This window comes from Streptomyces sp. CBMA152, from assembly GCF_014596475.1.
GTDB lineage: Bacteria > Actinomycetota > Actinomycetes > Streptomycetales > Streptomycetaceae > Streptomyces.
Genome location: NZ_MECJ01000030.1, coordinates 57672 through 114896, shown reverse-complemented (window position 1 = coordinate 114896; position 57225 = coordinate 57672). Strand labels below are relative to the sequence as shown.

The 57225-nt window shown below is 71.5% G+C and carries 49 protein-coding genes and 1 tRNA gene (1 of these 50 cut by a window edge); 19 read left to right on the top strand and 31 right to left on the bottom strand.

Features of this window, described 5'->3' with window-relative positions; all coding sequences use genetic code 11:
- Positions 1-120 precede the first annotated feature (120 nt).
- Positions 121-1515: an LCP family protein gene (locus BG418_RS31140; RefSeq protein WP_188277425.1), complete on the top strand. Its 1395-nt coding sequence runs from the start codon at positions 121-123 to the stop codon at positions 1513-1515.
- 135 nt (positions 1516-1650) lie between these two features.
- On the opposite strand, the gene BG418_RS31135 is transcribed toward BG418_RS31140, so the two are convergent.
- A complete protein-coding gene (locus BG418_RS31135; protein ID WP_188277385.1) occupies positions 1651-2175 on the bottom strand; it encodes an acyl-CoA thioesterase in 525 nt (174 codons plus the stop codon).
- A gap of 210 nt (positions 2176-2385) precedes the next feature.
- Between BG418_RS31135 and BG418_RS31130 the strand changes: the two genes are divergently transcribed.
- Together BG418_RS31130 and BG418_RS31125 are read left to right on the top strand one after the other, a co-directional pair.
- Positions 2386-3726, top strand: a complete 1341-nt coding sequence (locus BG418_RS31130) for an LCP family protein (RefSeq protein ID WP_188277384.1) — start codon at positions 2386-2388, stop codon at positions 3724-3726.
- A 251-nt stretch (positions 3727-3977) separates the two neighbouring features.
- Complete coding sequence (locus BG418_RS31125; protein WP_188277383.1) at positions 3978-5264, top strand: LPXTG cell wall anchor domain-containing protein; 1287 nt, start codon at positions 3978-3980, stop codon at positions 5262-5264.
- 72 nt (positions 5265-5336) lie between these two features.
- On the opposite strand, the gene BG418_RS31120 is transcribed toward BG418_RS31125, so the two are convergent.
- Entirely contained in the window at positions 5337-6494 is a 1158-nt protein-coding gene (locus BG418_RS31120; protein WP_262928624.1) for an acyl-CoA dehydrogenase family protein, read from the bottom strand.
- A gap of 188 nt (positions 6495-6682) precedes the next feature.
- Here BG418_RS31120 and BG418_RS31115 point away from each other — a divergent pair, with 188 nt between their 5' ends.
- Complete coding sequence (locus BG418_RS31115; RefSeq protein WP_188277382.1) at positions 6683-8008, top strand: UDP-glucose/GDP-mannose dehydrogenase family protein; 1326 nt, start codon at positions 6683-6685, stop codon at positions 8006-8008.
- 5 nt (positions 8009-8013) lie between these two features.
- On the opposite strand, the gene BG418_RS31110 is transcribed toward BG418_RS31115, so the two are convergent.
- Complete coding sequence (locus BG418_RS31110; RefSeq protein WP_188277381.1) at positions 8014-8373, bottom strand: VOC family protein; 360 nt, start codon at positions 8371-8373, stop codon at positions 8014-8016.
- A 132-nt stretch (positions 8374-8505) separates the two neighbouring features.
- Between BG418_RS31110 and BG418_RS31105 the strand changes: the two genes are divergently transcribed.
- The gene (locus tag BG418_RS31105; RefSeq protein WP_188277380.1) at positions 8506-9018 is read left to right on the top strand and encodes a CGNR zinc finger domain-containing protein; all 513 of its coding nucleotides are present in this window, start codon (positions 8506-8508) and stop codon (positions 9016-9018) included.
- Positions 9019-9138: 120 nt separating this feature from the next.
- Here BG418_RS31105 and BG418_RS31100 read toward each other — a convergent pair whose 3' ends face one another.
- The 4 genes from BG418_RS31100 to BG418_RS31085 all read right to left on the bottom strand — a co-directional run bounded on the left by BG418_RS31100 (position 9139) and on the right by BG418_RS31085 (position 13585).
- The gene (locus tag BG418_RS31100) at positions 9139-10386 is read right to left on the bottom strand and encodes a dipeptidase (protein WP_188277379.1); all 1248 of its coding nucleotides are present in this window, start codon (positions 10384-10386) and stop codon (positions 9139-9141) included.
- 345 nt (positions 10387-10731) lie between these two features.
- Positions 10732-11913: a dipeptidase gene (locus BG418_RS31095; protein WP_188277423.1), complete on the bottom strand. Its 1182-nt coding sequence runs from the start codon at positions 11911-11913 to the stop codon at positions 10732-10734.
- A 5-nt stretch (positions 11914-11918) separates the two neighbouring features.
- A complete protein-coding gene (gene purE, locus BG418_RS31090) occupies positions 11919-12449 on the bottom strand; it encodes a 5-(carboxyamino)imidazole ribonucleotide mutase (RefSeq protein WP_188277378.1) in 531 nt (176 codons plus the stop codon).
- On the bottom strand, positions 12446-13585 hold the full coding sequence (locus tag BG418_RS31085) for a 5-(carboxyamino)imidazole ribonucleotide synthase (protein ID WP_188277377.1): 1140 nt from the start codon (positions 13583-13585) through the stop codon (positions 12446-12448). Before BG418_RS31085 ends, purE begins: the two co-directional genes overlap by 4 nt.
- 224 nt (positions 13586-13809) lie before the next feature.
- Here BG418_RS31085 and BG418_RS31080 point away from each other — a divergent pair, with 224 nt between their 5' ends.
- Positions 13810-14325 carry a GtrA family protein gene (locus BG418_RS31080; protein WP_188277376.1) on the top strand — a complete coding sequence of 172 codons (516 nt, stop codon included), beginning with the start codon at positions 13810-13812 and terminating at the stop codon, positions 14323-14325.
- 5 nt (positions 14326-14330) lie between these two features.
- Here BG418_RS31080 and BG418_RS31075 read toward each other — a convergent pair whose 3' ends face one another.
- Both BG418_RS31075 and BG418_RS31070 read right to left on the bottom strand, forming a co-directional pair.
- Positions 14331-15596, bottom strand: coding sequence for a HAMP domain-containing histidine kinase (locus tag BG418_RS31075; protein WP_188277375.1), 1266 nt, complete (start codon positions 15594-15596; stop codon positions 14331-14333).
- Positions 15597-15655: 59 nt separating this feature from the next.
- Positions 15656-16333 (bottom strand): response regulator transcription factor, encoded by a 678-nt coding sequence (locus BG418_RS31070; RefSeq protein WP_053725082.1) that lies wholly within the window; start codon positions 16331-16333, stop codon positions 15656-15658.
- 606 nt (positions 16334-16939) lie between these two features.
- Here BG418_RS31070 and BG418_RS31065 point away from each other — a divergent pair.
- Positions 16940-18427 carry an oligopeptide:H+ symporter gene (locus BG418_RS31065; RefSeq protein ID WP_188277374.1) on the top strand — a complete coding sequence of 496 codons (1488 nt, stop codon included), beginning with the start codon at positions 16940-16942 and terminating at the stop codon, positions 18425-18427.
- Positions 18428-18518: 91 nt separating this feature from the next.
- On the opposite strand, the gene BG418_RS31060 is transcribed toward BG418_RS31065, so the two are convergent.
- The 6 genes from BG418_RS31060 to BG418_RS31035 all read right to left on the bottom strand — a co-directional run bounded on the left by BG418_RS31060 (position 18519) and on the right by BG418_RS31035 (position 23737).
- Entirely contained in the window at positions 18519-19937 is a 1419-nt protein-coding gene (locus tag BG418_RS31060; RefSeq protein WP_188277422.1) for a hypothetical protein, read from the bottom strand.
- A 14-nt stretch (positions 19938-19951) separates the two neighbouring features.
- Positions 19952-21025, bottom strand: coding sequence for a hypothetical protein (locus BG418_RS31055; RefSeq protein WP_188277421.1), 1074 nt, complete (start codon positions 21023-21025; stop codon positions 19952-19954).
- A gap of 26 nt (positions 21026-21051) precedes the next feature.
- A complete protein-coding gene (locus BG418_RS31050) occupies positions 21052-21924 on the bottom strand; it encodes a hypothetical protein (RefSeq protein ID WP_188277373.1) in 873 nt (290 codons plus the stop codon).
- Positions 21925-21964: 40 nt separating this feature from the next.
- A complete protein-coding gene (locus BG418_RS31045) occupies positions 21965-22618 on the bottom strand; it encodes a peptidase (protein ID WP_188277372.1) in 654 nt (217 codons plus the stop codon).
- Between the two features lie 205 nt (positions 22619-22823).
- Positions 22824-23297, bottom strand: a complete 474-nt coding sequence (locus BG418_RS31040; protein ID WP_188277371.1) for an ATP-binding protein — start codon at positions 23295-23297, stop codon at positions 22824-22826.
- A 71-nt stretch (positions 23298-23368) separates the two neighbouring features.
- Positions 23369-23737: an STAS domain-containing protein gene (locus BG418_RS31035; RefSeq protein WP_188277370.1), complete on the bottom strand. Its 369-nt coding sequence runs from the start codon at positions 23735-23737 to the stop codon at positions 23369-23371.
- A gap of 331 nt (positions 23738-24068) precedes the next feature.
- Between BG418_RS31035 and BG418_RS31030 the strand changes: the two genes are divergently transcribed.
- The 3 genes from BG418_RS31030 to BG418_RS31020 all read left to right on the top strand — a co-directional run bounded on the left by BG418_RS31030 (position 24069) and on the right by BG418_RS31020 (position 28476).
- Complete coding sequence (locus BG418_RS31030; protein WP_188277369.1) at positions 24069-24941, top strand: RNA polymerase sigma factor SigF; 873 nt, start codon at positions 24069-24071, stop codon at positions 24939-24941.
- A gap of 171 nt (positions 24942-25112) precedes the next feature.
- Positions 25113-26297 (top strand): DegT/DnrJ/EryC1/StrS family aminotransferase, encoded by a 1185-nt coding sequence (locus BG418_RS31025; protein ID WP_262928623.1) that lies wholly within the window; start codon positions 25113-25115, stop codon positions 26295-26297.
- Positions 26290-28476, top strand: coding sequence for a lipopolysaccharide biosynthesis protein (locus BG418_RS31020; protein ID WP_188277367.1), 2187 nt, complete (start codon positions 26290-26292; stop codon positions 28474-28476). The genes BG418_RS31025 and BG418_RS31020 overlap by 8 nt, the downstream gene beginning before the upstream one ends.
- Before the next feature lie 4 nt (positions 28477-28480).
- Here BG418_RS31020 and BG418_RS31015 read toward each other — a convergent pair whose 3' ends face one another.
- From BG418_RS31015 to BG418_RS30990, 6 genes are all read right to left on the bottom strand, one after another.
- A complete protein-coding gene (locus tag BG418_RS31015; RefSeq protein WP_188277366.1) occupies positions 28481-28879 on the bottom strand; it encodes a hypothetical protein in 399 nt (132 codons plus the stop codon).
- Positions 28880-28924: 45 nt separating this feature from the next.
- Positions 28925-30856, bottom strand: a complete 1932-nt coding sequence (locus BG418_RS31010; protein ID WP_188277365.1) for a hypothetical protein — start codon at positions 30854-30856, stop codon at positions 28925-28927.
- Positions 30857-30982: 126 nt separating this feature from the next.
- The gene (locus tag BG418_RS31005) at positions 30983-31777 is read right to left on the bottom strand and encodes a polysaccharide deacetylase family protein (protein WP_188277420.1); all 795 of its coding nucleotides are present in this window, start codon (positions 31775-31777) and stop codon (positions 30983-30985) included.
- Between the two features lie 41 nt (positions 31778-31818).
- Entirely contained in the window at positions 31819-33135 is a 1317-nt protein-coding gene (locus tag BG418_RS31000; protein WP_188277364.1) for a glycosyltransferase family 2 protein, read from the bottom strand.
- A gap of 88 nt (positions 33136-33223) precedes the next feature.
- The gene (locus BG418_RS30995) at positions 33224-34288 is read right to left on the bottom strand and encodes a GNAT family N-acetyltransferase (RefSeq protein WP_317453815.1); all 1065 of its coding nucleotides are present in this window, start codon (positions 34286-34288) and stop codon (positions 33224-33226) included.
- A gap of 154 nt (positions 34289-34442) precedes the next feature.
- Positions 34443-35135: an aspartate/glutamate racemase family protein gene (locus BG418_RS30990; protein WP_188277362.1), complete on the bottom strand. Its 693-nt coding sequence runs from the start codon at positions 35133-35135 to the stop codon at positions 34443-34445.
- A gap of 73 nt (positions 35136-35208) precedes the next feature.
- On the opposite strand from BG418_RS30990, the gene BG418_RS30985 reads away from it, so the two are divergent.
- Positions 35209-36081: an NAD(P)H-binding protein gene (locus tag BG418_RS30985; RefSeq protein WP_188277361.1), complete on the top strand. Its 873-nt coding sequence runs from the start codon at positions 35209-35211 to the stop codon at positions 36079-36081.
- Here BG418_RS30985 and hutI read toward each other — a convergent pair.
- The 4 genes from hutI to hutU form a co-directional block, all read right to left on the bottom strand.
- The gene (gene hutI, locus BG418_RS30980; protein ID WP_188277360.1) at positions 36060-37235 is read right to left on the bottom strand and encodes an imidazolonepropionase; all 1176 of its coding nucleotides are present in this window, start codon (positions 37233-37235) and stop codon (positions 36060-36062) included. The genes BG418_RS30985 and hutI overlap by 22 nt on opposite strands.
- Before the next feature lie 327 nt (positions 37236-37562).
- Positions 37563-38900 (bottom strand): formimidoylglutamate deiminase, encoded by a 1338-nt coding sequence (locus tag BG418_RS30975; RefSeq protein ID WP_188277359.1) that lies wholly within the window; start codon positions 38898-38900, stop codon positions 37563-37565.
- Positions 38891-40081, bottom strand: a complete 1191-nt coding sequence (locus tag BG418_RS30970; RefSeq protein ID WP_188277419.1) for an allantoate amidohydrolase — start codon at positions 40079-40081, stop codon at positions 38891-38893. The genes BG418_RS30975 and BG418_RS30970 overlap by 10 nt, the downstream gene beginning before the upstream one ends.
- A 65-nt stretch (positions 40082-40146) precedes the next feature.
- The gene (hutU, locus tag BG418_RS30965) at positions 40147-41808 is read right to left on the bottom strand and encodes a urocanate hydratase (protein ID WP_188277358.1); all 1662 of its coding nucleotides are present in this window, start codon (positions 41806-41808) and stop codon (positions 40147-40149) included.
- Between the two features lie 129 nt (positions 41809-41937).
- On the opposite strand from hutU, the gene BG418_RS30960 reads away from it, so the two are divergent.
- The gene (locus tag BG418_RS30960; protein WP_317453814.1) at positions 41938-43263 is read left to right on the top strand and encodes a diaminopimelate decarboxylase; all 1326 of its coding nucleotides are present in this window, start codon (positions 41938-41940) and stop codon (positions 43261-43263) included.
- 232 nt (positions 43264-43495) lie between these two features.
- Here BG418_RS30960 and BG418_RS30955 read toward each other — a convergent pair whose 3' ends face one another.
- Complete coding sequence (locus tag BG418_RS30955; RefSeq protein ID WP_188277356.1) at positions 43496-44335, bottom strand: MurR/RpiR family transcriptional regulator; 840 nt, start codon at positions 44333-44335, stop codon at positions 43496-43498.
- 138 nt (positions 44336-44473) lie between these two features.
- On the opposite strand from BG418_RS30955, the gene BG418_RS30950 reads away from it, so the two are divergent.
- Positions 44474-44920, top strand: a complete 447-nt coding sequence (locus BG418_RS30950) for a hypothetical protein (RefSeq protein WP_188277355.1) — start codon at positions 44474-44476, stop codon at positions 44918-44920.
- Between the two features lie 321 nt (positions 44921-45241).
- On the opposite strand, the gene BG418_RS30945 is transcribed toward BG418_RS30950, so the two are convergent.
- Positions 45242-46237, bottom strand: a complete 996-nt coding sequence (locus BG418_RS30945; protein ID WP_188277418.1) for an SGNH/GDSL hydrolase family protein — start codon at positions 46235-46237, stop codon at positions 45242-45244.
- 187 nt (positions 46238-46424) lie between these two features.
- Between BG418_RS30945 and BG418_RS30940 the strand changes: the two genes are divergently transcribed.
- The 3 genes from BG418_RS30940 (at position 46425) to BG418_RS30930 (ending at position 50480) form a co-directional block, all read left to right on the top strand.
- Entirely contained in the window at positions 46425-47813 is a 1389-nt protein-coding gene (locus tag BG418_RS30940; protein WP_188277354.1) for a cystathionine beta-synthase, read from the top strand.
- Between the two features lie 369 nt (positions 47814-48182).
- A complete protein-coding gene (locus tag BG418_RS30935) occupies positions 48183-49403 on the top strand; it encodes an acetyl-CoA C-acetyltransferase (protein ID WP_188277353.1) in 1221 nt (406 codons plus the stop codon).
- A 300-nt stretch (positions 49404-49703) separates the two neighbouring features.
- Positions 49704-50480, top strand: a complete 777-nt coding sequence (locus BG418_RS30930) for a hypothetical protein (protein ID WP_188277417.1) — start codon at positions 49704-49706, stop codon at positions 50478-50480.
- Between the two features lie 81 nt (positions 50481-50561).
- Here the strand turns inward: BG418_RS30930 and BG418_RS30925 are convergent, their stop codons facing one another.
- Complete coding sequence (locus tag BG418_RS30925) at positions 50562-50885, bottom strand: hypothetical protein (RefSeq protein ID WP_188277352.1); 324 nt, start codon at positions 50883-50885, stop codon at positions 50562-50564.
- Positions 50886-51020: 135 nt separating this feature from the next.
- Here BG418_RS30925 and BG418_RS30920 point away from each other — a divergent pair, with 135 nt between their 5' ends.
- Positions 51021-51251: a DUF4287 domain-containing protein gene (locus tag BG418_RS30920; protein WP_188277351.1), complete on the top strand. Its 231-nt coding sequence runs from the start codon at positions 51021-51023 to the stop codon at positions 51249-51251.
- A gap of 112 nt (positions 51252-51363) precedes the next feature.
- Here BG418_RS30920 and BG418_RS30915 read toward each other — a convergent pair whose 3' ends face one another.
- Together BG418_RS30915 and BG418_RS30910 are read right to left on the bottom strand one after the other, a co-directional pair.
- On the bottom strand, positions 51364-52236 hold the full coding sequence (locus BG418_RS30915; protein WP_188277350.1) for a Bax inhibitor-1/YccA family protein: 873 nt from the start codon (positions 52234-52236) through the stop codon (positions 51364-51366).
- Positions 52237-52589: 353 nt separating this feature from the next.
- A tRNA-Leu gene (locus tag BG418_RS30910) sits at positions 52590-52671 on the bottom strand.
- A 399-nt stretch (positions 52672-53070) separates the two neighbouring features.
- Here BG418_RS30910 and BG418_RS30905 point away from each other — a divergent pair.
- On the top strand, positions 53071-53841 hold the full coding sequence (locus tag BG418_RS30905; protein ID WP_188277349.1) for an ABC transporter ATP-binding protein: 771 nt from the start codon (positions 53071-53073) through the stop codon (positions 53839-53841).
- A 62-nt stretch (positions 53842-53903) separates the two neighbouring features.
- Positions 53904-56432, top strand: a complete 2529-nt coding sequence (locus BG418_RS30900; protein WP_188277348.1) for an ABC transporter permease — start codon at positions 53904-53906, stop codon at positions 56430-56432.
- A 71-nt stretch (positions 56433-56503) separates the two neighbouring features.
- On the opposite strand, the gene BG418_RS30895 is transcribed toward BG418_RS30900, so the two are convergent.
- Positions 56504-57225 carry the 3' portion of a cyclopropane-fatty-acyl-phospholipid synthase family protein gene (locus BG418_RS30895; protein ID WP_188277416.1) on the bottom strand. It continues 580 nt past the right edge of the window, so 722 of the gene's 1302 nt are visible here — the last part of the coding sequence; its start codon lies off the right edge, out of view; its stop codon occupies positions 56504-56506.

The window sequence follows — 57225 nt, the reverse complement described above, 5'->3', positions numbered from 1 at the left end:
ATCCCCCTTTCGCCCGCGGAGGTCCCCGTGCCCACGCCGCCCCCCTCCCGCTCCCCCCGCCCCGCGCCGCGCACCGATCGGCCCCGCAGCAGACAGCAGGACGAGCGGCCCCGCTGGGGCATGCGGATGGCGACGACCCTCTCGGTCCTGGTGCTGGGCGCGGGCGGGGTCGGCCATGCGGTGGTGACCGGCCTGGACGGCGGGATCGGCCGGGTGGACCCGTTCAAGGACATGAAGAACCGGCCGCAGGCGGGCCACGGCACCAACATCCTGCTGGTCGGCACGGACGGCCGGGACAAGATCACGCCGGAGGAGAAGGAGAAGTACCGCCTCGGCGGGGCGCCCTGCCACTGCACGGACACGATGATGATCGTGCACATCTCGGCGGACCGTGACCGCGCGAGCGTGGTGAGCGTCCCGCGCGACAGTTACGCGGAGGCCCCCGAACACATCGACCGGAACACCGGCGAACACCACAACCAGCACCCCATCAAGATCAATGCGGCGTACGCGGAGGGCGGGCCCGCGCTCACGGTGCGCACGGTCGAGCACATGACCGGCCTCAAGATGGACCACTATCTGGAGGTCGACTTCACCAGCTTCATGAAGACGGTGGACGTGCTGGGCGGGGTGCGGATCTGCACGGCCCACCCGATGAAGGACTCGTACACGGGCCTGGACCTGAGCGCGGGCACGCACCAGCTCGACGGCGGGCAGGCGCTTCAGTACGTACGCTCCCGGCACACGGACGGATCGGCGGACCTGGGCCGGATGCAGCGCCAGCAGAAGTTCCTGGCGGCGCTGATCCACAAGGCGACGGGGTCGGGCGTGCTGATGAACCCGGTGAAGTTCCGCGAGGTCGCCTCGACGCTGCTGTCCTCGGTCCGGGCCGACCAGGGCTTCGGGGCCGAGGAGATCCTGTCCCTGGGCCGCACGATGCGGGGCTTCTCCCCGGCGTCGTCGGAGTTCACGACCGTGCCGATCGGGCAGATGAGCTTCCCGGTGAAGGGCATCGGGTCGACGGTGAAGTGGGACCCGGCGAAGGCGCAGAAACTGTTCGCGGGCCTGCGGGACGACCGCCCCCTGACCCCGCCGCACAAGCCGAAGCAGGACGGTCCGGGGCAGCCGCAGCCGACCGCGTCCGGCTCGATGGTCGAGGTGTCCCCCGACCGCATCCGGGTCCAGATCTACAACGGCACCCGCACGGACGGCCTCGGCCGCCGGGTCGACGACGCGCTGCGCGCCACGGGCTTCAAGACGACGGGCACCCCGATGTCCGGCGGCACCCGCGACCTCCAGCACACCGTGATCGAATACGACCCCCGCTGGGACCGCTCGGCGAGAACCCTGGCAGCGGCACTCCCCGGCAGCGACCTGCGCCCGGTGAAGGGCCTGGGCCAAATGCTGAAGGTAACGGCAGGAACAGACTTCAAGGGCGCGACCCCGGTCCGAGCCGAACCGACCCCGACGGGCGAATTCGAGACGGTGACGGGCGACGAGGTGGTGTGCCCGTAAGGCTTACGGGGCTTTTGCGAGCGCAGGCTTTCGGGCCGCGCCCGCTCAGTGGGCGAGCCCGTTAGGGGCGCGGGGAACTGTGCGACCAGCCACCGACGGCCCGCAGTCGACACACAGCCCAAAGCCCCACGGCGCCTAGTCGTCCAGCCCCTCCGACGCACGTCGCTCCCGCAGCTCAAGAATCGCCCGCCGCCGAGCAAGCCGATGCGTACGACGGATCTGAGCCTCCTGATACCGCCGCTCATCCCGCTCCGTCTCGGGAAGGACGGGCGGAACAGACCGAGGCTTCCCGTCCGCGTCGACCGCGGCGAAGACCAGATACGCCGACCCCACCTGCTGCGCCGGAGCGGACTCGTTCCAGCGCTCGGCCAGGACCCGTACACCGACCTCCATGGAGGACCGCCCGGTCCAGTTGACCTGGGCCTTCACATGGACGAGGTCGCCGACCCGGACGGGCATCAGGAACGCCATCTCGTCCATGGACGCGGTGACCGCCGGACCCCCGGAGTGGCGCCCCGCGACCGCGCCCGCCGCGTCGTCCACCAGCTTCATGATCACGCCGCCGTGCACCGTACCGAGAAGGTTGGTGTCATGGCTGGTCATGATGTGGCTCAGGGTGGTTCGGGACGCCGAGGTCGGCTTGCCCGGAAGATCAGTCATACCGCCCAGCTTATGCGGGCCCGTACGCACTCTCCTTGCGTGCACTCCACAGCTCGGGCACACCGCGCACGCACGGGCACGGACTCCGCACGCACAGGCACACACTCCGCGTTCGCATGGCCCGCACATTGCATCAGCTGTGCAACAGCCCCGTCCCGGATCCCCACCCGCCCTGTCAGACACGCGGGGGATCCGTGCATGCTTGACCGCATGAACGACGGATGGTCCGACGACGACCGCGGCGAGCGCTACGGCCGCGGCAGCTCCTCCGCGCAGCCGGAGGGCCCGCGTGTCATGCGCCATGTGCAGCGGCCCGTGGGCTCCACACCCGTGCGCCCGCAGCGCCCGGTCCCGCCGCAGCAGCCCCCGTACGACGACGGCCAGGGCTACGGCCGGGGTCAGGCGCAGCAGCAGTACGGCAGCACCGTGCCCGCGCCCGGTGCGTACGACGGCTACAGCGAAGGCCAGGTCTACGGCTCCCCGTCCGGACGCGGCCCGGGCGGTCCCGGCGGTGGCGGCTCCGGCGGTCAGGGCCCCGGCACGCCCGGCGGCGCCTCCGCCAAGCCCCGCCCCAACTGGAAGCGCCGTATCAAGATCGGCTCGCTGGTCCTCGTCGTCGTGATCGTCGGCGTGAGCGCCGGCACGTACTTCTGGGCCGACGGCAAGGTGCGCCGCGAGGTCGACCTGTCCAAGGTCATCGACCGGCCCGCCGACGGCAAGGGCACGAACTACCTGATCGTCGGTTCGGACTCGCGCGAAGGTCTGTCCCAGGACCAGAAGAAGAAGCTCCACACCGGCTCCGCCGAGGGCAAGCGGACCGACTCGATGATGATCCTGCACACCGGCAGCAACGGGAACACGATGGTCTCGCTGCCGCGTGACTCCTGGGTCGCGATCCCCAGCTTCAAGGGCTCGCAGTCCGGCAAGCTGTTCCCGGCCAAGGGCCACGACAAGCTGAACGCGACGTACGCGATGGACGGCCCCGAGCTCCTGGTGCGCACCATCGAGGCCAACACCGGACTGCACATCGACCACTACGCCGAGATCGGCTTCGCGGGCTTCGCGAACATCGTGGACGCGGTCGGCGGCGTCGAGCTCGACATCCCGCAGGACATCAAGGACAAGGACTCGGGCGCCGACTTCAAGAAGGGCAAGCAGACCCTCGACGGCCAGCAGGCCCTGGCGTTCGTCCGCAACCGGCACGGTTACGCGGCCGGTGACCTGGAGCGTACGAAGAACCAGCAGCGGTTCCTCTCCGCGCTGGCCGCCCAGACCGCGACCCCGACGACGCTGCTCAACCCGTTCAAGTTCTACCCGGTGGTGGGCGCGGGCCTGGACACGCTGATCGTCGACAAGGACATGGGCCTCACCGACCTGGGCGAGATGTTCTGGGCCATGAAGGGCATCACCAGCGGCGGCGGCACGTCCCTGAACATGCCGATCTCCGGCGACGGCCCGCAGACGTCCCTGCTCTGGGACACCGCCAAGGTCAAGCAGCTGGTGAACGAACTCAACAACGACCAGAAGGTCACGGTGACGGCGTCGCGGTAAGACCGGCGGGACAAAAGTGGAATCCCCACTCCCGCGCGACAAGACTCACAGAGAAAACACAGGCACCCTGCACAACTGCCCGTCATTGCCCCGTTTTGCCCGCCACTCCGGTCGGCCAGGCGGGGCTTTTGGCGTAAAGAAACCTCTATCTGACGCCCTTGTCCCGGTCATACGATCACGCGTATTCACGCATTCATATTCTGGGTCGGCCTCTGCCTCGAACCCGGAATCGGACCCAGAAAAGGGCACAAGTGAAGATTCGCCGTGTTCTCGCGACGGCCGTCGCCGCCGCCGTGACCGCGCCCGTGCTGATCCTCTCGGCCGGTACCGCGCTCGCCGACGCACAGCCGGCCGCGCAGACGCAGGCCCAGAAGAAGCCGACCATCGAGGAGTTGGAGAAGGCCGCCGCCGAGGCGAAGAAGGCGTACGACGACGCCCTCGCCGCGCAGGACGTCGCCCAGAAGGCCGTCGACGCCGCGATGTCGGACGACGCGCCCCTGAACAAGAAGGCCAAGGACGCCGACAAGGAGGCGGGCGCCGCGACCGCCGCGAAGACCGTCGCCGACAAGGCCGTCACCGACGCGGCGGACGCCCTCGCCGCGCTGCCCGCCGACGCGAAGACCGAGGACCGCACCGCCGCGCAGAAGGTCCTCGACGACGCCAAGAAGGACGCCGAGAAGGCGGCCGCGACGAAGAAGGCCGCCGACGCCAAGGCCGCGGCGGCCCTCAAGGAGGCGCAGGACGCCCAGGTGGCCGCGCTGCGCGCGCTGCACACCGCGACCGAGGCGACCAAGAAGGCGCTCACCGCCAAGGACGCCGCCGACCAGGCGCTCGCGGACGCCAAGAAGGCGGCCGAGAACCCGTCGTGCGAGCCCGACGCCAAGCTCACCACGGTCGTCACGGGTCTGCCGTCGAAGATCGCCGCCGGTACCACCGCGAACTTCTCGCTGCGGGTCACCAACGGCACCGGCAAGAACATCGACAAGCTCTGGCCGTTCACGTACCTGCACGCGACCGACAAGAGCGGCTACAAGGTCACCGACGACCTGCTGCACCTGCAGTGGTCGACGGCCGCGTCCGGCGGCTGGAAGGACCTCGACAGCCTGCACCGCGCGGGCGTGATCAACGGCCTGAAGGACGGCACGCACTACGACATGAAGCTGCGCCTGAAGATCGACGCCAAGGCCCCGGCGGGCCAGGGCATCGCCTTCGTCGCCGGTGACTACGTCAACAAGGACAAGTCCTGCGGCGGCACGCCGGACCTCACGGAGTACTCCTTCGAGATCCTGCCCGTCGGCACCAAGCCGGGCGACGTCGACCCGGCCAAGCCCACCACGGGCAAGCCGAACACGTCGGACACCAAGACGCAGACCAGCACCACGTCGACGACCCCGCTGAACACCACGAACACCGGCACCCTCGCGGCCACCGGCACGTCCTCCGCGACCTCGCAGCTGGCCCTCGCGGGCGGCGCGGCCGTGGTGGTCGGCGCGGGCGCGGTGTACGCGGCCCGCCGCCGCCGTTCCGGCACCAACTGACATACGCGTAAAGCGAGTTGGGCCCGCATCCGGCATTCGGATGCGGGCCCGACTCGTAGCGACAGGGGATGCTTACGGCAGGTTGCGCGCCATCACGATGCGCTGGACCTGGTTCGTGCCCTCGTAGATCTGGGTGATCTTCGCGTCGCGCATCATGCGCTCGCACGGGTAGTCACGGGTGTAGCCGTAGCCGCCGAGGAGCTGGACGGCGTCGGTGGTGACCTCCATCGCGATGTCGGAGGCGAAGCACTTGGCCGCGGCGCCGAGGTAGGTGAGGTCGGCGTCGCCGCGCTCGGAGGCGGCGGCGGCCTGGTAGGTCAGGGCGCGGGCGGCCGAGACCTTCATCGCCATGTCGGCCAGCATGAACTGGACGCCCTGGAAGTCGCCGATCGGCTTGCCGAACTGCTTGCGCTCGCGGACATAGCCCTTGGCGTAGTCGAGGGCGCCCTGCGCGATGCCGAGCGCCTGGGCCGCGATGGTGATGCGGGTGTGGTCCAGGGTCTTCATCGCCGTGGCGAAGCCGGTGCCCTCCTCGCCGATCATGCGGTCGGCGGGGATACGGACGTTGTCGAGGTAGACCTCGCGGGTCGGGGAGCCCTTGATGCCGAGCTTCTTCTCCGGGGCGCCGAAGGAGACGCCCTCGTCCGACTTCTCGACGACGAAGGCGGAGATGCCCTTCGAGCGCTTCTCGGGGTCGGTGACGGCCATCACCGTGTAGTACTCGCTGACGCCCGCGTTGGTGATCCAGCGCTTCACGCCGTTGAGGACCCAGTAGTCGCCGTCGCGCACCGCGCGGGTCTTCATGCCCGCCGCGTCCGAACCGGCGTCCGGCTCGGAGAGGCAGTACGAGAACATCCCGTCGCCCTTGGCGAGCGGCGTCATGTACTTCTTCTTGAGGTCCTCGGAGCCCGAGAGGATCACCGGGAGCGAGCCCAGCTTGTTCACGGCCGGGATCAGCGAGGAGGACGCGCAGACGCGGGCCACCTCCTCGATCACGATGACCGTGGCGAGCGCGTCGGCGCCGGCGCCGCCGTACTCCTCCGGGACGTGGACCGCGTGCAGGTCGTTGGCGACCAGCGAGTCCAGCGCCTCCTGCGGGAAGCGGGCCTGCTCGTCGACCTCGGCCGCGTACGGCGCGATCTTCGCCTCGGCGAGCGAGCGGATCGCGTCGCGGAGCATGTCGTGCTCTTCGGACGGGCGGTACAGGTCGAAATCAGCCGTTCCGGCCAAGGTGACTCACTCCCCAAGACGCTAACTACCGTTAAGTAACCTCAATTTTAGTGGGGTGTACGCCTCGGGGCATACGTGAGTTTGACGACAGACCGCGATCGCCGGTGATCAGTGCGGATCACAGGCGGCACAGGGCCCCGACTATGCTCGGGCAGCGCCCTCAAGCCCGTACCTTCCAGGAGCACCGCATGGCCCTCAAGATCACTGTGATCGGCACCGGATACCTCGGGGCCACCCATGCCGCGGCCATGGCGGAGCTGGGGTTCGAGGTGCTCGGCCTGGACGTGGTCCCGGAGAAGATCGAGATGCTGGGGCAGGGGCGCGTGCCCATGTACGAGCCCGGCCTTGAGGAGCTGCTCCAGCGGCATGTCGCGGGCATCGCGGGGTCCAGCGGGCGGCTGCGGTTCACGACCTCCTGGGAGGAGGTCGGCGCCTGGGGCGACGTCCACTTCGTCTGTGTGAACACTCCGCAGAAGCACGGCGAGTACGCCTGCGACATGTCGTACGTCGACGCCGCGTTCGGCTCGCTCGTGCCGCATCTGCGCCAGGGCGCGCTCGTCGTCGGCAAGTCGACCGTGCCGGTCGGGTCCGCCGCCCGGCTCGCCGAGACGCTGCCCGAGGGTGTGGAGCTGGCCTGGAACCCCGAGTTCCTGCGTGAGGGCTTCGCCGTGAACGACACGCTGCACCCCGACCGGATCGTGGTCGGGGTGGAGAGCGAGCGCGCCGAGAAGCTGCTGCGCGAGGTGTACGGGGTGCCGGTCGCGGAGGGCTCGCCCTTCGTGGTGACCGACTTCCCGACGGCCGAGCTGGTGAAGACCTCCGCGAACTCGTTCCTGGCCACGAAGATCTCGTTCATCAACGCCATGGCCGAGGTGTGCGAGGCCGCCGACGGCGATGTGGTGAAGCTGGCCGAGGCGATCGGCCACGACGAGCGGATCGGGAAGAAGTTCCTGCGGGCCGGGATCGGCTTCGGCGGCGGCTGTCTGCCCAAGGACATCCGGGCCTTCATGGCCCGCGCCGGTGAGCTCGGCGCCGACCAGGCGCTCACGTTCCTGCGCGAGATCGACTCGATCAACATGCGCCGCCGCGGCCAGATGGTCGAGATGGCCCGCGAGGCGCTGGGTGGCGGTTCGTTCCTCGGCAAGCGCGTCGCCGTCCTGGGCGCGACCTTCAAGCCGGACTCGGACGACGTACGCGACTCGCCCGCCCTGAACGTGGCCGGCCAGATCCACCTCCAGGGCGGCCAGGTCACCGTCTACGACCCCAAGGGCATGGCCAACGCCCGTCGCCTCTTCCCGACCCTCGGTTACGCGGACACGGCGCTGGACGCGGTGCGCGGCGCCGATGTGGTGCTCCACCTCACCGAGTGGCGCGAGTTCCGCGAGCTCGACCCGGCGGCGCTGGGCGAGGTGGCCGGGGCCCGGATCGTCCTGGACGGGCGCAACGCGCTGGACGCGCTGAAGTGGCGCGAGGCGGGCTGGACGTTCCGGGCGATGGGTCGGCCCCGGGCGTAAGTGGCTCAGCAGGCGCAGAGGCAGAAGGGGTGGCCCGCCGGGTCGGCGTAGACGCGCCAGGTGCGGCCCGGGTCGCCGACTTCGAGGACGGTGGCCCCCAGCGCCAGGACCTGCGCCTCGGCCTTGTCGATGTCGTCGACGGTCAGGTCCAGGTGGAACTGCTGCGAGCGGTCCGGCGCGGGCCAGGCCGGGGGCACGTACCCCGGGGCCACCTGGAACGCGAGCCCGGCGCCGCCGGGGACGGCGAGGTCGATCCACCCGTCCTCCTCGACCGGCTCACCGCCGAGGACGGCGGCGTAGAAGGCGGCCAGCGCGTGCGGGTCGGGACAGTCGAGGACGACGCTGCCGAGCGTGGCGATGGGCATGGTGCTCCTCCGTTGCTGGGTACGCGATCGACCGAGCGCGTTACTGGCTAACGCGCTCAACCGGTAACCGTTACTAGATGGTCCCGCACAAGAGGTAACGTCGCAAGCAGTTGGTGGGCAGGAGGTTCGGCCATGGCGGAGAGGGCACCCGCGCCCGGCGGTCTGGCGCTGATCGAGGCGCTGGTCAACACACTGAACCTGGAGAGCGGCGCGGATTCGCTGTCCTCGGCCGAGACGCGCGCGGCGCTCGGGCTCGGCGACGCCTCTGCCGCCGAGCTCGCCGCGGCCCGTGAGCTGCGGGAGTCGCTGCGGGCGGTCTGCCTGGTGCACGGCGGCCACCCACCGGTCCCGGCCACCCCGCTCGACCACCTGCTCGCCGCGGCCCCGCTGGTGGTCTCGGTGGACCCGGACGGCTCGGCCGCCCTGCGTCCCGTCGACCCCGGCTCGCTGGTGGCCCGGGTCGCGACGGCGATCGCCACGGCGGCGGCCGACGGGACGTGGGGGCGCCTCAAGGCGTGCGAGGCCACCGACTGCCACTGGGCGTACTACGACCGCAGTCCGGCGGGGCGGAGTCGGTGGTGCTCCATGGCGGTGTGCGGGAGTCGGGCGAAGATGCGGGCGTATCGGGCGGCGCGGCGTACGTAGTGGCCGCGCCCGCCCGGGGCGTGGTTCTTCGGTTGCGGACGGGGAGTGCGGTCGTTCGGGTGCGGACCGTGGGTGGCTGGTCGCGCAGTTCCCCGCGCCCCTTTAGGTGCGGGTCGACGCTCAGCGCGGGTCCAGGTCCTCGATCGTCGCCGTTGACGGTCCCCTTCGGGGCTGTGCCGCTCGGGCTGCGAAGTCCACATCCCTTACCACCCGGGCAAGGTTCTCCCAGGTCAGGGCGGCGATCTCCGGCTCCTCCCAACCACGCTCGATCAGCTCGGCGATCAGCACCGGGTAGCAGGACGCGTCCTCCAGGCCGACGGTGCGCGGGGAGCCCTGGGGCAGCCCGTACGCGCCCGACAGGCCGATGTGGCCCGTGCCGACGACGCCGCGCAGATGCTCGATGTGGTCCGCGACGTCCTGGACGCAGGCGGCGCGGCCGGGACGGGCGACCTGGTCCGGGGCGAGGCTCACCAGGCACACGCCGCCGTTCTCGGGGAGCGCGGCGAGGAGTTCGTCGCCGACGTTGAGCGGGTGGTCGGTGAGGGCGCGGGCGGCCGACCGGGTGAAGACCAGCGGGGCCTTGGCGGCGCCGAGGGTCTGCCGGATGGTCTCCGGGGCCGCGCCGGACAGGTCGATGACCATGCCGAGCCGGTTCAGCTCCCGTACGACCTCCTCCCCGAAGCGGGTGAGGCCCGCGCGGGTCCAGCTCACCGTCGCGGTGAGCGCCACCGCGCGTACGCCGAGCGCGTGGTACGCCCGGAGCGTGCCCAGCGAGTCGCCGAGCGCGTGGACCGCGACGGGTCCGAAGAGCGAGGCGATACGGCCGTGGTTACGGGCGTCGGCGAGGTCGCCGACGGAGAGCGCGAGGCGCAGGCCCTCGGGGCAGGCCTCGACGAGCGTACGGAGCCGGTCGATGCGTTCGAGGGTGGCGCTGACCGGGTCGGGGCAGTCGACCGCGACCATCAACGACCAGAACTGCGCGCCCACTCCGCCGTGCCGCAGCCGGGGGATGTCGGTGTCCAGCGAACTCTCGCCGAGCTCGACGTCGTGCCACGGGGTGTTCACGAGGATCTGCGCGAGGGTGTTGTAGCCGTCGGCCACGGGGTGCGCGCGCAGGGCCGCGCGGGCCCGGGTGAGGCCGTCGGAGTCGAGGTGCGCGGGTTCCTCTTGGGGGCCGGCCTCGGGCTCCACGGCCGGGGGCGCGGGGTCGGGCTTTCGGGTCCTTCGGCGGGCGGGTTTCCTCGCGGTGGAGGCGTCGGGTATGTCGGGGTCGGGGGCGTTCTTGGCGCCCCGCTTACGCGTGGTGGGGCGGTCCGGAGCGCCTATCCCGGCGGTGGCGACGTCGGCCTCGTCCTGCAGATCTGCCATGACGGTCTCCCGGTTCGGCATCGGCGACGGCAGTAGGGCCACACTCACATGTGCGGCCCGGAAGGTCGCGCTGAACGAGCCGTTCGGGGGCGTCGCCCCTCGGACCCCGCGCTTCGGCTGCGGGCCGGTGGGGGTTGCTCGCGCAGTTCTCCCCCACCCCGCCCCTTCCCGAAAGCCCTGGGCGGGCGGCCTGCTTCTTCGGCTGACCGCCGGTGGGGGCTTGTCGCGCAGTTCCCCGCGCCCCTAGGAGGGCCCGAAGGGCCCATCTAAGGGGCGCGGGGAACTGCGCGAGCAACCACGCACGATCCGCAGACAAACGGGGTCCGGGGCGCAGCCCCCGGGGAACTACCCGTCCAGGGACTCCCGTGTCGCGTTGGACGGGGCGCGTCCCCGCAAGCCCTCCGCCACGGACTCCGCGTCCCGCAGCACCCGTACCGCGTTCCCCCACGTCAGCTTCGCCAGGTCCGACTCCGACCAGGACCGGCTCAGGAGCTCCGCGATCAGGTTCGGGTAGCCGGACACGTCGTCCAGGCCCGACGGCGTGAACGCCGTACCGTCGAAGTCGCCGCCGATGCCGATGTGGTCGATCCCGGCGACCGCCCGCATGTGGTCGAGGTGGTCGGCGACCGTCGACGCCGTGGCGATCGGCCGGGGATGCGCCGCCTCGAACGCCGCGTGCAGCGCCATCGCCTCGGACGTGGTGTCCAGATGGTGCAGCCCGTGCGCCCGCAGGTTCTCGTCGGCCGCCGCCGTCCACTCCACCGCCGCCGGCAGGATGAACTTCGGCACGAACGTCGCCATCGCCACCCCGCCGTTGGACGGCAGCAGCGACAGGACATCGTCCGGCACATTCCTCGCGTGGTCGCAGATCGCCCGCGACGACGAGTGCGAGAAGATCACCGGCGCCACCGACGTCGACAACGCGTCCCGCATCGTCGTCGCCGCCACGTGCGACAGGTCGACGAGCATGCCCAGGCGGTTCATCTCGCGGACCACCTCGTGGCCGAACGGCGAGAGCCCACCCACCCCCGGCGCGTCCGTCGCCGAGTCCGCCCACGGGGTGTTGTCGTTGTGCGTGAGCGTCATGTAGCGCACGCCCAGCGCGTACAACGCCCGCAGCGTGGCGAGGGAGTTGTTGATGGAGTGGCCGCCCTCGGCGCCCTTCAGCGACGCGATGCGGCCCGCCGCCCGCGCCTTCTCCATGTCGTCCGCCGTCAGCGCGGGCGCCAGGTCGCCGGGGTAGCGCGCGAGCATCTGGTCGACGCAGTCGATCTGCTCAAGGGTCGCGCTGACCGCGTCGTCGCCCGCCAGGTCGGTGCGTACGTACACCGACCAGAACTGCGCGCCGACCCCGCCGGCCCGCAGCCGGGGGATGTCGGTGTGCAGCCGGCCGCTCTGGTCGCGGCCGACGTCGCACTGGTCGAGGTCGTAGCGGACCTGCTTGCGCAGCGCCCAGGGGAGGTCGTTGTGGCCGTCGACGACGGGGTGCTGGGCCAGCAGCGTACGGGCTCGCGCGAGGTGGTCCACCGTGCTCACTTTCCGAAGCCGAAGGACGCCGCGGACTCCACCTTCGTACGAAGACGCCTGCCCTTCTCCGTCGCCTGGTCGTTCAGCTCCTGCTGGAACTCCCGCATGCGCGCGAGGAGTTCGGGGTCGTGGGCGGCCAGGATACGGGCCGCGAGCAGGCCCGCGTTGCGTGCCCCGCCGACCGACACGGTCGCCACCGGCACGCCCGCCGGCATCTGGACGATGGAGAGCAGCGAGTCCATGCCGTCCAGGTACTTCAGCGGCACCGGGACGCCGATCACCGGCAGCGGGGTCACCGACGCCAGCATGCCGGGCAGGTGCGCCGCCCCGCCCGCGCCCGCGATGATCGCCTTGAGGCCGCGGTCCGCCGCCTGCTCGCCGTACGCGATCATCTCGTGCGGCATCCGGTGGGCCGAGACGACGTCGACCTCGTACGGGATCTCGAACTCGGCCAGGGCCTGGGCCGCGGCCTCCATGACCGGCCAGTCCGAGTCCGAGCCCATGACGATGCCAATGACAGGGGACGCGCTGTTCATTCGGTGATCGTTCCTCTGAGGTAGTCCGCCGCGTGACGGGCTCGCTCGCGTACGTCCGCGAGGTCGTCGCCGTAGGTGTTGACGTGGCCGACCTTACGGCCGGGCTTCACGTCCTTGCCATACATATGGATCTTGAGCTGCGGGTCACGTGCCATGCAGTGCAGATACGCGTAGTACATGTCCGGGTAGTCGCCGCCCAGGACGTTGCACATGACGGTCCACTTCGACCTCGGGCGCGGGTCGCCCAGCGGAAGGTCGAGCACGGCCCGGACGTGGTTGGCGAACTGCGAGGTGATCGCGCCGTCCTGGGTCCAGTGGCCGGAGTTGTGCGGGCGCATCGCGAGCTCGTTGACCAGGATGTGGCCGTCGCGGGTCTCGAAGAGCTCGACCGCGAGGTGGCCGACCACACCGAGCTCGTCCGCGATGCGCAGGGCCAGCTGCTGGGCCTGGCCCGCCAGCGCCTCGGCGAGGTCGGGCGCCGGGGCGATCACGGTGTCGCAGACGCCGTCGACCTGGATCGACTCGACCACCGGGTAGGCCACGGCCTGGCCCGAGGGCGAGCGGACGACGTTCGCCGCGAGCTCGCGCACGAAGTCGACCTTCTCCTCGGCGAGGACGTCGACGCCCGCCTTGAAGGCGTCCGCCGCGTCCGCCTCGGAGCGCACGAACCACACGCCCTTGCCGTCGTAGCCGCCCACCACGGTCTTGAGGATGACGGGATAGCCGTCGCCCTCCGCCGCGAAGGCGGACACGTCCGCCGGGTCGGCCACGATGCGGTGGCGGGGGCACGGGGCGCCGATCTCGTCGAGCCGGGCGCGCATCACCCCCTTGTCGTGGGCGTGCACCAACGCGTCGGGCCCCGGGCGGACGACGACGCCGTCCGCTTCCAGGGCCCGCAGGTGCTCGGTGGGCACGTGCTCGTGATCGAACGTGATCACGTCGCAGCCGCGCGCGAAGGCGCGCAGCGTGTCCAGGTCGCGGTAGTCGCCGATGACGACATCGCTCACCACCTGGGCCGCCGAGTCCTGTGGGGTGTCACTGAGGAGCTTGAATCTGATGCCGAGGGGGATGCCCGCCTCGTGGGTCATACGGGCGAGCTGACCGCCGCCGACCATGCCGACTACCGGGAACGTCACACCCCCAGGGTATCCGCCGCCCCCGGAGCACCCGGAAGGAGCCGGTCCGGGGCCTGAGGAGCGGACCGGGAGCGGACGGGAGCGCGGGCCGGAGCCCGGGCATGGCCGGGATTTGCGGGCGTCCACGAGCAATGCTCCGGGGGGCTGGTTAGCATGGCCAGGTTGGCCGCGGCGAAACGCGCCGCCGAAAACACACCGATTCGAAACGGGGCTGGGCGATCACCATGAGTGAACGGGGCGCATTGCGTACGCGACTGCAGCTGCTCGCCCGGGAGATCGCGAAGTTCGGTGCCGTGGGCGCCATCGGGTTCGTCGTCAACGCGATCGTCTTCAACCTGTGCATGCACGCGGCCCACCTCGCGGTCGTACGCTCCGGGGTCATCGCCACCGTCGTGGCCATCGCCACGAACTACGTCGGCAACCGCTACTGGACCTACCGCGACACCGACAGCGGCCGCCGCAGCCGGGAGCTGATGCTCTTCCTGCTGTTCAGCGGCATCGGCCTGGTCATCGAGAACGGTGTGCTCGCGCTCTCGCACTACGGCTTCGGCTACACCTCGACGGTCGCGGACAACATCGCCAAGAACGTGGTCGGCCTGGGCCTGGGCACCGTGTTCCGGTTCTGGTCGTACCGCACCTGGGTCTTCCGCGCGCTGCCCGCGCGCGAGGCCGTCGAGACCGCCGAATCCTTTCTGGGCGAGACCCCGCAGTCGTACGCCCGCCACAATTCAGGGTCGTAAACCGGTCATCTGATCGTCGGCTCCTGCTCGCGCGGACCGCGCGCCACCCGGCTCAGGAAAAGCGCGAAGACCGCCGGCTGCTGCTGGAGCATCTCCAGGCGTCCGCCGTCCGCCTCCGCGAGATCGCGGGCGACCGCGAGGCCGATGCCGGTGGAGTTGCGGCCGCTGATCGTCCGCTCGAAGATCCGCGCCCCGAGGTCGGGCGGTACGCCCGGGCCCTCGTCGGTGACCTCGACGACGGTCTGGTTGCCGGTGACGCGGGTGCGGACGGCGACCGTGCCGCCGCCGTGCATCAGCGAGTTCTCGATCAGCGCGGCGAGCACCTGGGCGACCGCGCCCGGGGTGCCGACCGCCCGCAGCCCCTGCTTGCCGGAGCGCACGATCGCGCGGCCCGCGCTGCGATAGGCCGGGCGCCACTCCTCCAGCTGCTGCTTGACCACCTCGTCCAGATCGAAGACGACGGCCGAACCGATGCGCGGGTCACGGGAGTTGGTGAGGAGGCGCTCCACCACGTCGGTCAGCCGCTCGACCTGGGTGAGCGCGATCGTCGCCTCCTCCTTGACCGTGTCCAGGTCGTCGGTGAGGGCGATCTCCTCCAGGCGCATCGAGAGCGCGGTGAGCGGGGTGCGCAGCTGGTGGGACGCGTCGGCGGCCAGGCGGCGCTCGGCGGTGAGCATCCGCCCGATGCGCTCGGCCGAGGAGTCCAGCACGTCCGCGACCCGGTCCAGCTCGTGCACCCCGTACCGCTTGTGACGCGGCCTCGGGTCGCCGGAGCCCAGGCGTTCGGCGGTCTCGGCGAGGTCGGTGAGCGGGGAGGCCAGCTTGTTGGCCTGGCGTACGGCGAGGAGCACGGCGGAGACGATGGCGAGCAGGGCGACCGCGCCGATGATCAGCAGGGTGCGGCCGACCTCGCGGGTGACCGTGGAGCGGGACTCCTCGACCAGGACGGACTCACCGCGCTCGCCGATGGCGGTGCCCCGGATGACCGAGCCGTCGGGCCGCGTGCCCAGTTCGATGGCGTCACGGCCGGGGATATCGACGCGGGCGTACCGCTGCGGGCCGACCTGTTCGCTGAGCGCCGACGGGCCGACCGTCTCGTTGGCGAGCATCCGGCTGTCGATGACGCTGACCAGGCGCAGCGCCTCGGAGTTCACGTTCTCCTGGGCGCTGCTGCTGATGGTGCGGGTCTCGACGATGACGAGCGAGACGCCGAAGACGGCGATCACGACGAGCACCACGGCGAGCGTGGAGTTGATCAGTCGGCGGCGCATGGTTCAGTTTCCCAGGACGTACGGGTGCGGGCCGACCCACCACGTCGGCCCACCGGTCGTCAGCTCTTCTCGAAGCGGAAGCCCACGCCGCGCACCGTGGCGATGTAGCGCGGGTTGGCGGCGTCGTCGCCGAGCTTCTTGCGCAGCCACGAGATGTGCATGTCGAGCGTCTTGGTCGAGGACCACCAGGTGGTGTCCCAGACCTCGCGCATCAGCTGGTCGCGGGTGACGACCCGGCCCGCGTCGCGCACGAGCACCCGCAGCAGGTCGAACTCCTTGGCGGTGAGCTGGAGCTCCTCGTCGCCCATCCAGGCGCGGTGCGACTCGACGTCGATCCGCACGCCGTGGGTGGCGGGCTGGGGCACCGGCTCGGTGGCGCCGCGCCGCAGCAGGGCCCGGACGCGGGCGAGGAGTTCGGCGAGCCGGAAGGGCTTGGTGACGTAGTCGTCGGCGCCGGCGTCGAGGCCGACCACGGTGTCCACCTCGTCCGCGCGGGCGGTGAGCACCAGGATCGGGACGGTGTGGCCCTCGGAGCGCAGCCGCCTGGCCACCTCCAGGCCGTCCATGCCGGGCAGCCCCAGGTCGAGCACGACCAGGTCGGCGCCTCCCTGGAGTCCGGCGTCGAGGGCGGTCGGGCCGTCCTCGCGGACCTCGACCTCGTAACCCTCCCGACGCAGTGCGCGGGCCAGCGGCTCCGAGATGGACGCGTCGTCCTCGGCGAGCAGTACACGGGTCATGGGGGTGATGGTAGTCCGCGAGCGGGAGGGCCCGTCCGTCGAACCCGTCAGTGACCTGCCCGGGGGCGACACGTAATCAGTTCTTGATCGTCGAAGGCGCGCCGACGGACCGTCCAACGATCGCCTCCCGACCGCTTCTTGATCGCCCGGCGGCCTTTTCTTGATCGTATTTTCTTGGTCCGCCCCTGCGGCTATGGGATGCGATCCTGTTAACCACCTTGGAATGTGGGCAGATGGTTCCAGCGACGCCTGTGATCCATGTCTCAAGTCCTTCCATTTGCGCCTGTGTGGTGTCGTATGGTGTCTCAACGCCTTTAGCACTAACTCGGGGACCTTTGGCCTGCTTGGCGCGCCAAAGGTCTCTTTTCTGCACAGGGACCGGAATTTCCGGTTCCGAAGACAGTGAATGACCTATGGGCCGGGCCCCGGGCGCGAAGATGCGCCCCGGGCGTGGATCCCGGTGGGTCCGTCCTCTCTCTCCGTCACCCACGGAGCGAAACCCCTCGGGCGTAGGGGTGGGGCGGCTCCCCTGCCGGTGCCGGCCACCCCCCACCGGGCGCGACCATCGCTCACGAAGCGCGCGTCCCGAGCAAGCAAGGATCGACCATGGCGTCCAGCCTGACGAAGGACTCGGCCAGCACCACCGCCGAGAAGACCTTCTTCGGCCACCCCCGCGGCCTGGCCACTCTCTTCATGACCGAGATGTGGGAGCGCTTCTCCTACTACGGCATGAAGGCACTGCTTCCGCTGTACCTGGTGGCTCCCGGCGGCCTGCACCTGAGCGCGACCACCGCGACCGCGATCTACTCGGTGTACCTGTCGCTCGTCTACCTGCTCACCCTGCCGGGTGGCTGGATCGGCGACCGCGTCTTCGGCCCGCGCAAGACCGTCGCCATCGCCGGCGTGATCATCATGCTCGGCCACCTGACGCTGGCGCTGCCGTCGGCCGGACTGTTCTACGCCGGTCTCGGCCTCGTGGCGATCGGCTCCGGTCTGCTCAAGGCCAACATCTCGACCATGGTCGGCCACCTCTACGACGGCCCGGACGACCCGCGCCGCGACGGTGGCTTCACGGTCTTCTACATGGGCATCAACGCCGGCGCCTTCGCCGCGCCGCTGGTCATCGGCACCATCGGCGAGAAGGTGAACTGGCACCTCGGCTTCGCGCTCGCCGCTCTCGGCATGGCGCTGGGCCTGGGCCAGTACCTGATCGGCAGCCGTCACCTCAGCGAGCGTTCCGCCGTCACCCCGAAGCCGCTGAGCGCCGAGGAGCGCACCTCGACGCTGCGCAAGGGCCTGATCTGGATGGCCGTCGCCGCGGCCTTCTACATCGCCGTCGTGGCCTCCGGCCACTACACGCTCAACTGGCTGCTGGTGCCGATCGCGATCGCCGGTCTGGTCATCCCGGTCTGGGTGCTCGTGAAGATCAAGCGCGACAAGGACCTGGACGCCGGCGAGCAGTCGAAGATGTCCGCGTACATCTGGTTCTTCGCCGCCGCGGCCGTCTTCTGGATGATCTACGACCAGGGCGGATCGACCATGTCGATCTTCGCCGACAGCTCCGCCAAGAACTCGGTGCTCGGCTGGGGCTTCCCGGTCTCCTGGTACCAGTCGGTCAACCCGGTTCTGATCATGGCCCTGGCCCCGGTCTTCGCCTGGTTCTGGCTGGCGCTGAACCGGCGCGGCAAGGAGCCGAGCACGATCGTGAAGTTCTCTTCCGGTCTGGCCCTCATCGGCGCCTCGTTCTTCCTGTTCCTGGCGCCCCTGACCATCGCCGAGGGCGGTCACAAGGCCGCCGCGATGTGGCTGGTCGCGATCTACTTCGTGCAGACCGTCGGTGAGCTGACGCTCTCCCCGGTCGGCCTCTCGCTCACCACGAAGATGGCCCCGGCGAAGTACGCCTCGCAGATGATGGGTGTCTGGTTCCTGGCCGTCACCGCCGGTGACGCCACCACCAGCCTGCTCTCCATCGGCGGCGTCAACCTGGACGGCAAGGGTGTCGTCACCCTGGAGGCCGCCCTCGCGGTGATCGCCGGCTTCGCGGTCTGGATGTACCGCAAGAAGGTCAAGCAGCTGATGGGCGCCGTGCACTAGCCCGCTGTATCGCTGTACGCCAAGGGCCGCCGCACCTGTTACGGGTGCGGCGGCCCTTTCGCGTACGCGCGTACGTACGTGACGTGAGCGCTCAGCGGGTGCCGCGCAGGCGGCGCCACGGGGTGAAGGTGAAGACCGCGCCGCCGAGCAGCACGGCGGTACCTGCGATCAGACCGAGGGCGCGCAGGGCGCCGTGGTCGGACGCGCCGGTCTGGGCCAGGCCCCCGGACGACGTGCTCGCGCCGCCGCCTGTGGCGCCGCCGGACGACGTGGTGCCGCCCGAGGTGCCGCCCGGCTGGGCCGTGGTGTCGAGCTCCAGCGAGACGGGCGCCGTGCCCTTGACCGTGCAGGGGATGTTGATCTTCGAGCCGCCGAGGTCGACGTCGATCGTCAGGGTGCCCGGGCTCAGCGTCGCCTTGCCGCTCGCGCCCGGCTTGTAGGTGCCGGTCATGTCGTTGAGGCTGACCGGGTCCCCGGGGTTCAGGGGGGCGGAGTTGGGCGGTCCCGCGACCGCGACCGAGCCCTTGTCGGCGCCGCCGACGGTGACCTGCATGGACGGTTTCAGGGCGCCCGCGGGCAGCGAGGCCGGGCTGTTCATGACGCCCTTGGCGGTCTTGACGGTGAGGTCGTAGGAGCCGCCGTTCTTCTTGGCGTCGATCGTCACCTTGGAGGCGATGGTGGGCGGGCCGGGCGTCTTGCACTCGAAGGTGACGGCGACTTCCTTGCCGGGGAAGTCGGACTGGTCACCGGTGCCGCCGCTGGTGGTGCCTCCGGACGTGGTGCCGCCGGTGGTCCCGCCTGCCGTGGTGGTGCCGCCGGTCGTCCCACCGGTGGTGCCGCCGGATGTCGTGGTGCCGCCGCTCCCCGTCGTACCGCCGGACGTGGTCGTACCACCGGAGCTCGTACCACCGGACGTCGTCGTACCACCGGAGGTGGTACTACCGCCCGACGTGGTCGTGCCGCCGGACGAACTCCCGCCGCCGTCCGTCACCTTGATCGTGGCGGCGACCCCGACGGCCGCCTTCGGGGAGCACTTCGTGTCGGTCGAGAGCGGCTTGCTGACGTTGATGTTGTACTTGTCGGGCGTGAGCGTGACGTCGCCCGCCTTGGTCAGTTTCAGCTTGGCCGTCATGTCGGGCAGGACCATCGGGCTGTTCTTGGGGATCGGCGGGTTCTGCCTCGGGCCCTCCATCGCCAGGTCGGCGCTCTGGGCACCGGCCACCTTGAGGGTGCCGGTCGGCTTGACCGTGTCCTTCTCCAGATCGAGTACGTCGGGGTTCTTCGACGCGGCCTGGGTGGTCTTCCAGACCACGTCGACCTCGTCGCCCACCTTCGCCTCGGCGGGCGCGGTGATCTGCACTTTCGTCGTGCCCTCGACGGGCGGCAGGCCGGAGATGGGTGGTGGGATGCACTCGGTGGCGTAGGAGACCTCTGCCGCCGCCCGGGCGGGCACGGCGGCCAGAATGATCCCCGCGCCGCCGAGCATCAGCGCGACACCGGCCGCGCTCATCCTCCGTTGCGTGGTCACGGATTTCCCTTCGTCGTGGGGGTGTTCGGACGCTTCTCGGTCGGTGCGGAGTCCTGGGTGAACCACGGCAGGCGGGCCGTCGCCGTGGCGGAGCGGGGGTCGGCGGCGGGCGGCTGTGGTGCGGTGCCGTTGAGCTGCGGTGCGGACTCGTCGGGCCGCGCCGGCCGCTTGGACCGGATGCGTACGGGCAGCAGCGCGCGGTCCCGCCGCGCATGCCCCGCCCCGCTCGGCCTGACCTTGTCCACCACCGCCATGCCGATGCGGAACACCGCCGCCGGGACCACCAGGCACAGCAGGATCCAGAAGAGCGTGACGCCCCAGGGGCGGCCCACCCCCCACGGCTGGGTGGCGAGCACCTTCTGCGCGTACTTCACCGAGACCTGGTAGTCGCCGTGCGCGCCCGCCGACAGTTCGAAGCCCAGCTTGACCTCGGCTTTCTGGCCGGGGTTGATCGTGCCCTTCCACTGCCGGTCCTCCCACTGCGGCGCGAACACACCGTGGGAGGTGCCCAGTTGGAAGACCGGGTCCTTGACGGGGGCGGAGCCGAGGTTGCCGACCGTGAGGACGAGCGTGCGCGACGGCGGTGCGCCGAACCAGGTCAGCAACCCGTCGCTGCCCCGGAGGTCGGGGGTGGTCAGGACGGCGAGGCGGCCGCCGTCGGTCTGGGTGGGCAGCGACGCCACCGGATGGCCGGTGATCGTCAACTCGGCGTCCACGGCGGCCTGTTCACCCGTCACCGTCGCCACATGCACCACACACGGGCACGGCTTCGGGGGCGCGGCCACCGGCACCGGCTTGCTGAAGGCGCCCTTGGCGTCGGTGGTGACCGCGCGGCCGTCGGCGTTGGCGCAGGAGTTGGTGCCGCCGATCACGCCCGTACCGGGGCTCGACTGACCGCAGACCAGGAGCATCAGCAGGGCGCCGGGCCGCCAGCCCGTACCGCTCACGGTGAGCTCCGCCCCCTTCGCCGCCTCCTTCTGCGCGAGCGTCACGACCGGCTTGCCGTCGTCGGCGCCCGCCACCGGCACGAGTGCCGCACACAGCAGCAGTACCGCCGTGACCAGCGCCATCGCCCTCGTACGACTCGTACGCGGCCTCACGACGCCGCTCCTCTCCGCCGCCGGATCCACCACCAGGCCGCACCCCCCGCCAGTACGCACGCGGCGCCCGCCACCGGGGCCCAGGGCACGAACACCGCCGAGGCCGACGCCTCGCCGCGCGCGCCCCCGTCCGCCGTGACCGTGAGGCGGACCTCGACGCGGTCCAGGGCGGGCGGATGCGGCCATGGCTCGGTCAGCTCGACGCGGCGGCCGGGCAGCAGCTCCAGCGGGAGCGGCCGGGCCGGGCGCCGCAGCGGATGCCCGACGATCCCGTCGGCGCGTACGGCCAGGCTGGGCGTGAGGGTGGTGTTGCCCCGGTTGACCAGGGCGTATCGGATCAGGGACCGGCCCTCGTCGACGGTGACGTCCTCGACGGTCAGCGCGGCCAGCGTCGGGCCGCCGACCCGCAGCCGCAGCCCGACCCGCGCCTCGCGGCCGCCACCGGACGCCACCAGCGCCGCCGGATGATCACCGGGCTGGGCGCCTGCCGGGACCGTGACCGAAAACGGAACGTCGGCCCGGGTGTGCGGCGGGATCCGCACCTCGGCGGCGGCGAGGGCGATCCAGGGATCGGCGTCGGGCCGTACGGTGACGGCGCCGGTGGCGGTGTTCTCCGCCGCCGCCCCGCGCAGCCGCAGGGTCAGCGGGCGCCCGGTCGGGTTGGTGAGCGCGACCTTGTCCTCCAGGACGGAGCCGGGCGCGCCCTCCAGATAGAAGTACGGTCTGCCGTCACCGGTGGGCCGGGAGCCGCCGCCCGGTGCGGGCGCGGCGCTCCAGTCCGTGTCGGCCGCGCGCGCGGCCGGGGCGTCCAGGACGAAGAGGGCGAGGGCCGCGGCGAGAGCGGCCAGGCGGATCGGGTGTGGCGGCATCGGCGGCTCCCCGTCGGTATCGGGCCCAGCGTCTACGGAGTCAGCCGTGGGCTCGTTGCCCGCGCCGGGTCAGCCACAGCACCCCGGCAGCGCCCGTGAGCAGGACCGTGCCACCGAGCGTGCCGAGCGCGACCGTCGAGTCGAGCGGGCCGGTCTTGGGCAGCGGGTCGGCGGCGGAGGCGCCGGGCGCCGCCTTGACGTCGAGGGAGAGCGAGGGCCCGGGGCTGTTGCCGGGCTTGCAGGTGGTGACGGTGCCCAGCGCCTTGATGGTGAGGACCGAGGCCGTGAAGGTGACCTTGCCGGACGCCTTTGGCGTGTACGTACCGCTCAGGTCGCTGATCTTGATGGGGCTGTTGGCGGGGATCTCGGCCGAGTTGGCGGGCCCGGCCACCGCGACCGTGCCCTTGTCGGCGCCGGCCAGGTTGACGACCGCGCTCGGGTTCATCGCGCCCGGGCCGAGCGCGACCGGGCTGGAGGAGACGCCCTTCTGGAACGACATGGTCAGCTTGTAGGCGCTGCCGCTGGGGACCGCCTTGATGTCGATGGGCGACACCGCGCTCTTGGCGCCGATCGGCGTCTCGCAGTTGTAGTTGACGTCCACGACGTCGGCGTGGGCGGCCGGGGCGGCCATCAGCACCACCGGGCCCGCCACGGCCGCCGCCAGCGCGAGTGCTGTCCGCTTCTGGTACGACACGTGCGACACCTCGAATTTCCCTCGTTCCCGAGGCCGTTCAAGTTACTGACGGCACATCAGATTGGCCGTCAAGGTACGCCGGGGACCTTGTCGAGGGAAGACACACAACACACCGGAGTGACGCCAGTGTTCTGGGCGCCACTGTTCGCCGGTGCTCCACGCGGGCGCGACCCCGCTGTTCTCCGCGCGATGCGACGCCCGTGCGCTACGCGGGGGCCGCGAGCTCCGCCCAGACCGTCTTGCCGGGCACGCCCGGGGTCCGTACGACCCCCCAGTCCAGGCAGAGCCGCTGCACGATGAACATGCCGTGGCCGCCGGGCCGCCCCGCGCGGTGCGGGGTGCGCGGCGCGGGCTGTCCGGCGCCCCGGTCGGTGACCTCCAGGCGCAGCACCTTCGGGGTGCACGAGACCCGCAGCTGTTCGGGGCCCTCGGCGTGCAGACACGCGTTGGTGACCAGCTCCGAGACGACGAGCAGCACGTCCTCGGCGGCCGCGCGCCCCTCGGCGGTGGCGGCCGGGAGCCAGCCCCAGTCGTGCAGCGCCTGCCGGGTGAAGTCGCGTGCGAGCGGCACGATGCCGCTCGCGCCGTACAGGGCGAGGACGCGCGAGGCCGCGGCCGGAGCAGCTCCGTCCGGCTCGGGGCCAAAGTCGCCCGGCGGATGCTGCCGGGTGGTGCTCATCAGCGCTTCACCTCACCGAATCACCGAATGCCAACGTCTTGAGTCTGGTCTCCTGCCCCGCCGCGCCGGGGTCAGTCGTCCAGTGCCGCATCGAGCGAATCATGCACGGTGAAAACCGCTTCCGCGCCGGTGATCTCGAAGACCCGGGCCACCACGGGGAGCATGCCCGCGAGGTGCACCCCGCCCCCGGCGGCCTCGGCTTTCAGCCGGGCGCCGAGCAGCACGTTCAGTCCGGTGGAGTCGCAGAAGTCGAGCCGTGAACAGTCCACGACCAGCCGGGTGCGGCCCGCCTCGACCGCCTTCTCCAGCGGCTCGCTGAGCAGTTCGGCCGTGTGGTGGTCCAACTCGCCGACGGGCGTGAAGATCTCGCTGCGGCCGTGCGACCTGACGCCGACCTCCAGCCGGCCCCGATTCGCGCTGCCGACCGTGCCGCGGTCCATGCCCGTCCCTCTTCGCCGTGGTTCGCCGTTGCCCGCAGATGCGGTGGCCGTGTTCCCCGTCACACGTGACGCACCTCTCCGTGCAGATGACGGCACACGGGTCTGTACACGCGGACTCCCCGAGAACACTACGCCTTCCCTACGCCCTCTGGAAGCGGAACAACACAATGAACCGGACATATAGGGGCATTCCAGCCTTGCGGGCTTACAGCCAAAGCGGGTAGGGGTAGTAGAGACAGCTTTTCACTGCGACCGGCCACGGAGGCGCCGCACACCGCATCGCCACGTATGGGCATCGGCAGCCATATGCCGAGAACGATGAGGAGACCCCATGTCACCCCGGCTCGACGAATCCCTGGATACGTCGGCAACGCACATGCCGCACCCCCCGCTCGAAGGACTGGAGGATCTCCCCGAGATCCCTCCGTACGACGAGATCGCCCCGCTGGACGCGCGGGCGCTGTCGAAGACGCTCTTCGCGCGTCTCGACTCCCTCGAAGAGGGCACCCACGAGTACTCGTACGTCCGCAACACGCTCGTCGAACTGAACCTGGCCCTGGTCAAGTTCGCCGCCTCGCGCTTCCGCTCCCGCAGCGAGCCGATGGAGGACATCATCCAGGTCGGCACGATCGGCCTGATCAAGGCCATCGACCGGTTCGAGCACGACCGCGGCGTGGAGTTCCCGACGTTCGCGATGCCGACGATCGTCGGCGAGATCAAGCGCTTCTTCCGCGACACCTCCTGGTCGGTCCGGGTCCCCCGGCGCCTCCAGGAGCTCCGCCTCGACCTGGCCAAGGCGGGCGACGAACTCGCCCAGCAGCTGGACCGGTCACCGACGGTGGGCGAGCTCGCCGAACGCCTGGGCATCACCAGGGAAGAGGTCGTCGAAGGGATGGCGGCGAGCAACGCGTACACCGCGAGCTCGCTGGACGCCCAGCCCGAGGAGGACGACAGCGAGGGCGCGCTCGCGGACCGGATCGGCTACGAGGACCACGACCTCGAAGGCGTCGAGTACATCGAGTCGCTGAAACCGCTGATCGCCGAACTCCCGCACCGCGACCGCAAGATCCTGTCGCTGCGGTTCGTCGCCAACATGACCCAGTCCGAGATCGGCGAGGAGCTCGGCATCTCCCAGATGCACGTCTCCCGCCTGCTCGCGCGCACGCTGTCGCGGCTGCGCAAGGGGCTGACCGTCGAAGAGTGACCGCGGAGTGACGGTCGCCCGTCGGTACGCCTGTGCGAGGGCCCGTTCCTTATGGGGACGGGCCTCGCGCGTTGCCCGGACATTGCCCTGGGCATGCCTCACGCATTGTTGACGAACCGTGCGGTCTGGGTCACATTGAGCGCGGGGCAACCGGGGGGTCTGGGGGGACTCATGCCGTACGAGACCACGTGCTCGACGCTCGAAGAGACCATGCGGGACCGGCTGGGGCGCGAGTGCCTGTACGTGCCCTCCTGCCGCCTCGGACTGTATGTGGCGCTGCGCCACTGGTGCGCGCCGGGCGGGCGGGTCCTGATGTCGCCCGTCAACGACGACGTCATCTTCTTCGTGGTGCTCGCGGCCGGGCTGCGGCCCGTCCAGGCGCCGCTCGACCCGCGCGACGGCTCGATCGACCTGGCCGCCGTCCCCGAGGACGTCTGGCCGGGCCTGGCCGCCGTCCTCACCACCAATCTGTACGGGAACCCGGACCCGGCGCCCGCACTGCGCGCCAAATGCGACGCGTCGGGGATCGCGCTCATCGAGGACGCGGCGCACGCCATCGGCAGCGAGGTCGGCGGACAGGCGGTCGGGACGTTCGGGGACGCCTCGGTGTTCTCGCTCTCCAAGCACACCGCCGCCAAGGCGGGCGGCTTCCTCGCCGTCGCCGACCCCGGACTGCGCGAGGCCCTGGTCAAGACCCGCGACGAGTTGCTCGATCCGCCGCGCCGGACGGCCGAACTCGCCTACTGGACACGCCCGTACGCGGAAGCCGCCGTACGGGGAGCGCACCTCGCGCCCGCCGCCTGGGCGGTGCTGCGGATGCTCGGGCTCCAGGAGCGCGACGACATCCGGATGGCGCTGAGACCCGACGAGCTGGGACGGGCCGTCGCCGCCGCGCCCGACCTGGCCGCCTTCCACTCCTGGGTGCGCGTCGACATGCACGACTACCGCACCGGCGCGGGAAAGCTCCGGCTCGCCAGGATCGGCCGCAAGATGGCGCGCCTCGACGCCGTACTGGACGGACACCGGGCCGGGACCGAGCGGCTGCTCGCCACCGAGTGGGCGCGGCCGAGGCCGGGGCCCGCACAGCCGCTGTTCCGGGTGCCGCTGCTGGTCGAGGACCGGGACGCGGCCCGCGCGGCGCTCGCCGAGGCCCGGATCACCGTCGGCTACCTCTACGACCCGCCGCTCGACGACTACGCGGGCGCCGCCTTCACCGACCCCTCGCCCGCCCCCGGGGCCGCGCGCTGGTTCGCCCGGCACGCCCTGCCCGTCGACCCGCTGAAGGCGGAGCTCGCCGTCCGGGTCCTGGAGGAGTCCGGGGCCCGGCCCGCGACGGGCGGCCCCGCCGGTGTCTGACACCACGTCCGACGCACGCCGGGACGGCGTCGGGGACGGCGTGGACACCGGGGATCCGGACGCCGTGGACGAGCCATCGGGCGGCAGCGGCGACTCCATGTTCCGCAACGCCTACGCCCTGATGCTCTCCACGGCCGTCTCCGCCGCCCTGGGCCTGGGGTTCTGGCTGGTCGCGGCCCGCTACTACAGCGAGGAGTCGGTCGGCCAGGGCTCCGCCGCCATCGCCGCGATGCGGCTGCTCGCCTCGATCGCCGCCTCCACCATGATCGGCGCGATCGTGCGCTATGTGCCGCGCGCGGGCCGGTCGACCGGGCCGCTGGTCGTCCGCGCGTACCTCACGGGCACGGTCGTGGTGGCCGTGGCCAGTGTCGGCTTCCTCTTCACGCTGCCGCTGTGGGGCGCCTCGTACACACCGCTGCGCGGGCTCGCGGCCGGGGCGCTCTTCATCGTGGCCTCGGTCGCCTGGGCGATCCTCACCCTCCAGGACGGGGTGCTCACCGGGCTGCGCAAGGCGATCTGGGTGCCGGTCGGCAACGCGGTGTTCTCGCTCGGCAAGCTGCTGCTGCTCGCTGCCTGCGCGAGCCTGACCCTGGGCGTCTTCGTCTCCTGGGCGGCGGCGATGGCCCTGTCGATCCTGCCGCTCGGCTGGCTGGTCTTCCGCCGGCTGATCCCCGCGCAGGAGCGCGCCGACCGCGACCGGCCGGTGCCGGAGCTGCGCGAGATCGGGCGCTTCCTGGCGGGCGACTCGGTCGGTGCGCTGTTCTCGCTGGCGATGATCAATCTGCTGCCGGTGATGGTCGCGGTCCGGTTCGACGCCACGCAGAACGGATTCTTCTATATCGCGTACACCGTCGGCGGAACGATGGAGTTCATGGCCATCAACATGGCCTCCTCGCTCACCGCGCACGCCTCGCACAGCCCGGACCGCCTCGCCGACGGCGTACGGGCGTCACTGCGGCGGATGTCGCTGCTGCTCGTCCCCGTCGTCCTCTTCCTGATCGTCTTCGCCCGGCAGATCCTCGCCCCGTTCGGCGCGGACTACGCCGAGCACGGCACCCTCGTCCTGCGCCTGCTCGCGGCGGCAGCCCTCCCCCGGGTGGCCGTCGAGCTCTACATCGCGGTGCTGCGCGTCCAGGGCCGTACCGGCGTCCTCGCGCTGCTCCAGGGCGCCATGTGCTCCCTGGTCCTCGGCAGTGCGGCGGTCCTGCTCGGCACCACCGGCATCGCGGGCGCGGGCTGGGCGGTCCTGGTGTCGATGACCGGCATGGCGCTGGTCTCCGCGCCCGGCCTGCGCGCGGCCCTCGCCGGGCGCGCCACCGTCCGTACGCCCCGTACGAAGCGCAGGCCCGACAAGGACGCGGCGTACGGCACCAGCTGGGCCCGCAGGGCGGCGGACGCGCGGACCGAGGAGGCCAAGGAGTACGGGACGCGCTGGACCACCCAGACCGCGTACCTCAGCGGCGGCCTCGACACCGGCACCCCGGCGCTCGGCATCCCGGTCTACGTCCCCGTGAGCGCGCCCGGCCCCGCGACCGCGACCACGCTGCATCTGCGGACGATCCCGGCTCAACAGGCGGACGGCGGGGACGAGTCGCTGCTCACCACCGTGCTGTGGCTGCTCCTGGGGCTTGCGGCGGGGCTGTTCTGGGTGCCGCTGTCGCGCGCCGCCGACATCGACTCGGACCGCGTCGACGGCCCCGGGCTGCTGCGCGCGCTGCCGCCGGTCTCGCTCACCGCCGGGGTGCTCCTGATCGTGGTGTGCAGCGCGGCCGTCTCGCTCTACCGGGCCCGTCCCGGTCTGCTCGCCGCCGGGCTCGGCGTGACGGTGGCCGCCCTGCACACCGCGCCGCTGATCCTCGGCGTACGGCCCGACCCGCTGGCCGGACCCTGGCACGGGCCCCTGACCCGGCTGCTCACGGACGTGGCCGGGCTGGACTCGCCCGCCGGGGCCGAGCGCTCTCTGCCGATCGCCCTCCAGGTGCTCTGCCTGGCGCTGATCGCGGTGACCCTGATCGCCCTGGGCGCGCACTGGCGGCTCACCTCGGTGCTGGTGTGGGTGCTCGCGGTGGCGGGGTGGGCGGCGCAGGAGGCGTTCGCGGGGGCCGCGCTGCCGGTCTTCGTGGGACTGTGCGCGGTGGCGGCGGTGGCGGTGGGTTTCCGCCGCCGGTACGGGAGTTGACCCGTCACTTACGGGTCTCGGGCCTCGCCCGCGTGCGCTCGGCGGCGCCGCGCGTGGCGGCGGGCAGCGGGAGGCCCGGGAAGGCGGCGGCGACCGAGGAGAAGACGGCGAGCGAGATCAGGAACGCGGTCGCCGAGAACCCCTTCACCAGGAACAGACAGGTCGACACCAGCGCTCCGAAGGAGAGGCTGAGCGGCGCCGCCAGCGCCAAAGCCTCCAGGCGCGCGCCCGGCCGCAGCGCGCCGGGCTGCGGATAGAGCAGCGCGAAGCCCGGGCCGAAGCTGACGAAGAGCAGCACCGGGATCCAGCGGGCCGGCCACGCGTCCGGCAGCGCGGTCGCGGCCAGCGCCACCCAGCCGGAGAGCGCCACGGCGACGCGGATGCTGTTCTGGTTCACGGTCACGGCAGCGGGCCTCCGGTCGGCGGGCGGGCGATGGACCTTGGGTCCTCAAGAACGTCGGGGCTGGTACTCCAGGACGGTCGCGTACGCGTTGCGGTCGATCACATGGAACAGCGGGGACGCCTCCAGCTTGGTCCTCAGCTCCTGGAACCCGCCGGGCGGCAGCAGTCCCTCGCCGGAGGTGTAGATGTCCTGGGTGCGGGTGAGCAGCACGAACGCGGGTCTGCCGTCCTTCGGCAGCTGCGGCACCAGGAACCCCGCCGGGTCCTTGAGCATCCGGATGTTCTCGGGCAGCGTCTGCTCCACGAAGAACCAGTGCTCCAGCTGGTCGTAGCGGTGCAGCGCCATCGGGAACGAGCCGGTCGCGGCGAGGATCAGCGAGCCGCGCGGGGCCTGGTCGATCACGCGGGTGACCAGCGCGGTCTCGGCGGGCGGTGTGTAGTACATCCGCTCCTTGCCGTAGTACGCGGGCAGGAACCCGGCGACGAGCGCGAGCAGCACGGCGGGCAGCGCCACGGCCGCGATCCGCCGCCGCGCGACGGGTCCGATCCGGATCCGTACGGGCAGACGTACGGGCTCCTTGGCGCCGCCCGGAGCGGGCACCAGGGCGGCGGCGGCGAAGAACGCGGCGCCGGGCAGCCCGAACAGATAGACCCGGAAGAGCATCTCGCCGCCGTAGTCGTTGATCGCGAACATCGGTACGGGCGCGATCGAGATCAGCAGCAGCGGCAGCGCGCTCTTGAGCAGCTTGCGCCGGGTCAGTACGGCGAAGGCGACGAGCGCGGCCACCACGAGCACCATCACGATGTCGGCCCGGCCCTGCAACACGGGCCCGGGGCCGGTGAGTTCACCCGCGTACCCGGCGCGCGAGTTGTTGAGGAGGTTGCCCGCGGACTCCTTCAGCGAGTCCAGCGTCTCCACGAACAGCTTGCGGCCCATCGTCAGGTCCCAGATCAGCATGATCACGCCGGTGACGACGAGCAGCCCGGGGTTGCGGTAGCGGCGGGTCAGATTGAGCGCGAAGAGGCAGACGCAGAGCATCACCGGGGTGAGCTGGTGGGTGAAGTTGATCGCGGCGATCAGCGGCGCCAGGATCAGTACGCAGACCGCCCGCTGGCGGGCCGTGGTGGGCGGCGGCACGGAGGCGGCCGCCGGGTCCAGGTTGGCGCGCGAGCGCAGGTCACCGGCTGCTCCCGGCCGTACGAAGTGCCGTAGGACCACGGCGAGTACGGACAGATGCAGGATGAGCGCGAGGCCCTGCGGCGAGAAGTAGTCCTGGCCCACCCAGTTGGCGACCTCGAAGATCCACACGCCGGTCCACACCAGCCGCCAGTCCTCGGCGAAGGTGCGGTAGATCAGCACCAGGACGGGGATGAGGATCACCCCGTAGAACAGGGCCGCCCAGTTCAGATACGACTGGGTGGTCTCCACGCCGAAGGCGCGCACCAGCGCCGAGTTGAGCGTGAAGAAGCCGGGCCACTGGTCGTAGGCGGCCATGTTGCCGGAGAGCGGGGTGTTGGGGTGCAGCTCCTGGTTGACCAGCAGATGCGAGACGACCGCGTCGTGCTTGGAGGCCCAGGGGTAGCGCACCGAGTTGTACAGGATCGCGGTCGGCGCCTTCAGGGCGAAGAGCAGCGCCACGCTGTACAGACCGGGCCACCAGGGCGCGGTGCCCGCCCGGCGCAGACTGACGACGAACCCGGCGGTGAGCACGACGAGGGAGAGGAAGAACGCGAGGGGCAGCTTGTCGAGCAGGCCCCAGTCGCCCATGTGCCGGTAGTCGATGTGCGGCAGCGCGTACAGCCAGAGCGCCGTGGCGACGACCAACGGCAGCCAGGTGAACAGTATCTGAGGTCGCATCAGATCCGGCGGCAGCCACTTCGGGACGCGTGCGGAGCCGTCCGTCCCACTGTCGTCGCCGCCCTGACCCGGGGGCAGCGCACTGCCTTCGGTCACCGGCGCGGGCACGCGTTGCTGCACAGTGCGACTCCCCCCACAGATGTGGTGCGGCCGTCACGCCGCCGTCCCCTGGCTGTCCCCTTCAGCGAAGTATAGGAACATCCTTCGCGTTTGTGATGCTGTCGTACGTTCCTGTCGCGGACGCGATCACCCGGCGAAAACGGGCCCCCGCGCCACCGCCCGGGCCCTGCGGTAGAGCCTCCATCCGACCGTCGCCGCCGAGTCCCGGTACGGCGCGACCCGGGCCCCCTCACCGGCCATCCACGCCTCGACGTCCGCCGCGGTGTGGGTGCGGCGGACGATCAGGCGGGAGATGCGGTACGAGTCGTCGGCGGCCGAGCTCAGCGCGTGCCGCACCGCCACGGCGCTCGCGTACCCGGCGGCGCGGGCGGCCCGGCGCACGGCGGCGCTGTTGTAGCCGTGCGGATAGGCGAGATGGGCCACCTCGTGGCCGAGCGCGTCCTCCAACACGGCCTTGGAGTCGGCGAGTTCGCGCCGCAGCACCTTGGTGGTGAGGGTGTCGAGCTGGGGGTGCGAGACGGTGTGGCCGCCGATCTCCATCCCGTACTGCTCCAGCAGCTTCGCGTCGTCCAGGGTCATCATCGGCGCGGGCGGCAGCAGCGAGCGGCCGCCCGGGGTGATGGCGCCCGTGGTGAGGTACGCGGTCGCGGGCAGGGCGCGAGCGGCGAGCGCGTCGGCGGTGGGGCCGGGCAGATCGGCGAAGCCGTCGTCGAAGGTGAGCGCGACCGGCCTCGGCGGCAGCGGCGCCCGCCCGGCGAAGTGGTCGGCGAGCGCGCCGACGGTGACGGGCGTGCGTCCACTGGCCACGACCGCGTCGAGGTGCGCCGCGAACTGCCGTGGTGTGACGGTGAATTCGGCGATCCAGGCGGGCGGGTCGGGCCTCACGGCGTGGTAGAGGAGGACGGGGATGCGGTCGCGCATGGTGGGGGCGGTCTGCGGCCCCGCTGCGGTGTCCCGACGCGTCATCGGGTCGGCTCCCACGGGCGGCGCAGGCCACGGACCCGGTAGCGCGCCCGGAGGTACCCGAGCGGGCCGTACAGCATGCCCCGGCGTTCCAGGCGGGACAGGCCGCGCGGCCATGGGTAGTCCTGGGCGCCGTGCTCGCCCGGCACCGACTGCTCGCCCGCCTCGCGGTGGGCGCTGATGGTGAGGGCGTGCGCCGCGCCGCGCGGCAGCCGTCTGAGCAGTGCGGGAAGCAGGCCGGGGCGGCGGACCAGGAGCGCGGTGAGGTACGCGGTGAGCCCGGCGCCGTAGCCGTACGCCTGGTTCTCCAGGTCCTGCCAGGTCTCGCGGTGGTGGTGCCAGACGAGCGCCTCGGGCGTGTAGCCGAGGCGGTGTCCGGCGACGACGATCCGCGCGAACGCGTACAGGTCGTCGCCGCCCCTGGCCGGGGTTCCGGTGCCGGTGGCCGGGTCGAAGCCGCCCACGGCGCGCAGGGCGTCGGCCCGGAACGCCATGTTGGCACCGGAGCCGAATCTGCCCGCGGTGAACGGGAACAGCGGCTCGTCGGCGGGCGGCCTGGCCGGGTCGAAGCGGCGCGGCGCGAAGCCCTTGGTGAATCCGCCGTGGCTCTCCAGCAGGATCTGCGCGGGCGTACGCAGCCGGGCGGGCAGGATCAGGCCGGTGACGCAGGCGAGGCCCGGGTCGAGCGCGAACGGCGCGGCGAGCGAGGAGAGCCAGCGCCCGTCCGCCACCACGTCGTCGTCGGTGAACGCCAGAATCGTTCCCTCGGCCACGGCGACGCCCCGGTTGTGCGCGGCGGCGAGCCCCGGCACGGGCTCGCGGACGTAACGCACCCCGCGCGCCGCGTAGCCGTTCTCGACGAGCTCGCGGGTCTGGGCGGTCACCGGGTTGTTGTCGACGACCACGATCTCGTAGTCGGGATGGTCCTGCACGAGCAGCGAGTCCAGCGCGCGGGCGAGCTGCCCGGCCCGTTCGCGGGTGGCGACGACGACGGTGGCGCGGGGCAGTCGCGCGAGAGCCGTGGACCCGGATCTCTCCGCGCGGTCCTCCGGGACATGCCCCGCCAGCTGTTTACGGGCCGCCGCCGCCAGCACCTCCGCCGCGTCCTCGCCCGCCCTGACCCGGCCGATCACCGTGCCGACCGGGCGCCCCCGCAGCCGTACGAGGACGTACACCTCACCGGCGGCGATCGGCGGTCCGCCGGGCGCGGGGGTCAGCGAGAGCACCCCGCCGTCGAGCCCGTCGAGGTCCAACTCGCCGACGCCGATGCCCCCGTGGACGCCCTGCTCCCGGACGATCTCCTCGGCCTCCGGCATGCAGGGCGTGTGTGCTCTGTGTGCGTGTCCGGTCCTACGACGTGACATGCGACTCCCCCGTCATCCTCCGGGTGGTGCGATGGCGGGGCTACTGCCCGCGCTGCAGGCGTCCCGCCTGCTTCAACGTGCGCTGGGCGAGGGCGGCGAGCCCCGGCCTCGCGCGGACGAAGGCGTGCGCGCGGCGGGACGGCTCGCGGCCCAGCCAGTGCAGCGCGGCGCCCGCGCCCGGCCGCACCGCCGCGCCCTCGTGCACCGGGATCTCCCCGGTCTTCAGCGCGTCCTTGTACTCGGCGGCCCCCCGCCCCAGATCCAGCACGCCGATCCCGGCCCCGGCCGCCGCCTCGGCCATGCGCAGATGCAGCACGAGCCCCGGCGAGTACTTGGCGAACTCCGGGTCGTACGAGGGGAACCAGCACGACAGCACCGTGCGCGAGCGCAGTCCGAAGTGCGCGGCGACGGGCCGGTCGGCGGCGTACAGGACGGACAGGACGCCCGCGCAGCCGGGCGCGTCCGTGTGCGCCAGATAGCGCACGAGGGTGCTGATCCACTCCTGCGCGAACCGGTCGCGGCGGCCGGTGCGGCGGTACTGCGCGGACTTCCACTCCATCAACTGCCGCAGCGCGCCCGGATCGCGCTCGTCGAAGACGAACCGCAGCTCGCCCGCCTGCCGCCCGAGCCGACGCTCCTTGGCGGTGGTGGTCCTGAAGAACTTGGGCGAGCGGACGCGCAGACCGCTCTCGTACGCCTCGTATCCCGCGCCGACGTCGACCACGAACGACGGATACGCGGCGGCCGCGCCCGGCACGAACAGCCCCTGCCCCGCCTCCAGATTGTCGAACTCCCAGGCGGAGAGAGAGCAGGAGCGCAGCAACTCCTTTGCATCCAGGGCGAGTTCGGGCCGGGCCACGATCCCCTGGCAGTCCGAGACGCGGAACCCGATAGCCCGCCCCCGCCCCAGAGCGCCCTTCTCGTACGGGAAGAACGCGGCGGGTTCACCGTCCTCGTGGACCACCGCCACCCTCGCCGAGGGCCGTACGTGCGCCACGGCGAGGGTGAACTCGGGTTCCATGAAAGGGTTCGCGGGCGCGCCCGACTTCGCCCGTATGTCACGCCATATCTCCAGCTCACCGGCGTTCAGCTCGCCGGGTCTCACGACCCTGGTACGGCCACCGCGTCCACCGCTCAACTCGACCCCCCGGTCCACCCCTGAGCACGCTGCCAAGGACGGTACCGGTCGAAATGTCGGGACGATAGGGAAAGACCGGCTCTTGTGACCGTACGGTGAAGGAGGCGGCCGGGGGCTCGCCCTAGAGTTCGAGCGCGGCCGTTACCGCGGCCTCCGCGTGGAGTCGCGTGGTGGGGAACACCGGTACCGGGCTGTGTTCCTGACGGATCAACAGCTCGATTTCCGTGCACCCGAGGATGACACCCTCGGCCCCTTCGTCGACGAGCGCCGCGATGACGTCCTGGTAGGCGCGCCGCGACTCGTCCTTCACCACGCCGAGGCACAGCTCCTCGTAGATGACGCGGTGCACGAGCGCGCGCCCGGCGTCGTCCGGGGTGAGGACGTCGAGGCCGTGGGCGCGCAGCCGGTCGCGGTAGAAGTCCTGCTCCATGGTGAAGGCGGTGCCGAGCAGGCCGACCCGCCGGATGCCCCGGGCCCGTACGGCCTGGGCCGTCGCGTCGCCGAGGTGGAGGAGCGGCACGGAGACGGCGGCCGCGACCTGGTCGGCGACCTTGTGCATGGTGTTGGTGCAGATCAGGACGAGATCGGCACCGGCCGCCTCGACGCCCTTGGCGCCTTGGGCCAGGATCTCCCCGGCCCGCTCCCACTCCCCGGCGCTCTGCAGCTCCTCGATCTCGGCGAAGTCGACGGAGTGCAGTACGCAGCGGGCCGAGTGCAGTCCGCCGAGCCGTTCGCGTACGAGCTCGTTGAGAAGCCGGTAGTACTCCGCGCTGGACTCCCAGCTCATGCCGCCGATCAGGCCGATGGTCTTCATCGGCCCACTCTAGGCGTGCGACTCATGGGCTCCTGCGGCACGATGGCGAGCAGCATCCGATGAGGAGATCACCATGAGCGCAGTCATCGCCGTCACCGGAGCCGGTGGGGCCGTCGGTGGGCGGGTGGCCCGGCGGCTCGCCGATGAGGGGGTGGCGGCCCGGCTGCTCGGGCGCAACCCCGCGCGGCTGCCGGAGCTGCCCGGCGCGGTGAAGGCGCCGCCCGCCGCGTACGGGGACGGTCCGGCGATGCGCGAGGCGCTGGCCGGGGCCGACACGCTCTTCCTGGTGTCGGCGCACGAGGCCCCCGACCGGGTGCGCGACCACGTCACGGCGGTGGACGCGGCCGTCGCCGCCGGTGTCTCGCGCATCGTGTACGTGTCGTTCCTGGGCGCCGCCCCCGACGCCACCTTCACCTTCGCCCGCGACCACTGGCACACCGAGCAGCACATCCGCGCCTCGGGCCTCGCGTACACGTTCCTGCGGGACAGTCTCTATCTCGCCGGGATCGCCGCGATGGCCGGGGCGGACGGGGTGATCCGGGGCCCGGCCGGGGACGGGCGGGTCGGGGCCGTGGCGCACAAGGACATCGCGGACGTGGCCTCCGCCGTCCTGCTCGGCGACGCCTCCGAGCACGCCGGGGCCATCTATGACATCACCGGCCCCGAGGCCTTCACCCTCGCCGACGCGGCGCGCGAGCTGAGCCGGGTGTCGGGCCGGGAGATCACCTACGCGGCCGAGACCCGCGAGGAGGCGTTCGCCTCACGCGCGGGCTACGGCGCCGAGCGGTGGGAGGTCACCGGCTGGGTGAGCTCGTACGAGGCGATCGCGACCGGCGAGATGGCCGCCGTCTCGGACACCGTGCCCCGGCTGACCGGCCACAAGGCGCAGTCGTTCGCCGAGTACCTGGAATCCCACCCCAGGAGCTACGCGCACTTGACGCCCTGACGCCAGACGTCGCTGATCAGGGGCACGCCCGGCCGGTAGGCGAGGTGGACGTGGCTGGGCGCGTCGAGCAGCGCGAGGTCGGCGCGGGCGCCGGGCGCGATCCGCCCCACGTCGGTGCGCCGCAGCGCCGCGGCGCCACCGGCCGTCGCCGCCCACACGGCCTCGTCCGGGGTCATCCCCATGTCCCGTACCGCGAGCGCGATGCAGAACGGCATGGAGCTGGTGAAGGACGAGCCCGGGTTGCAGTCGGTGGAGAGCGCGACGGTGACGCCCGCGTCGAGGAGGCGCCGCGCGTTCGGCCACTGCGCGCGGGTGGAGAACTCCGCGCCCGGCAGCAGCGTCGCCACCGTGCGGCCGCTCGCCAGCGCGTCTACGTCGGCGTCGGTGAGGTGCGTGCAGTGGTCGGCGCTGGCCGCCTCCAGCTCGACGGCGAGCTGGACGCCGGGGCCGTACGTGAGCTGGTTGGCGTGGACGCGGGGGGTGAGCCCCTTGGCCTGACCTGCGAGGAGGACGGCCCGGGCCTGGTCCCCGTCGAAAGCCCCCTTCTCGCAGAACACATCGACCCAACGGGCGTACGGGGCGCAGGCGTCGAGCATCTCGCCGGTGACGAGGTCGACGTATCCGGCGGGGTCGTCGGCGTAGTCGGGCGAGACAATGTGCGCGCCGAGGTACGTCACCTCATCGGTGTGCTGGGCGGCGATGCGCAACGCGCGGGCCTCGTCCTCGACGGTGAGCCCGTACCCCGACTTGGTCTCGAACGTCGTCGTGCCCTGCCGCAGCGCCTCCGCGATGTACCGCCCGACGTTCGCGCTCAGCTGCTCGTCGGTGGCGGCGCGGGTGGCGGCGACGGTGGTCCGGATCCCGCCCGCCTTGTACGCCTGCCCCGACATCCGGGCGTTGAACTCCTGGGTGCGGTCGCCGGCGAACACGAGGTGCGAGTGGGAGTCGACGAATCCGGGGATTGCCGCGCGGCCCTCGGCGTCGTGGTGGTGGTCGGCGTCCGGCGCGTCCTTGGCGTGGCCGACCCAGGCGATGGTGTCCCCGTCGATCACGACGGCGGCGTCCTCGATCTGGCCGAGGGGGCCGGTGCCGAGGGTGGGGTCGTTGGTGACGAGGGTGGTGATGTTGGTGATGAGGGTGGTGCTGGTGGTCATGGCTTCCTCTCAGTGATTTGTCCCCGCCCCGCCCCTTCCCGAAAGCCTCCGGCGGATGGCGTTCGTCTGCGGGTGGGTGGGGGCTAGTCGCGCAGTTCCCCGCGCCCCTAGGTAGTTAGGGGCGCGGGGAACTGCGCGAGCAACCCAGCACGGTCCGCAGACGAACCGGGGTGCAGGGGCCGCAGGCCCCGCCAGGGGTTCAGGGGGCGGAGCCCCCGAGGGGGTGCAGGGGCGCAGCCCCGCTCGGGGTCCGGGGCCCCGCCCCCGGGAAACCCACCTCCACCCCCACCCACCCTCGGAGAGTTTCGGGAAGGGGCGGGGCGGGGGTCACTCCCGTAGGGACGCGATCGCTTCCGTCAGGGCCGTCGCCGCGTCCGGGATCGCCAAGTGGACGCCGTCGCGGACCACGGGGCGGCCCGCCACGACCGTGTGGCGGACGTCCGCCGACGACGCCGCGTACACCGCCGTCTCCGCGCCGAGCCGAGCCACCGGCCCCGCCGTACGGACGGAGTCGAGCGCGACGGTCGCGAAGTCGGCGCGCGCGCCCACTTCGAGACGACCCGCGTCGCTCCAGCCCAGCGCCGCATGCCCGAACGGCGAGGCCGCGCGCAGCAGCTGCGCGGCAGTCCAGTGCCCCCGCGTACGCGTCCGCAGCCGCTCGTTCAGCTCCATCGCCCGCGCCTCTTCGAACAGGTCGATCACCGCGTGGCTGTCGCTGCCCAGGGAAAGGGGGGATCCGGCGCGTTCCAGCTCCACCGCCGGACCGATGCCGTCGGCGAGGTCGCGTTCCGTCGTCGGGCACATGCACGTACCCGTCGCCGACGACCCGATCAGCGCGATGTCCTCATCCGTCAGATGGGTGTTGTGGACGCCCGTCGTCCGCTCCCCCAGCACCCCGTGGTCCGCGAGCAGCCGCGTCGGCGTGCACCCGTGCGCGGCCAGGCACGCCTCGTTCTCGGCGACCTGCTCGGAGAGGTGGACGTGCAGCGGCGCGCCGCGCTCGCGCGCCCACTCGGCGACCGTGCCCAACTGGTCGGCGGGCACGGCCCGTACGGAGTGGATCGCCGCTCCCAGACGTACGCCGTCACGCGGTTTCAGCAGCGCGGCCCGCTCCGCCCACGCCTCGGCGTTCCCGTCCGAGAAGCGCAGCTGGTGCGTGGACGGTGCCTCGCCGAAGCCCGACGACAGATAGGCCGTATCCAGCAGCGTGATGCGGATCCCGGCCTCCTGCGCGGCCGAGATCAGCGCCTCGCCCATCGCGTTGGGGTCGTCGTAGGGCGTGCCGCCGGGCGCGTGGTGCAGATAGTGGAACTCGCCCACGGCCGTGATCCCGGCCAGCGCCATCTCCGCGTACACACCGCGCGCGAGCGCGTAGTACGACTCCGGGGTCAGCCGGGACGCGATCGTGTACATGACCTCGCGCCAGGTCCAGAAGGTGCCCGAGCCGACCTGGACGGTGCCGCGCAGGGCCCGGTGGAAGGCGTGCGAGTGGGCGTTGGCGAGGCCGGGCAGGGTGAGGCCGCGCAGGGCCTCGGCGCCGGGGGGCGGCGCCTCGACTCCCTTGCGTACGGCGGAGATCCGCCCGTCCGCGACCTCCACCAGCACGCCCGGTTCGACCTCGGGGTCGAGCCAGGCGTGCTCCAGCCAGTACGACGTCACCTGCACGCCAGGCCCTCCAGAACATCGGCGAGTGCGATCACCCCGGCGACGCAGTCGTCCTCGCCGGCGTACTCGGCCGGGGAGTGCGAGACGCCGGTGGGGTTGCGTACGAACAGCATGGCGGTCGGGATCGCCCCGGAGAGGATCCCGGCGTCGTGTCCCGCGCCCGTGCCGAGGACGGGGGTGTGCCCGCCGAGGATCTTGGCGAGTTCGTCGCGCAGGGCATGCTCGAACTCGACGACGGGCGTGAACGACTCCCGTACGACGGTCAGGTCCACGCCGTCCCGCTCGGCCCGCTCCTTGGCGGCCTGCTCGATCGCCGTGACGACGGTGTCGAGGGTCGCCTGGTCGGCGGCGCGCGAGTCCAGCCAGCCGCGCACCAGCGACGGGATGGCGTTGACGCCGTTCGGCTCGCAGGAGATCTTGCCGAAGGTGGCGACGGCGCCCGCGAGTTCGGCCTCGCGACGGGCGGCGAGGACGGTCTCGGCGTACGTCAGCATCGGGTCGCGCCGGTCGACGAGGCGGGTGGTGCCGGCGTGGTTGGCCTCGCCCGCGAAGTCGAACCGCCAGCGCCCGTGCGGCCAGATCGCCGAGGCGATGCCGACGGCGTCGCCGCTGAGGTCGAGGGCGCGGCCCTGTTCGACGTGCAGCTCGACGAACGCGCCGATGCGGGCGAGGCGTTCGTGGTCCGGCCCGATGGCGTCCGGGTCGTATCCGGCGCGCTCCATCGCCTGCGGCAGGCTGATCCCGTCGGCGTCGCGCAGCCGGTGCGCGGCCTCGACGGTGAGCTGGCCGGAGGTGAGCCTCGATCCGACACAGGCCAGTCCGAACCGGGCGCCTTCCTCGTCGCCGAAGTTGACGATGGCGAGGGGGCGGGTCAGTACGGCCCCGCGTCGCCGCAGCTCGTCGAGCGCGGCGAACGAGGACACGACGCCGAGGGGCCCGTCGAAGGCGCCGCCGTCGGGCACGGAGTCCAGATGCGACCCCGTGACGACGGCGTCCCCGGCGGCCGGGTCCCCGTCCCAGGCCCACTGGTTCCCGTTCCGGTCGAGCTCGTACGTCAGCCCCCGGACCTCGGCCTGCCCCTGGAACCACGCGCGGCACTCGGCGTCGGCGGCGGTCCATACGAAGCGCCGGTACCCACGGGTGTCGGCGTCGCGCCCGATGGGCGCGAGGTCCCGCCACATGTCGTGGAACGAGGGGGCTTCCCCCACCCCACCCGGGGGCTGCGGGGCCGACGGGGTGCCCCCCGTCACGCGTCGCCCTCCCGCATCGGGACCCGTACGGACCGCTCGTCCGCGACCGACTCCGCGATGTCGTACCCGGCATCGACATGCCGGATGACGCCCATCCCCGGGTCGTTCGTCAGGACGCGTCGGATCTTCTCGCCCGCCAGGGCCGTGCCGTCCGCCACCGTGACCTGGCCCGCGTGGATGGAGCGGCCCATGCCGACGCCGCCGCCGTGGTGGATGGAGACCCAGGACGCGCCGGAGGCGACGTTGACCATGGCGTTCAGGAGCGGCCAGTCGGCGATCGCGTCGGAGCCGTCGAGCATCGCCTCGGTCTCGCGGTACGGGGAGGCGACCGAGCCGCAGTCGAGGTGGTCGCGGCCGATGGCCAGCGGGGCCGCGAGCTCGCCCGACGCCACCATGTCGTTGAAGCGCTCGCCCGCCTTGTCCCGCTCGCCGTAACCCAGCCAGCAGATACGGGCCGGAAGACCCTGGAAGTGGACGCGCTCGCCCGCCATCTTGATCCAGCGGTGCAGCGACTCGTTCTCCGGGAACAGCTCCAGCATCGCCTTGTCCGTCTTGGCGATGTCCGACGCCTCGCCCGAGAGCGCCGCCCAGCGGAACGGTCCCTTGCCCTCGCAGAACAGCGGACGGATGTACGCGGGGACGAAGCCGGGGAACGCGAACGCCCGGTCGTAGCCCGCCAGTTGGGCCTCGCCGCGGATCGAGTTGCCGTAGTCGAAGACCTCGGCGCCCGCGTCCATGAAGCCGACCATGGCCTCGACGTGCCGCGCCATGGACTCGCGGGCACGGGTGGTGAACCCCGCCGGGTCCTTCGCCGCGTACGCCGCCATGTCGTCGAAGTCGACACCCACCGGCAGATACGCCAGCGGGTCGTGCGCCGACGTCTGGTCGGTGACGATGTCGATCGGCGCGCTCTCGGCCAGCATGCGCGGCAGCAGCTCCGCCGCGTTGCCGAGCAGGCCGATGGAGAGCGGCTTGCGCTGGTCGCGGGCCTCGACGGCCAGCTGGAGCGCGTGCTCCACGGAGTCGGCCTTCACGTCCAGGTAGCGGTGCTCGATGCGGCGCTCGATGGCGCGCGGGTCGACGTCGATACAGATCGCGACGCCGTCGTTCATCGTCACGGCGAGCGGCTGGGCGCCACCCATGCCGCCGAGACCGGCGGTGAGGGTGATCGTCCCGGCGAGCGTGCCGCCGAACTTCTTCGCGGCGACCGCCGCGAACGTCTCGTACGTGCCCTGGAGGATCCCCTGCGTACCGATGTAGATCCACGAACCGGCCGTCATCTGGCCGTACATGGTCAGACCCAGCGCCTCCAGACGCCGGAACTCCTCCCAGTTCGCCCAGTCGCCGACCAGGTTGGAGTTGGCGATGAGGACGCGCGGGGCCCACTCGTGGGTCTGCATGACGCCGACCGGGCGGCCGGACTGGACCAGCATGGTCTCGTCCTGCTTGAGGGTGCGCAGCGTGCGCACCATCGCGTCGAAGGAGCGCCAGTCGCGCGCGGCCTTGCCGGTGCCGCCGTAGACGACGAGCTTGTCGGGGTGCTCGGCGACCTCGGGGTCGAGGTTGTTCTGGAGCATCCTCAGGGCGGCTTCCTGCTGCCATCCCAGGGCACTCAGTTCCGTACCGCGCGGTGCCCGTACGGGGCGGGGTCCTGACATGGCGAGGCCTCCTCACGACGTGACTCAGATATTCACATCCTCGCTGGCTGAATAGAACTAGTCAATACATCGGTACGTCTGCGCGTCGGCGCACCCGGTGATTGGCTTGATCCCATGACGGACATGCCCATGGCCGACACAGACGCGGCGGCGCGGCGCGAGCAGGCCGTGCGGGCGGCCGTGGAACAGGGCCTGGTCGGGCCCGAGGCGCCGCTGGCGGCGCTGCTCGACGTCACCGGCATCCGGGCGAGCGCGGCCGCGCTGACCTCGGCGTTCGCGGCCGTCACCACCGCGCCCGTACTGCACGCGTTCGCCGTCAAGGCGTGCCCGCTGGTGCCGGTCCTGCGGCTGCTGTCCGAGCGGGGTCTCGGCGCCGAGGTCGCCAGCCCCGGCGAGCTCGCCCTGGCCCGCGCCGCCGGGGTCGGCCCCGACCGCACGGTCCTCGACTCCCCCGCCAAGACCCCCGCCGAGCTGCGCGACGCCCTCGCCCTCGGCATCGCCGTCAACGCCGACAACCCGCAGGAACTGGCCCGCCTCGACGCGCTGGTGGCCGCCGCCCCGACCGCCTCACCGCTCGGCCTGCGGATCAACCCGCAGCTGGGTGCGGGGTCCATCGACGCGCTGTCGACGGCGACGGCCACGTCGAAGTTCGGCGTGGCGCTACGGGACGAGGGCGCCCGCGAGTGGATCGTGCGGGCGTACGCGGACCGCCCCTGGCTGACCCGCCTGCACACCCACTCCGGCTCGCAGGGCGTTCCGCTGTCACTCATGGCGGAGGGCGTACGGGCGGTCTTCGAACTCGCCGAGGAGATCAACGCGCGCGTGGGCCGCCGCCAGGTCGACACGCTCGACATCGGCGGCGGGCTGCCGGTCAACTTCCACTCGGACGAGGAGACGCCCACGTACGGGGAGTACGCGCGGCTCCTGCGCGAGCGCGTCCCCGGCCTGTTCGACGGCTCGTACGCACTGGTCACCGAGTTCGGCCGGTCGCTGCTCGCCAAGCACGGGACGGTTCTCGCGCGCGTGGAGTACGCGAAGACGTCCGGCGGGCGGCCTGTCGCGGTCACCCACGCGGGCGTGCAGATCGCGGCCCGTACCGTGTACGCGCCCGCGTCGTGGCCGCTGCGGATCGCCGCGTACGACCCGAAGGGTCGCCCCAAGTCCGGCCCGCCGGTCGTCCAGGACGTGGCGGGCCCGGCCTGCTTCGCGGGCGACCTGCTGGCGCGCGGGCGGGCGCTGCCGTTGCTGGAGCAGGGGGATTTTGTGGCCGTGCTCGACACGGGCGCGTACTACTTCGCCCACCACTACGCCTACAACAGCCTTGCCAGGCCTGGGGTTTACGGCTTCGCCGTGTCGGGGGAGGGTGTGCGCTTCGCGGTCGTACGTCCACCCCAGGCGGTGTCGGAGATCGTGACGGAGGCCGGGGGCGCGGCTCGGGACGCGCTGCTGTTCTAGCGGGTCCCCCACCCCACCCCTTCCCGAAAGCCTCCGGCGGTTGTCGGTCGTGTGCGAGCCGGTGGGGGCTGAGCGCGCAGTTCCCCGCGCCCCTGGGTAGTTAGGGGCGCGGGGAACTGCGCGAGCAACCCAGCACGATCCGCAGCCAAACGGTCTCCGGGGACGCAGCCCCCGGAGACCGCCTTCACCCCCACCCGCCCTCGGAGAGTTTCGGGAAGGGGCGGGGTGGGGGCTACTCCACGAACAAGCCCCGTGCCGCGGCCCCCGCGTCGAAGTCCTCCAGGCGGGCCTGCGCGTCGGGGAGGTCGTCGCACATGGCCTCCAGCAGCACACGGCCCAGCAGCATCGGCGCGCAGGCCGTGTCGAAGGCCAGGCCCGTGCCGACCGCCGCCGGGATCAGAAGGTCACTGAAGCGCGCCACCGGCGCGAACGCCGAGTCGGCGACCGTGACGACGGTCAACCCGGACGACCGGGCGTACGACAGGGTCTCCACGACCTCCTTCGGATGCCGCGGCAGCGCGAAGCACAGCAGCGCCGACGCCCCGGCCCGAACCGCCGCGTCGACGCGGTCGACCAGCATCGACCCGCCCTCGTCGAGCAGCCGTACATCGGGGTGCACCTTCGCCGCGAAGTACGCGAACCCCCGCGCCTGCGACGAGGCCGCGCGCAGGCCCAGGACCGGGAGCGGCTGAGAGGCGGCGAGCAGCCGGCCCGCCTGCTCCACCGGCGCCGGATCGGCCAGCAGACCCACCAGGTGCCGCAGGTTCTCGATCTCCGCCTGGACCGCCTGCTGGTACTCGTTGTACCCGTCCTCGTCCCCCGCCGGGACGGCCACCGGGGCCACCTCGCGCAGATGGCGCCGCAGGGCCGGGTAGCCGTCGAAGCCGAGGGCGACCGCGAAGCGCGTCACGGACGGCTGGCTGACCCCGGCCAGTTCGGCGAGCTCCACACTCGACAGGAACGGCACGTCGGCGGCGCGGCGCACCATGCTGTGCGCGATCCGCCGCTGGGTCGGGGTGAGCCGGCGCCCCTCGAAGAGCTGCTGCAACCGCGCGGCAGGGCTGTCGCTCATGCCGGCCCCCTTCCTCTGTCCAGATGTGCCACACCCAGAATATTCAGTCGCCCCGCACTCTGCATGACCATATGCAGGCGGGCAAGTACGGGGGCTACCCCCACTGTGCCCGTGCCGACGGCTGCGTACCGTAAAAGCATGGAAGCCCGCGACACTGAGCTCAGGGACGGTCCGCTTCAGGACGCCGAGCTGAAGAAGGAACTCGACGCCACTCTGCACGCCCGGCGTGAGCTGGGGCCGGAGTACGAGAGCGCCCTCCTGGAGTCGTTCCTGGAGAAGGTGGAGCAGCGCGTCGACGGAACGGTGGACCGCCGCGTGCGGCGCCAGTTGGCCGAGCAGCAGATGGTGGTGGCCCGGGGCGGCCGCCCGGCCGCGCACAACGACGGCGAGATCAGCTTCGGCGAGCGCTTCGGCTTTGGCATGATCTCGCTGATCCTGGCCATCCCGCTCTCCGCGATCGGCGCCGTGAACGCCGGTCTGAGCGGCCTCTTCGTCACCTGGGCCGGCATCCTCGGCGTCAACGCCGTCCACGCCACCCGCCCCTGGCCGTGGCCCCGCCGCAACCGTGGCGGCGACACGGACTGAGGCCGGGGCGCCTCCGTACGTACGGGAAGAAGCTGAGCGCGGGGACCGCCGCACCCCCGGTCGCCCGGGGGGCGGGACGACGGCGGTCCCCGCGAGGGACACGGTCCCGGGTCAGGGCCGGTCGCCGCGTCCTGGGCGTCGGGAGGTCCGGGAGCCGCTCCGGAGGTCCATGACGCCGCTTGTGGTGCCGCCGGGGTCTCCCCCGCCGACATCCACCAATGTGCCGTACCCGTGTTAAGGGGGTGCTGCGCCAACGTGTCGCGCTCGTACCAGTTCTGCGACCAACGCACCCGAGGCGGCCCCTGCTGATGGACCGTCGGATCAGGGGTGGGCCGGGTGCGCCGGGTGCGCGGTGGACGGCTCGGTCGCGGACGGCAGGCGCCGCCGACGGCGGTGCTTGAGCAGCGCCCAGGGCGCGCGGGCCCCGCTGACCTCGGTACCGGCCTCCGCCGCCGCCTCGGCCGCGGCCTTGGCGACCGGCAGGATGTCCTCGTCGCGGTCCGCCTCCAGCTGGTCGGCGTCGGGCCACAGGCCCAACGAGGCGCACAGCGTGGGCAGTACGGCCATCGCGGCCGTCGCGTAGCCCTCGGCCGAGGGGTGGTAGTTGTCCGGGCCGAACAGCTCGCGCGGGTTCGCCTCGAACTCGGGGCCGAGCAGATGGCCGAGCGACACGGTCCGGCCGCCCTGCTCCACCACCACGATCGTCTGGGCGGCGGCGAGCTGGCGCGAGACCCGGCGGGCCAGCCAGCGCAGCGGCTGGTAGACCGGCTCGACCGAGCCGAGGTCGGGGCAGGTGCCGACGACGACCTCGGCCCCGGCCGTACGCAGCCGGCGCACCGCGCCCGCCAGATGGCGTACCGAGGTGGTGGGCGGCATCCGGTGGGTGACGTCGTTGGCGCCGATCATGATCACGCAGACGTCGGGGATGCGGACCGGGTCGCCGAGCATCAGCGAGACCTGGCGGTCCAGGTCGTCCGACTGGGCGCCCGGCTGGGCCACGTTGCGCAGGGTGACCATCTGCTCGGCGACCGCCGCGAGCCCGGACGCGAGCAGCGCCCCGGGCGTCTGCCCGGCCCGCCGCACGCCCTGGCCGGCCGCCGTGGAGTCGCCCAGGATGCCCAGGCGCAGCGGGGGCGAGCCGTTGGCGTACGCGACCCCGTACAGACCGTCGGCGCTCGGCGGGTGCGGCGCGCTGCCGCCCCGCACCGAGCGTTTCGCCAGCGCCGCCTCGGCGAGCAGCACACCGACCGCGGCGGCCCCGATCAGGCCGATGCCGCCCCCGCCGAACGCCGCCCCGGCCGCGATACGGCGTGCCACCCGCGCCCGCGACCCGGCCGAACCGGTCAACACACTCCCAGCCACCGCCACCTCCTTGGCCTTCTCCAGGAGCCGTACATGAGCTACCTGCCCGGTGACAGGTGTCGCTCAATCACGCCGTGAGGTGAACACGCCCGCACTCTGCGCATACGCTGACGGGACCATCACGGAGACCCCGGAGACAACGGTGCAATTCCACGACTCGATGATCAGCCTCGTCGGCAATACCCCGCTGGTGAAGCTCAACAGTGTGACCGCGGGCATCCAGGCGACGGTCCTGGCCAAGGTCGAGTACTTCAACCCCGGCGGCTCGGTCAAGGACCGTATCGCCGTGCGCATGATCGAAGCGGCGGAGCAGAGCGGCGCGCTCAAGCCGGGCGGCACCATCGTCGAGCCCACCTCGGGCAACACGGGTGTCGGTCTCGCGATCGTGGCCCAGCAGAAGGGCTACAAGTGCATCTTCGTCTGCCCGGACAAGGTGTCGCTCGACAAGATCAACGTCCTGCGGGCGTACGGGGCCGAGGTCGTCGTCTGCCCGACGGCGGTCGACCCGGAGCACCCGGACTCGTACTACAACGTCTCGGACCGCCTGGTGCGCGAGACGCCCGGCGCCTGGAAGCCGGACCAGTACAGCAACCCGAACAACCCGCGCTCGCACTACGAGACCACTGGTCCGGAGCTGTGGGAGCAGACCGACGGGAAGATCACGCACTTCGTGGCGGGCGTCGGCACCGGCGGCACCATCTCCGGCACCGGCAAGTACCTCAAGGAGGTCTCCGGCGGCTCGGTGAAGGTCGTCGGCGCGGACCCCGAGGGTTCGGTCTACAGCGGCGGCTCCGGCCGTCCGTACCTGGTCGAGGGCGTCGGCGAGGACTTCTGGCCGACGGCGTACGACCGTGAGGTGACGGACGAGATCGTCGCCGTCTCCGACAAGGACTCCTTCCAGATGACCCGCCGCCTCGCCAAGGAGGAGGGCCTGCTGGTCGGCGGCTCCTGCGGCATGGCGGTCGTGGCGGCGCTGCGGGTGGCCGAGGGCCTGGGCCCGGACGACGTGGTCGTCGTCCTGCTCCCGGACTCCGGCCGCGGCTACCTGTCCAAGATCTTCTCGGACGAGTGGATGGCCGGGCACGGCTTCCTGGAGGAGGCGGGCCCGTCCGCCCGTATCGGCGACGTCCTCGCCGACAAGGAGGGCGCGATGCCGTCCCTCGTCCACATGCACCCCGAGGAGACGGTCGGGGAGGCGATCGAGGTGCTGCGCGAGTACGGCGTCTCGCAGATGCCGATCGTCAAGCCGGGTGCGGGGCACCCGGACGTGATGGCCGCGGAGGTCATCGGCTCGGTGGTCGAGAAGGAGCTCCTGTCGGCCCTCTTCGCCCAGCGTGCCTCGCTCTCCGACCCCCTGGAGAAGCACATGAGCGCGCCGCTGCCGCAGGTCGGGTCGGGTGAGCCGGTCGCCGAGCTCATGGCCGTGCTCGGCGAGGCGGACGCGGCGATCGTCCTGGTCGAGGGCAAGCCGTCGGGCGTGGTGAGCCGCCAGGACCTGCTGGCGTTCCTGGCGAAGGATTCGGCGAAGTAGTTTTTGCCCCACCCCGCCCCTTCCCGAAAGCTCTGGCCGAGCGGCCGGGAGGGGTGGGTGGAGGCGGTTACCCGGAGGCTTCGCCCCCGGACCCCGCTTTTCGGCTGCGAGCCGGTGGGGGCTGAGCGCGCAGTTCCCCGCGCCCCTAGGTAGTTAGGGGCGCGGGGCTGTGACATTTGCGGCTCCGCCGCGTGGGCGCGAGCAACCCATCACGGTCCGCAGACGAACGGGGTGCCGGGGTGCACCGCCCGGGAAGCCCTGAGCAACCGCTTAGAAAAGAGGTCCGCATCACACGCGTCGGGCGATGACCAATTACGTACGTACGGGTAACTTCCCAGAGAGCCAGCCCGCTTAGCCTCTGGAGCCGTGATGCCCGAAGCCGTGATCGTCTCGACCGCTCGTTCCCCCATCGGCCGCGCCTTCAAGGGCTCCCTCAAGGACGTCCGCCCGGACGACCTCACCGCGACGATCATCCAGGCCGCCCTCGCCAAGGTCCCCGGGCTCGACCCGCGCGACATCGACGACCTGATGCTCGGCTGCGGCCTCCCCGGCGGCGAGCAGGGCCACAACCTCGGCCGGATCGTGGCCGTGCAGATGGGCATGGACCACCTGCCGGGCTGCACCATCACCCGCTACTGCTCCTCCTCCCTGCAGACCTCCCGTATGGCGATGCACGCCATCAAGGCGGGCGAGGGCGACGTCTTCATCTCGGCCGGTGTCGAGATGGTGTCCCGTTCGGTGAAGGGCTCCTCGGACGGGATGCCCGACACCCACAACCCGCTCTTCGCGGACGCCGAGGCCCGTACGGCCGCCGTCGCGCAGAGCGAGGGCGCCTCCTGGCACGACCCGCGCGAGGACGGCCTGATCCCGGACGCGTACATCGCGATGGGCCAGACCGCCGAGAACCTGGCGCGACTCAAGGGCGTCACGCGCGCGGACATGGACGAGTTCGGCGTCCGCTCGCAGAACCTCGCCGAGGCCGCCATCAAGAACGGCTTCTGGGAGCGGGAGATCACCCCGATCACCACCCCGGACGGCACGGTCGTCAGCCAGGACGACGGCCCGCGCGCCGGTGTCACCGTGGAGGGCGTCCAGGGCCTCAAGCCCGTCTTCCGCCCCGACGGCCTGGTCACCGCCGGCAACTGCTGCCCGCTCAACGACGGCGCCGCCGCGCTGGTCATCATGAGCGACACCAAGGCCCGCGAGCTCGGTCTGACCCCGCTGGCGCGGATCGTCTCGACCGGCGTCACCGGCCTGTCCCCCGAGATCATGGGCCTGGGCCCGGTCGAGGCGTCGAAGCAGGCCCTGAAGCGCGCGGGCCTGACCGTCGGCGACATCGACCTGTTCGAGATCAACGAGGCCTTCGCCGCCCAGGTGATCCCGTCGTACCGCGACCTGGAGATCCCGCTCGACAAGCTGAACGTGAACGGCGGCGCCATCGCCGTCGGCCACCCCTTCGGCATGACCGGCGCCCGGATCACCGGCACGCTCATCAACTCCCTCCAGTTCCACGACAAGCAGTTCGGTCTGGAGACGATGTGCGTCGGCGGCGGCCAGGGCATGGCCATGGTGATCGAGCGCCTGAGCTGATCGAGCGGCCGAGCTGACAGCCCTGCCCGACAGCCTCTGCCGACGGCCTGTGCTGACACCTTTCAACCGCTGCGCCACCGGTTCGTGACCGAATCTCCCCCAGGATGTGACGTACGTCCCGGGGGAGAGGCATTCCCGCAGGTCACGGCGTTTCTGGGCTAAACCTCGGGCAGAAAGACCTGTCCATTTCGTGACGTAATGCACTGACAGGACGAGCGGGCCCACGACAAGCTGATGTAGGAAGTCGGGGAATCGTTTGAATCCGGGAGTAAGTCAGTGAGCGCCATGTCTCTTGCCCTGCTGCTGACCACGGCCGCTGCCACGGCCGTGGGCGCTGCTGCCCTGCACGCTGCCCATGGGCTGCGCAAGCAGGTCGTGGCGCTGCGCGCCGACCTCGCGGCCGACCGCGCACCCCTCTCCGCCACCGTGCCCCACCAGGCCCGCGGCGCCGAGACCCCGCTCGCCGAGATACGCGCGGCCGTCGCCGAGGCGCTGGCCGAGGAGCGCGAGCGCGAGCTGGCCGAGGCGCGCGCCTTCTGGGCCGCGCAGGAGGCGCGGGACGCGGCGGACACCCCGTCGCTCCTGGGCGGCCTGGCGGGCCTGGGCGACGACGCCTCGCTGTTCCTGCCCCGGCAGTCCGACTTCGCCGGTCTGGAGGCCGCCGAGCCGGTCGTGGAGCCGTACGAGGAGTTCCCCGAGGACTCCCCGGAGCTCGCGGCCGCCCGCCGCCGGCATCCCTCGCACCCGGACTTCGTGCCGGTCCAGACGCCCGTCGTGGCCGACCACGAGTCCACGGTCTCGCGCCTGGAGACGCTGGCCGAGTCGGGTACGGCGCTGACCGACGTGCGTCCCGGGCCGCTCGGCACCCTCGACGTGTACGTCTTCGCCGACGGCACCACGCTGTGTATGACCCCGGGTCACCGGGAGACCTCGGAGCGCCTCGCGGAGGCGCTGCGCGAGGGCGAGACGCCGGTGCTGCTGGGTGGGTCGGGGATTTCCGGTGCGTACGCTCTGACGTTCTCGTGCGGCGAGGAGAGCGTGTACATCCTCGCGGACCGGGTCATCGCGTCGCTGTAGCTCTGTACGCGCCTGTAGGGGCCCGTGAAGGGCCTGTGCGGCTGCGGACCGTGGTGGCTGGTCGCGCAGTTCCCCGCGCCCCTAGAAAGCCTGCTGCGCGGCTTTCTCGATCAACCCCACGGCCTCGTCCAGCATCTCGGGCGAGGCCGCTGTCGTGCTCCGCAGTGCCTCGGCCAAATCGCGGCCCGCTACCGACACTTGGTCCGCGACCGCGAAGGCGCCCGCGTCCGGCATCTCGCGCGGCTCGTGGTCCGGGGTCTCCAGGCGCTGGGCCCGGAGCGACAATTCCCTGGCCAGGGCCAGGCCTTCGGCGGCGGCGCCGCGTCGCAGGCGGCTCTCGGGGGCGGCCCGCAGGCGGTCGGCGAAGCGGTCGACGGCGGCGAGGAGCGGGGTCACATCTAGCACGCCGCGACCCTACGCGCCGCCCCGGGACTGTTGCCAATACGCGAACGCTCAGGCACGGTGACGTGAAGGACCCTCTCCCGCGTTCCGGGCTCCGCCCGCACGGGAGACCCCCAGGCAATGCGTCCGGAGGCGCCGATGTCCCAAGTCTTCTCCGATGAAACCCATCGCAACCTGCTCTCCCGCATCCCCCATTGCACCGGTCGTGAAGTCTCCGACTGGCTCCGCACCGTCGACGAAGGCCCTTCCCTCGTACGGTTCGAGGAGAAGGTCAGCTGGCTAAGGAGCGAGCACGATCTCGCGTACGGCCACGCCAAGGCGATCATCCACGAGTACGACCTGCGGCGGGCCGCGCGCCGCCTGCTCTAGGAGAGGTAGGAGTCCCCCCGTACCCGAAGGCCGACGACCCGAAGGCCGACAACGCGAAGGGGCCCGCCCGGCGACTGCCGGACGGGCCCCTCTGCACTTACCTGTGCGGGCGTCAGTCGTCGCCCTGGAGGATCGCCACCAGACGCAGCATCTCCAGGTAGATCCAGACCAGCGACATCGTCAGGCCGAAGGCGGCCAGCCACGACTCCTCGCGCGGGGCGCCGTAGGTGATGCCGTCCTCGATCTGCTTGAAGTCAAGCGTCAGGAAGAAGCAGCCGATCAGGATGGCGAGCACGCCGACCGCGAAGCCGAGCGGGCCGAAGCTGCGCAGGCCCCCGCCGCTGGCACCGCCGAAGGCGACCACCAGCAGGTTGATCATCGTCACCACGACGAACGCGATGGCGATGGTCATCCCGATACGGGCGTAGCGCGCGGTCACACGGACCCAGCGCTGCTTGTACGCGAACAGCGTGGCGCCGGAGACCGCCAGCGTGCCGAGCACGGCCTGGAACGGGGCGCCGGACCAGCGCTCGTTGTACATCTCGCTGATCACGCCGAGGAACACGCCCTCGAACGCGGCATAGCCGATGATCAGCGCCGGGACGGGCTTCGCCTTGAAGTTCTGGATCATCGCGAGGACGAACGCCACCAGCGCCGCGCCGACCGCCAGCCCGTAGCTGGTCGTCGAGACCGGCAGCAGGGCCCAGGCGAGGACCGCGCCGAGCGCGACGACGCCGAGCGTGATGGCGGTGCGCGAGACGACGTCGTCCATCGTCATCACGTTGCCGCGGGCCGGGGCCTGCGGGGCGCCGTACTGCGTGTCCTGCTGCGCGTAGGGGTTCGTCGCGTACGGGTTCGCCTGCGGCTGGCCGTACGGGGCCTGCGCGTACGGGTTGCCCCCGGCCTGCGGCGCGGTGTTGAAGCCCGCGTAGCCGTTGTCGCGGCTGAACCCCCGTCGCGAGAAGACCGGGTTGCTGCTCCTCATCTCACTCCTCCATGGCCACCGAGCGCGGCCTTGACGTCAAGGGTAATGGGAACGCAAAACATTCACCCTAGTGCTCTGGGAGGATCTTTCCGCGCCACATCCGTCTCACACCAGGGTTCCACGGTCACAAGAGTGCCACGGGGGCGGGTCCCCGGTGCGCTGGAGCGCGCGGTCGGCCCCGAACCGCCGGGCCGTGCCTGCCGGGACGCGCGGGACGGGAGCGGGTGGTGGGGCGCGGCGGTGGCGGGAAGCTTGCGGAAGTGTTTACCCGGACGCCACCCATTCGCCGAAATACGGTACTTCCGCCCACCGAATTAACGGTTCTCTGCTTTGCTCCCCGAGGGGGCGTGAGGTGCCCGGAGCCGGACTTGAACCGGCACGGCCCGAGGGCCAGCGAGGTTTAAGCTCGCCGTGTCTGCTTTCCACCATCCGGGCTGGTCGCGCGGTTCTTACGTTCGCCCGAAGAGCCTATCCGGACGCGTCCCTCACACGGCGGAACGATGGCCGATGTTGTCTTATTTTATTGGCGTCTGAGGGTGCGTCAGCCCACCTGACGATGGCTCCGGCACATGCCGGGGGCGGTTGGCGGGCATACCGGTCAGCCGGACTGTGCGTAACGGAATGACGCGAATTCGACTCCCCCGCGCGCACCCCCGCGGAGCCCGGCGCCGCCGGGGGTCTCTCAGGGGCGGCGTCATACCCGAGGAGGAGGCGAGTAGGGCTCGCATAAGACTCAAGTGGGCCGGAGAACGGGCACAGGGACTGACGTTCCGAGGGTGCGGCGGCATCGAGGATGGAGTGGTCCCCAGCACCACGTCCCGACAGGAGTCCTCCGTGACCACCATCCCCACCGCACACCGCGCCACCGCGGTGGCCGCCCGCGCCACCGAGCTGTCGAAGGTCTACGGCGCGGGCGAGACCCAGGTGGTCGCGCTCGACCGGGTGTCGGTCGACTTCCGCCAGGGCGAGTTCACCGCGATCATGGGCCCCTCGGGCTCCGGCAAGTCGACGCTGATGCACTGCGTGGCCGGGCTCGACTCGTTCAGCTCCGGGTCGGTGCGCATAGGCGACACCGAGCTCGGCTCGCTCAAGGACAAGCAGCTCACCCAGCTGCGCCGGGACAAGATCGGCTTCATCTTCCAGGCGTTCAACCTGCTGCCGACGCTGACCGCCGCCGAGAACATCACGCTCCCGATGGACATCGCGGGTCGCAAGCCCAACAAGGAGTGGGTGGCGAAGGTCATCGAGATGGTCGGCCTGTCCGGGCGCCTCTCGCACCGCCCCACCCAGCTCTCCGGCGGCCAGCAGCAGCGTGTGGCCGTGGCCCGCGCGCTCGCCTCGCAGCCCGAGATCATCTTCGGTGACGAGCCGACCGGAAACCTGGACTCCCGCTCCGGCGCCGAGGTCCTGGGCTTCCTGCGCAACTCGGTGCGCGAGCTCGGCCAGACCGTGGTCATGGTCACCCACGACCCGGTCGCCGCCTCCTACGCGGACCGCGTGATCTTCCTCGCCGACGGCCGCGTGGTGGACGAGATGCTCCACCCGAGCGCCGACGGCGTGCTCGACCGCATGAAGGAGTTCGACGCGAAGGGTCGTACGAGCTGAACCGCGGGCCGCCCGGCCCCAGCCACCGCCCTGTTCGCACTCCCCCAGGACTGAGAAAGCCCATGTTCAAAACCGCCCTGCGCAACGTGCTGGCGCACAAGGCCAGGCTGTTGATGACGGTGCTCGCCGTGATGCTCGGCGTCGCCTTCGTCTCCGGCACGCTGGTCTTCACCGACACCCTCAAGAGCGCCTTCAAGAACCAGTCGGCCAAGAGCTACGACAACGTGGCCGTCGCCGTCACCTCGTACCACAACAGAGACGACGACAAGCAGGACCCGGGCGTCGGCAAGCAGACCGTCCAGAAGATCGAGGCGCTGGACGGGGTCTCGTCCGTCAACGGGCGCGTCGACGGGTTCGCCGGTGTGGCCGACCAGCACGGCAAGCTGATCGGGCAGGGCTGGGCCAACAAGGGCGGCAACTTCTCGCCGGGCAAGGACGGCAAGGACCCCTCGTACACCTTCGCCGACGGCTCCGGGCCCGTCCAGGACGGCCAGATCGCCCTCGACAAGGACACCGCCGACAAGGGCAAGTACAAGGTCGGCGACCGGGTGCGGGTGGCCACCAACGGGCCGGTGAAGACGTACACCCTCTCCGGTGTCTTCACCACCGAGGACGGCGCGGTCAACGCGGGCGGCAGCCTGGTCCTGTTCGACACCAACGTCGCCCAGAAGCTCTATCTGAAGCCCGGCTTCTTCCAGAACCTCAACATCTCCGCCAAGCCCGGCGCCGACGCGACGAAGATCCTCAACGAGGTCAAGCCGCTGCTGCCGGAGCACGCCGAGGCCAAGACCGGTCAGGCGCTCGCCGACCAGGAGGCCGGCGACATCGAGCAGGGGCTCAGCGCGCTCAGCCAGACGCTGCTCGCCTTCGCCGCCATCGCGCTGTTCGTCGGTGTCTTCCTGATCTCCAACACCTTCACCATGCTGGTCGCCCAGCGCACCCGTGAGCTCGCCCTGATGCGTGCGGTCGGTGCCTCGCGCTCCCAGGTGCGGCGCTCGGTGCTCGCCGAGGCGCTGGTGGTCGGCACGCTCGCCTCCACGGTCGGCTTCGGTCTCGGCCTCGGCCTCGCGGTCGGGCTGCGCTCCGGCATGGACGCCTTCGGCGTCAAGCTCCCGGCCGGTTCGCTGATCGTCTCGGCCACCCCGGTCATCGCCGCGCTCGCCGTCGGCGTCCTGGTCACCCTGATCGCCGCCCTGCTGCCCGCCTGGCGCGCCGCGAAGATCCCGCCGGTGGCCGCGATGAACAGCGTGCACGGCGTCGCCACCACCAAGTCCCTGGTCGTCCGGAACACCATCGGCGCGATCATCACCCTGCTCGGCGCGGGCGCGGTCCTGTCGGGCGCCGCGACCGGCAAGGACGGCAAGACCATGATCGGCCTGGGCGCCTTCCTGGCCCTGGTCGGCATCATCATCCTGATCCCGCTGCTCTCCCGCCCGGTCATCGCCCTTGTCCGCCCGGCGCTGGCCAGGATGTTCGGTGTCTCCGGCAAGCTGGCCAGCCAGAACGCGGTCCGCAACCCGCGCCGCACCGGCGCCACCGCCTCCGCGCTCGCCATCGGCCTCACCCTGGTCACCGGTCTGTCGGTGCTCGGCGTCACGCTGGGCAAGTCGATCGACAAGACGACGACGGACAACATCAAGGCCGACTACATGGTTCAGATGGCCAGCGGCGGCGACCTGGACAAGTCCGTGGTGGCGGAGCTGCGCAAGGCCGCGGGCGTCACTGCGGTCTCGCCGAAGCAGTCCTCGTACCTCAAGCTCGGCGACTCGCACCAGGAAGTCGCCGGTGTGACGCCGGGCGACATCGAGAAGGTCATGCGCCTGGAGACCCTCTCCGGCTCGCTCGCCACCCTCGGCAAGGGCCAGCTCGCGGTCGACGACGAGACGGCCGCCTCCAAGGGCTGGAAGGTCGGCACCCAGGTGCCGGCCGAGTTCAACGACAAGAAGACGGGCCGACTCACCGTGGGCGCGGTCTTCAAGAAGCAGGACTTCCTGTCCTCGGTCCTCGCCTCGACCACGATCCTCGACCCGCACGAGACCCGGCCGTTCATCCGCCAGGTGTTCGTGACCATGGACGGCGGGGCCACCAAGGCCAATGAGCAGGCGCTGGTCAACGCCCTCGGCGACAACCCGGCGATCAGCTTCATGGACCAGCAGGACATCCGCGACACGTTCGGCGGCATGATCAACACGCTGCTCAACATCATGTACGGCCTGCTCGCGATGGCCCTGATCATCGCCGTCCTCGGTGTGGTCAACACGCTGGCCATGTCGGTCTTCGAACGCCAGCAGGAGATCGGCATGCTGCGGGCGATCGGCCTGGACCGCCGCCGCGTCAAGCGCATGATCCGCCTGGAGGCCGTCGTCATCTCGGTCTTCGGCGCGGTGATCGGCGTGGGCCTGGGCACCTTCCTGGCCTGGGCCATCGGCCAGACCATCAAGGGCTCGGTCCCGGAGTACGCGCTGGTCATCCCGTGGGACCGGATCGCGCTCTTCCTGTTCCTCGCGGGCCTGGTGGGCGTCCTCGCCTCCCTCTGGCCGGCCCGCAGCGCCGCCCGCCTGAACATGCTGACGGCGATCAAGACGGAGTAGCCGTACGTGAAGGGGAAGGGCCCGGAACGGCGTTCGCCGTCCCGGGCCCTTCCCCTTTTTCCCGTACGGGGTTACGAGGCGGGGCTCCCCCAACTGCGCGCCCGCAGCGGCATCCCCGAGGCGCCGCCCGGCGGGGGCTTCACGGCCAGGATCTGGTTGACGCCGATCCGGTTGCGCTCGAAGGACAGCGCGGACGCGGCCATGTAGAGCCGCCAGACGCGGGCCCGGCCGGGGCTGGTCAGCCCGGTCGCCCGCTCCCAGCCCGCCTCCAGGTTGGCCACCCACTGCCGCAGGGTGAGGGCGTAGTGGTCGCGGATGGCCTCCACGTCCCGCGCCTCGAACCCGGCCTCCTCAAGCGTCGACAGGGTCCGGCCGAGCGGCGCCAGCTCGCCGTCGGGGAAGACGTACGCGTCGATGAACTCGTCGACGTGGTACGCCGCTTCGTCGCGCTCGGGGCGGCGGGCGATCTGGTGGTTGAGGAGCCGGCCGCCGTCCTTCAGCAGCGCGTACAGGTCGTCGGCGTACTCGCGATAGCGCTCGGTGCCGACGTGCTCGGCCATCCCGATCGACGAGATCGCGTCGTACGGGCCGTCGTCGACGTCCCGGTAGTCCTGGACGCGGATCTCGATCCGGTCGGTCAGGCCCTCCCCGGCGATGCGCTTGCGGGCGTACGCGGCCTGTTCGGCGCTGAGCGTGATGCCGACGGCGTGGACGCCGTAGTGGCGGGCGGCGTGGATGGCCATCGAGCCCCAGCCGCAGCCGACGTCGAGCAGCCGCTCGCCCTCTTCGAGGC

Coding starts and splice junctions, on each gene's coding strand:
- BG418_RS31140 (WP_188277425.1), top strand. CDS start 121: ATGCGGATGGCGACGACCCTCTCGGTCCTGGTGCTGGGCGCGGGCGGG.
- BG418_RS30960 (WP_317453814.1), top strand. CDS start 41,938: ATGGCCGACACAGACGCGGCGGCGCGGCGCGAGCAGGCCGTGCGGGCG.
- BG418_RS30935 (WP_188277353.1), top strand. CDS start 48,183: ATGCCCGAAGCCGTGATCGTCTCGACCGCTCGTTCCCCCATCGGCCGC.
- BG418_RS31035 (WP_188277370.1), bottom strand. CDS start 23,737: ATGGACCGCGGCACGGTCGGCAGCGCGAATCGGGGCCGGCTGGAGGTC.
- BG418_RS31080 (WP_188277376.1), top strand. CDS start 13,810: ATGAGTGAACGGGGCGCATTGCGTACGCGACTGCAGCTGCTCGCCCGG.
- BG418_RS30985 (WP_188277361.1), top strand. CDS start 35,209: ATGAGCGCAGTCATCGCCGTCACCGGAGCCGGTGGGGCCGTCGGTGGG.
- BG418_RS30970 (WP_188277419.1), bottom strand. CDS start 40,081: ATGTGGCGGGACCTCGCGCCCATCGGGCGCGACGCCGACACCCGTGGG.
- BG418_RS30950 (WP_188277355.1), top strand. CDS start 44,474: ATGGAAGCCCGCGACACTGAGCTCAGGGACGGTCCGCTTCAGGACGCC.
- BG418_RS31050 (WP_188277373.1), bottom strand. CDS start 21,924: ATGCCGCCACACCCGATCCGCCTGGCCGCTCTCGCCGCGGCCCTCGCC.
- BG418_RS31005 (WP_188277420.1), bottom strand. CDS start 31,777: ATGCGCGACCGCATCCCCGTCCTCCTCTACCACGCCGTGAGGCCCGAC.
- hutI (WP_188277360.1), bottom strand. CDS start 37,235: ATGACCACCAGCACCACCCTCATCACCAACATCACCACCCTCGTCACC.
- BG418_RS31030 (WP_188277369.1), top strand. CDS start 24,069: ATGTCACCCCGGCTCGACGAATCCCTGGATACGTCGGCAACGCACATG.
- BG418_RS31110 (WP_188277381.1), bottom strand. CDS start 8,373: ATGCCCATCGCCACGCTCGGCAGCGTCGTCCTCGACTGTCCCGACCCG.
- BG418_RS31065 (WP_188277374.1), top strand. CDS start 16,940: ATGGCGTCCAGCCTGACGAAGGACTCGGCCAGCACCACCGCCGAGAAG.
- BG418_RS31060 (WP_188277422.1), bottom strand. CDS start 19,937: ATGAGCGCGGCCGGTGTCGCGCTGATGCTCGGCGGCGCGGGGATCATT.
- BG418_RS31055 (WP_188277421.1), bottom strand. CDS start 21,025: ATGGCGCTGGTCACGGCGGTACTGCTGCTGTGTGCGGCACTCGTGCCG.
- BG418_RS31115 (WP_188277382.1), top strand. CDS start 6,683: ATGGCCCTCAAGATCACTGTGATCGGCACCGGATACCTCGGGGCCACC.
- BG418_RS30990 (WP_188277362.1), bottom strand. CDS start 35,135: ATGAAGACCATCGGCCTGATCGGCGGCATGAGCTGGGAGTCCAGCGCG.
- hutU (WP_188277358.1), bottom strand. CDS start 41,808: ATGTCAGGACCCCGCCCCGTACGGGCACCGCGCGGTACGGAACTGAGT.
- BG418_RS31075 (WP_188277375.1), bottom strand. CDS start 15,596: ATGCGCCGCCGACTGATCAACTCCACGCTCGCCGTGGTGCTCGTCGTG.
- BG418_RS30900 (WP_188277348.1), top strand. CDS start 53,904: ATGTTCAAAACCGCCCTGCGCAACGTGCTGGCGCACAAGGCCAGGCTG.
- BG418_RS31130 (WP_188277384.1), top strand. CDS start 2,386: ATGAACGACGGATGGTCCGACGACGACCGCGGCGAGCGCTACGGCCGC.
- BG418_RS31000 (WP_188277364.1), bottom strand. CDS start 33,135: ATGCCGGAGGCCGAGGAGATCGTCCGGGAGCAGGGCGTCCACGGGGGC.
- BG418_RS30915 (WP_188277350.1), bottom strand. CDS start 52,236: ATGAGGAGCAGCAACCCGGTCTTCTCGCGACGGGGGTTCAGCCGCGAC.
- BG418_RS31135 (WP_188277385.1), bottom strand. CDS start 2,175: ATGACTGATCTTCCGGGCAAGCCGACCTCGGCGTCCCGAACCACCCTG.
- BG418_RS31100 (WP_188277379.1), bottom strand. CDS start 10,386: ATGGCAGATCTGCAGGACGAGGCCGACGTCGCCACCGCCGGGATAGGC.
- BG418_RS31025 (WP_262928623.1), top strand. CDS start 25,113: ATGCCGTACGAGACCACGTGCTCGACGCTCGAAGAGACCATGCGGGAC.
- BG418_RS31040 (WP_188277371.1), bottom strand. CDS start 23,297: ATGAGCACCACCCGGCAGCATCCGCCGGGCGACTTTGGCCCCGAGCCG.
- BG418_RS30955 (WP_188277356.1), bottom strand. CDS start 44,335: ATGAGCGACAGCCCTGCCGCGCGGTTGCAGCAGCTCTTCGAGGGGCGC.
- BG418_RS30920 (WP_188277351.1), top strand. CDS start 51,021: ATGTCCCAAGTCTTCTCCGATGAAACCCATCGCAACCTGCTCTCCCGC.
- purE (WP_188277378.1), bottom strand. CDS start 12,449: ATGAACAGCGCGTCCCCTGTCATTGGCATCGTCATGGGCTCGGACTCG.
- BG418_RS31105 (WP_188277380.1), top strand. CDS start 8,506: ATGGCGGAGAGGGCACCCGCGCCCGGCGGTCTGGCGCTGATCGAGGCG.
- BG418_RS31070 (WP_053725082.1), bottom strand. CDS start 16,333: ATGACCCGTGTACTGCTCGCCGAGGACGACGCGTCCATCTCGGAGCCG.